General features: G+C 45.0%; 47 protein-coding genes and 1 pseudogene. 36 read left to right on the forward strand and 12 right to left on the reverse strand.

What is annotated here, in order from left to right; genetic code table 11:
• The 4 genes and pseudogenes from R7127_RS22055 to R7127_RS22070 form a co-directional block, all read left to right on the forward strand.
• Nucleotides 1-71, forward strand: a pseudogene (locus tag R7127_RS22055) (elongation factor Tu); the annotation flags it as partial.
• A 331-nt stretch (nucleotides 72-402) separates the two neighbouring features.
• Complete coding sequence (locus R7127_RS22060; protein WP_005381360.1) at nucleotides 403-591, forward strand: (2Fe-2S)-binding protein; 189 nt, start codon at nucleotides 403-405, stop codon at nucleotides 589-591.
• Nucleotides 592-684: 93 nt separating this feature from the next.
• The gene (gene bfr / locus R7127_RS22065; RefSeq protein WP_005381359.1) at nucleotides 685-1161 is read left to right on the forward strand and encodes a bacterioferritin; all 477 of its coding nucleotides are present in this window, start codon (nucleotides 685-687) and stop codon (nucleotides 1159-1161) included.
• Nucleotides 1162-1367: 206 nt separating this feature from the next.
• On the forward strand, nucleotides 1368-2645 hold the full coding sequence (locus R7127_RS22070; RefSeq protein ID WP_005381358.1) for a malic enzyme-like NAD(P)-binding protein: 1278 nt from the start codon (nucleotides 1368-1370) through the stop codon (nucleotides 2643-2645).
• 111 nt (nucleotides 2646-2756) lie between these two features.
• Here the strand turns inward: R7127_RS22070 and metJ are convergent, their stop codons facing one another.
• Nucleotides 2757-3077 (reverse strand): met regulon transcriptional regulator MetJ, encoded by a 321-nt coding sequence (gene metJ, locus R7127_RS22075; protein WP_005381353.1) that lies wholly within the window; start codon nucleotides 3075-3077, stop codon nucleotides 2757-2759.
• 225 nt (nucleotides 3078-3302) lie between these two features.
• Here metJ and R7127_RS22080 point away from each other — a divergent pair, with 225 nt between their 5' ends.
• The 3 genes from R7127_RS22080 (at nucleotide 3303) to metF (ending at nucleotide 8052) form a co-directional block, all read left to right on the forward strand.
• The gene (locus R7127_RS22080; protein WP_005382793.1) at nucleotides 3303-4463 is read left to right on the forward strand and encodes an O-succinylhomoserine (thiol)-lyase; all 1161 of its coding nucleotides are present in this window, start codon (nucleotides 3303-3305) and stop codon (nucleotides 4461-4463) included.
• Nucleotides 4464-4478: 15 nt separating this feature from the next.
• Complete coding sequence (locus tag R7127_RS22085; RefSeq protein WP_053304153.1) at nucleotides 4479-6887, forward strand: bifunctional aspartate kinase/homoserine dehydrogenase II; 2409 nt, start codon at nucleotides 4479-4481, stop codon at nucleotides 6885-6887.
• Nucleotides 6888-7149: 262 nt separating this feature from the next.
• The gene (gene metF, locus R7127_RS22090) at nucleotides 7150-8052 is read left to right on the forward strand and encodes a methylenetetrahydrofolate reductase (protein WP_005381345.1); all 903 of its coding nucleotides are present in this window, start codon (nucleotides 7150-7152) and stop codon (nucleotides 8050-8052) included.
• 70 nt (nucleotides 8053-8122) lie between these two features.
• On the opposite strand, the gene R7127_RS22095 is transcribed toward metF, so the two are convergent.
• From R7127_RS22095 to argE, 3 genes are all read right to left on the reverse strand, one after another.
• Entirely contained in the window at nucleotides 8123-8662 is a 540-nt protein-coding gene (locus tag R7127_RS22095) for a PadR family transcriptional regulator (protein WP_005382791.1), read from the reverse strand.
• 425 nt (nucleotides 8663-9087) lie between these two features.
• The gene (gene ppc, locus R7127_RS22100) at nucleotides 9088-11721 is read right to left on the reverse strand and encodes a phosphoenolpyruvate carboxylase (RefSeq protein ID WP_005381336.1); all 2634 of its coding nucleotides are present in this window, start codon (nucleotides 11719-11721) and stop codon (nucleotides 9088-9090) included.
• Between the two features lie 272 nt (nucleotides 11722-11993).
• Nucleotides 11994-13130, reverse strand: a complete 1137-nt coding sequence (gene argE, locus R7127_RS22105; RefSeq protein ID WP_005381335.1) for an acetylornithine deacetylase — start codon at nucleotides 13128-13130, stop codon at nucleotides 11994-11996.
• Between the two features lie 144 nt (nucleotides 13131-13274).
• On the opposite strand from argE, the gene argC reads away from it, so the two are divergent.
• The 4 genes from argC (at nucleotide 13275) to argH (ending at nucleotide 18508) form a co-directional block, all read left to right on the forward strand.
• Nucleotides 13275-14279 carry an N-acetyl-gamma-glutamyl-phosphate reductase gene (gene argC, locus R7127_RS22110; protein WP_213895670.1) on the forward strand — a complete coding sequence of 335 codons (1005 nt, stop codon included), beginning with the start codon at nucleotides 13275-13277 and terminating at the stop codon, nucleotides 14277-14279.
• Nucleotides 14280-14300: 21 nt separating this feature from the next.
• Nucleotides 14301-15092, forward strand: coding sequence for an acetylglutamate kinase (argB, locus tag R7127_RS22115; RefSeq protein WP_005381333.1), 792 nt, complete (start codon nucleotides 14301-14303; stop codon nucleotides 15090-15092).
• Between the two features lie 84 nt (nucleotides 15093-15176).
• On the forward strand, nucleotides 15177-16391 hold the full coding sequence (locus R7127_RS22120; RefSeq protein WP_017821738.1) for an argininosuccinate synthase: 1215 nt from the start codon (nucleotides 15177-15179) through the stop codon (nucleotides 16389-16391).
• 242 nt (nucleotides 16392-16633) lie between these two features.
• Nucleotides 16634-18508: an argininosuccinate lyase gene (gene argH / locus R7127_RS22125; RefSeq protein WP_053304155.1), complete on the forward strand. Its 1875-nt coding sequence runs from the start codon at nucleotides 16634-16636 to the stop codon at nucleotides 18506-18508.
• A 194-nt stretch (nucleotides 18509-18702) separates the two neighbouring features.
• Here argH and R7127_RS22130 read toward each other — a convergent pair whose 3' ends face one another.
• From R7127_RS22130 to R7127_RS22140, 3 genes are all read right to left on the reverse strand, one after another.
• The gene (locus R7127_RS22130) at nucleotides 18703-18984 is read right to left on the reverse strand and encodes a DUF3624 domain-containing protein (protein ID WP_025768083.1); all 282 of its coding nucleotides are present in this window, start codon (nucleotides 18982-18984) and stop codon (nucleotides 18703-18705) included.
• 373 nt (nucleotides 18985-19357) lie between these two features.
• Nucleotides 19358-20830, reverse strand: coding sequence for a dihydrolipoyl dehydrogenase (locus tag R7127_RS22135; protein WP_053304156.1), 1473 nt, complete (start codon nucleotides 20828-20830; stop codon nucleotides 19358-19360).
• A gap of 191 nt (nucleotides 20831-21021) precedes the next feature.
• Nucleotides 21022-21750 carry a redoxin family protein gene (locus R7127_RS22140; RefSeq protein WP_318142086.1) on the reverse strand — a complete coding sequence of 243 codons (729 nt, stop codon included), beginning with the start codon at nucleotides 21748-21750 and terminating at the stop codon, nucleotides 21022-21024.
• Between the two features lie 169 nt (nucleotides 21751-21919).
• Here R7127_RS22140 and oxyR point away from each other — a divergent pair, with 169 nt between their 5' ends.
• Complete coding sequence (gene oxyR, locus R7127_RS22145; protein WP_005381326.1) at nucleotides 21920-22831, forward strand: DNA-binding transcriptional regulator OxyR; 912 nt, start codon at nucleotides 21920-21922, stop codon at nucleotides 22829-22831.
• Nucleotides 22832-22884: 53 nt separating this feature from the next.
• On the opposite strand, the gene R7127_RS22150 is transcribed toward oxyR, so the two are convergent.
• The gene (locus tag R7127_RS22150) at nucleotides 22885-25446 is read right to left on the reverse strand and encodes a penicillin-binding protein 1A (RefSeq protein ID WP_033907303.1); all 2562 of its coding nucleotides are present in this window, start codon (nucleotides 25444-25446) and stop codon (nucleotides 22885-22887) included.
• A 144-nt stretch (nucleotides 25447-25590) separates the two neighbouring features.
• Here R7127_RS22150 and pilM point away from each other — a divergent pair, with 144 nt between their 5' ends.
• The 14 genes from pilM (at nucleotide 25591) to rplI (ending at nucleotide 36779) form a co-directional block, all read left to right on the forward strand.
• Nucleotides 25591-26607: a type IV pilus biogenesis protein PilM gene (gene pilM / locus R7127_RS22155; protein WP_033907304.1), complete on the forward strand. Its 1017-nt coding sequence runs from the start codon at nucleotides 25591-25593 to the stop codon at nucleotides 26605-26607.
• Nucleotides 26591-27166, forward strand: a complete 576-nt coding sequence (locus R7127_RS22160) for a PilN domain-containing protein (RefSeq protein ID WP_005381323.1) — start codon at nucleotides 26591-26593, stop codon at nucleotides 27164-27166. Before pilM ends, R7127_RS22160 begins: the two co-directional genes overlap by 17 nt.
• Entirely contained in the window at nucleotides 27159-27752 is a 594-nt protein-coding gene (locus R7127_RS22165; protein ID WP_033907305.1) for a type 4a pilus biogenesis protein PilO, read from the forward strand. The genes R7127_RS22160 and R7127_RS22165 overlap by 8 nt, the downstream gene beginning before the upstream one ends.
• The gene (locus R7127_RS22170) at nucleotides 27742-28257 is read left to right on the forward strand and encodes a pilus assembly protein PilP (protein WP_005382766.1); all 516 of its coding nucleotides are present in this window, start codon (nucleotides 27742-27744) and stop codon (nucleotides 28255-28257) included. The genes R7127_RS22165 and R7127_RS22170 overlap by 11 nt, the downstream gene beginning before the upstream one ends.
• Before the next feature lie 25 nt (nucleotides 28258-28282).
• Nucleotides 28283-30028 carry a type IV pilus secretin PilQ gene (locus R7127_RS22175; RefSeq protein ID WP_033907306.1) on the forward strand — a complete coding sequence of 582 codons (1746 nt, stop codon included), beginning with the start codon at nucleotides 28283-28285 and terminating at the stop codon, nucleotides 30026-30028.
• 187 nt (nucleotides 30029-30215) lie between these two features.
• Nucleotides 30216-30734 carry a shikimate kinase AroK gene (gene aroK, locus R7127_RS22180; protein ID WP_005381319.1) on the forward strand — a complete coding sequence of 173 codons (519 nt, stop codon included), beginning with the start codon at nucleotides 30216-30218 and terminating at the stop codon, nucleotides 30732-30734.
• A gap of 32 nt (nucleotides 30735-30766) precedes the next feature.
• Nucleotides 30767-31867 carry a 3-dehydroquinate synthase gene (aroB, locus tag R7127_RS22185; RefSeq protein ID WP_005381318.1) on the forward strand — a complete coding sequence of 367 codons (1101 nt, stop codon included), beginning with the start codon at nucleotides 30767-30769 and terminating at the stop codon, nucleotides 31865-31867.
• Between the two features lie 52 nt (nucleotides 31868-31919).
• On the forward strand, nucleotides 31920-33431 hold the full coding sequence (locus R7127_RS22190; protein ID WP_033907307.1) for an SPOR domain-containing protein: 1512 nt from the start codon (nucleotides 31920-31922) through the stop codon (nucleotides 33429-33431).
• A 69-nt stretch (nucleotides 33432-33500) separates the two neighbouring features.
• Entirely contained in the window at nucleotides 33501-34340 is an 840-nt protein-coding gene (locus R7127_RS22195) for a Dam family site-specific DNA-(adenine-N6)-methyltransferase (protein WP_005381301.1), read from the forward strand.
• A gap of 92 nt (nucleotides 34341-34432) precedes the next feature.
• Complete coding sequence (gene rpe / locus R7127_RS22200) at nucleotides 34433-35104, forward strand: ribulose-phosphate 3-epimerase (protein WP_005381300.1); 672 nt, start codon at nucleotides 34433-34435, stop codon at nucleotides 35102-35104.
• Between the two features lie 244 nt (nucleotides 35105-35348).
• Entirely contained in the window at nucleotides 35349-35738 is a 390-nt protein-coding gene (rpsF, locus tag R7127_RS22205; RefSeq protein WP_005381299.1) for a 30S ribosomal protein S6, read from the forward strand.
• An 8-nt stretch (nucleotides 35739-35746) separates the two neighbouring features.
• Entirely contained in the window at nucleotides 35747-36049 is a 303-nt protein-coding gene (gene priB, locus R7127_RS22210) for a primosomal replication protein N (protein WP_005381298.1), read from the forward strand.
• A gap of 16 nt (nucleotides 36050-36065) precedes the next feature.
• Nucleotides 36066-36293, forward strand: a complete 228-nt coding sequence (rpsR, locus tag R7127_RS22215) for a 30S ribosomal protein S18 (RefSeq protein ID WP_000090472.1) — start codon at nucleotides 36066-36068, stop codon at nucleotides 36291-36293.
• Nucleotides 36294-36326: 33 nt separating this feature from the next.
• On the forward strand, nucleotides 36327-36779 hold the full coding sequence (gene rplI / locus R7127_RS22220; protein ID WP_005382760.1) for a 50S ribosomal protein L9: 453 nt from the start codon (nucleotides 36327-36329) through the stop codon (nucleotides 36777-36779).
• Nucleotides 36780-36856: 77 nt separating this feature from the next.
• Here rplI and R7127_RS22225 read toward each other — a convergent pair whose 3' ends face one another.
• Nucleotides 36857-37621, reverse strand: coding sequence for a DUF481 domain-containing protein (locus R7127_RS22225; protein WP_005381276.1), 765 nt, complete (start codon nucleotides 37619-37621; stop codon nucleotides 36857-36859).
• Between the two features lie 221 nt (nucleotides 37622-37842).
• Here R7127_RS22225 and R7127_RS22230 point away from each other — a divergent pair, with 221 nt between their 5' ends.
• The gene (locus R7127_RS22230) at nucleotides 37843-39243 is read left to right on the forward strand and encodes a replicative DNA helicase (RefSeq protein ID WP_005382759.1); all 1401 of its coding nucleotides are present in this window, start codon (nucleotides 37843-37845) and stop codon (nucleotides 39241-39243) included.
• 13 nt (nucleotides 39244-39256) lie between these two features.
• Nucleotides 39257-40333: an alanine racemase gene (gene alr, locus R7127_RS22235; RefSeq protein ID WP_031777284.1), complete on the forward strand. Its 1077-nt coding sequence runs from the start codon at nucleotides 39257-39259 to the stop codon at nucleotides 40331-40333.
• A 38-nt stretch (nucleotides 40334-40371) separates the two neighbouring features.
• Here alr and R7127_RS22240 read toward each other — a convergent pair whose 3' ends face one another.
• Entirely contained in the window at nucleotides 40372-40791 is a 420-nt protein-coding gene (locus R7127_RS22240) for a secondary thiamine-phosphate synthase enzyme YjbQ (RefSeq protein WP_005381271.1), read from the reverse strand.
• Between the two features lie 305 nt (nucleotides 40792-41096).
• Here R7127_RS22240 and pgi point away from each other — a divergent pair, with 305 nt between their 5' ends.
• Nucleotides 41097-42749 (forward strand): glucose-6-phosphate isomerase, encoded by a 1653-nt coding sequence (gene pgi, locus R7127_RS22245; protein WP_005381270.1) that lies wholly within the window; start codon nucleotides 41097-41099, stop codon nucleotides 42747-42749.
• Between the two features lie 99 nt (nucleotides 42750-42848).
• Here the strand turns inward: pgi and R7127_RS22250 are convergent, their stop codons facing one another.
• Both R7127_RS22250 and zur read right to left on the reverse strand, forming a co-directional pair.
• Complete coding sequence (locus R7127_RS22250; protein WP_005381269.1) at nucleotides 42849-43310, reverse strand: chemotaxis protein CheX; 462 nt, start codon at nucleotides 43308-43310, stop codon at nucleotides 42849-42851.
• Nucleotides 43311-43319: 9 nt separating this feature from the next.
• Nucleotides 43320-43784: a zinc uptake transcriptional repressor Zur gene (zur, locus tag R7127_RS22255; protein WP_005381268.1), complete on the reverse strand. Its 465-nt coding sequence runs from the start codon at nucleotides 43782-43784 to the stop codon at nucleotides 43320-43322.
• Between the two features lie 321 nt (nucleotides 43785-44105).
• On the opposite strand from zur, the gene dusA reads away from it, so the two are divergent.
• From dusA to R7127_RS22290, 7 genes are all read left to right on the forward strand, one after another.
• Entirely contained in the window at nucleotides 44106-45086 is a 981-nt protein-coding gene (gene dusA, locus R7127_RS22260) for a tRNA dihydrouridine(20/20a) synthase DusA (protein ID WP_017821727.1), read from the forward strand.
• A 164-nt stretch (nucleotides 45087-45250) separates the two neighbouring features.
• Nucleotides 45251-45466: an envelope stress response protein PspG gene (pspG, locus tag R7127_RS22265; protein WP_005381266.1), complete on the forward strand. Its 216-nt coding sequence runs from the start codon at nucleotides 45251-45253 to the stop codon at nucleotides 45464-45466.
• Nucleotides 45467-45564: 98 nt separating this feature from the next.
• The gene (locus R7127_RS22270; RefSeq protein ID WP_005381265.1) at nucleotides 45565-46224 is read left to right on the forward strand and encodes a TIGR04219 family outer membrane beta-barrel protein; all 660 of its coding nucleotides are present in this window, start codon (nucleotides 45565-45567) and stop codon (nucleotides 46222-46224) included.
• A gap of 157 nt (nucleotides 46225-46381) precedes the next feature.
• Nucleotides 46382-46612 carry a hypothetical protein gene (locus R7127_RS22275; RefSeq protein WP_005381264.1) on the forward strand — a complete coding sequence of 77 codons (231 nt, stop codon included), beginning with the start codon at nucleotides 46382-46384 and terminating at the stop codon, nucleotides 46610-46612.
• A gap of 117 nt (nucleotides 46613-46729) precedes the next feature.
• Entirely contained in the window at nucleotides 46730-48601 is a 1872-nt protein-coding gene (locus tag R7127_RS22280; RefSeq protein ID WP_005381262.1) for an assimilatory sulfite reductase (NADPH) flavoprotein subunit, read from the forward strand.
• A complete protein-coding gene (gene cysI / locus R7127_RS22285; RefSeq protein WP_318142085.1) occupies nucleotides 48601-50337 on the forward strand; it encodes an assimilatory sulfite reductase (NADPH) hemoprotein subunit in 1737 nt (578 codons plus the stop codon). Before R7127_RS22280 ends, cysI begins: the two co-directional genes overlap by 1 nt.
• On the forward strand, nucleotides 50330-51109 hold the full coding sequence (locus tag R7127_RS22290; protein WP_005382748.1) for a phosphoadenylyl-sulfate reductase: 780 nt from the start codon (nucleotides 50330-50332) through the stop codon (nucleotides 51107-51109). The genes cysI and R7127_RS22290 overlap by 8 nt, the downstream gene beginning before the upstream one ends.
• The last annotated feature ends 590 nt before the right edge of the window (nucleotides 51110-51699 follow it).

The raw sequence follows: 51699 nt of genomic DNA on the forward strand, positions 1-51699 counted from the left end.
GTCTACGTTTCGCGATCCGTGAAGGTGGCCGTACAGTAGGTGCTGGTGTTGTTGCTAAGATCTTCGACTAATTCATAACGAATTAAACGAAATCTTGCACTGTTCTTCTTTTTGAAGAAAGCGCATCGAAAAGGGAAGCTTAGGCTTCCCTTTTTCATTTCTAGATTACATTTAGTTATAAGTGTTGAAATAAAAGACGTCACTTTTTCGATTTAAAAACAGAGTTTTACCGACTTTATTTCTTAACGCTTTTACTCACCCCTCTTAACCCTTTGATCTTTTCCTGCAGCGGTAAAATCGTTATAACCAAATATTCTGAGCGGACACCATAATGCGACTGGTAACAAGAACTATTCTTGTTTATATTGTTTGTCACAGATTAGTTTTATAGGTTTTTTGAGTATGTACGTTTGTCTTTGTCATGGTGTCTCCGACAAAAAAATCAGGAAGTTGGCGATAGATGAAGGCGTAACAGATATTAAAGGAATCAAAAAGTGCACGGCATTGGGCAGCCAATGTGGTAAGTGCATCAGACAGGCCAAGGAAATTTTAGCGGAAACTAGTTACACGGAATTTAAACAAGCCAGCTAATTGCTGTAAGTATGCAGTAATTATTTGCCTTACATTTTGACACCTTCTCATTTGCTTCTACATTTAAATGAAGCCAAAGAGGAGGGTTTTGTCATGAAAGGCGATCCAATCATCATTCAACATCTCAATAAAGTGCTCGGTAACGAGCTCGTCGCTATTAATCAGTATTTTCTTCATGCCCGAATGTATAAAGACTGGGGCTTAAAGCACCTAGCAGACAAGGAATATCACGAATCTATCGATGAGATGAAACATGCCGATCATCTAATTGAGCGTATTTTGTTCCTTGAAGGCTTACCGAACCTACAAGATTTAGGTAAGTTGATGATTGGTGAAGATACCAAGGAAATGCTCGAGTGTGACTTAAAGCTTGAAATGGCGGCTATTCCAGATTTAAAAGATGCGATTGCTTACGCTGAAGATATTCGAGATTATGTGTCTCGAGATTTATTCCAAGACATTCTTGAAGATGAAGAAGAACATGTTGATTGGCTAGAGACGCAACTTGGCTTGATTGAAATGTCTGGTATTGAGAATTATCTCCAAGCGCAATACGTGGACGAAGAGTAACGATACTATCTAAGTTTGCATACTCCAATAATAGTAATAAGAAAGAGCACCTGACTCGAAAATCGGGTGCTTAACCCCGTTATCTGGTCTAATCTCTTTTATTATCGGCTTTTTAAGGATATTGCTCGCAATCTTGCCTATGAAGTTTGATTTCTATCCGATAGAATTTATGCCCCCTTACCTAAAAATAAAAAAGAGAAACGTCCATGTCTGAAGACAACCACCAAGCAGCCACTCCAGAAGAAGAACATCGCCAAAAAGCATTGGATTACCATGCTTATCCAACTCCAGGAAAGATTGCTGTCGAACTGACAAAGCCTGCGGAAACGGCGGGTGATCTTGCCCTTGCATACAGCCCAGGAGTTGCAGAGCCAGTGCGTGAAATCGCACAAAACCCGGATAACGTGTACAAGTACACTGCAAAAGGGAACATGGTTGCTGTTATTTCTAACGGTACCGCTATTCTAGGTCTAGGTAACCTAGGTCCACTTGCATCTAAGCCAGTGATGGAAGGTAAAGCGTTACTGTTTAAGCGTTTTGCAGGTCTTGACTCTATTGATATTGAAGTTAAGCACCGCACGATCGATGAATTTGTTGATACTGTTGCGAGCATTGCAGACACTTTTGGCGGTATTAACCTTGAAGATATTAAAGCACCAGACTGTTTTGAGATTGAAAAGCGTCTGATTGAACGTTGTGATGTACCAGTATTCCACGATGATCAACATGGTACTGCTATTGTAACGGCAGCGGGTATGCTGAATGCAATCGAACTTCAAGGTAAGAAACTTGAAGATTCAACAATTGTTTGTCTTGGCGCTGGCGCTGCCGCTGTAGCGTGTATGGAGCTTCTGATCAAATGCGGCGCAATGCGCGAAAAAATCTACATGCTAGATCGCAAAGGTGTGATTCACACTCGTCGTGATGATCTTAATGAATATAAGCAGCTATTTGCGAACAATACAGATAAGCGCACACTAGAAGACGTGATTGAAGGTGCAGATCTGTTCCTAGGTGTATCTGGTCCAAACCTATTGCCAGCGGAAGCGTTGAAGTTGATGGCAGATAAGCCAATCGTATTCGCATGTTCTAACCCGGATCCTGAAATCAAGCCGGAACTTGCTCACGCAGTTCGTGATGACTTGATCATGGGCACTGGCCGTAGTGATTATCCTAACCAAGTTAACAACGTATTGTGTTTCCCATTCATTTTCCGCGGTGCTCTTGATGTGCGTGCAAGTGAAATCAATGATGAAATGAAACTTGCAGCCGTTGAGGCGATTCGTGAGCTAGCAAAAGAGCCTGTACCTGAAGCCGTATTGAAGGCTGCAGGTGTTGATAAGCTAGAGTTTGGTGCGGACTATATTATTCCAAAACCAATGGATTCACGTTTGCTACCACGTGTTGCAAAAGCGGTTGCTCAGGCGGCGGTTAATTCAGGTGTAGCTCGTATCGAGATGCCTGAAAACTACATGGCAGAGTAATATATCTTTCAGATGTGATACACAAAAATGGGACGCTATTGCGTCCCATTTTTATGTCATTCATTTGGCTCGAGGCAAGAGTTATTACCTGAAACCTCTTATCAGGCTTTTTTATTCTTCGTCGAATGACTCAAATTCGATGCCCATTTCCGTCATCAGCGCTTTTACTTCTGTTGGAATATCATCAGGACGGTCTTTACGAAGGTCTTCATCTGTCGGAAGTGGCTGACCTGTGTACGCGTGCAAAAATGCCTCGCATAGCAATTCGCTATTGGTTGCATGGCGTAAGTTATTGATCTGACGGCGAGTACGCTCATCAGTTAGCACCTTTAAAACTTTTAGCGGGATAGAGACGGTAATTTTTTTTACTTGTTCGCTTTTTTTGCCGTGCTCTGCATATGGGCTAATGTATTCGCCATTCCAGTCAGCCATTGCACACCTTCATTTATGTAATCGGTTAAAAATAATTTAGGTGCTGATTTTAGCTGCATTTACCGCCATAAGCAAAGACATATAGACGTCTAGAAGTGTTGACGTCTCATTTTTTGACGAGTAAAGTGAACATAACAGCAAAGGAAGCGTGTTGATCACTTTATGTTACACATTAGATATAGCGCATTCCTATTTAGAAGTCATTACCCGTGAAAGGATACACCCATGAGCACTCGCAAACCTGCGACCATTGCAGTACGCACTGGTATTGAATCAGACAGCCAATATCATGCTGTCGTTCCACCTATTTATCTTTCCACTAACTATGGTTTTCCTGCTTTTGGTGAAGTGCCCAAGTATGATTACACACGATCTGGTAATCCAAACCGCGGACTGTTGGAAAGTGCGCTATCTGAACTCGAGTCTGGAAAAGGAGCGGTTGTTACTAATTGCGGTACGTCGGCATTAAATTTATGGGTTTCCGCTTTTCTCGGCCCAGATGATCTCATTATTGCTCCTCACGATTGTTATGGTGGTACCTATCGTCTTTTTAATACCCGAGCTAACAAAGGCGATTTTAAGGTTCAGTTTGTCGATCAATCAGACGAACAGGCTTTAGATGCTGCATTGGCACAAAAACCAAAACTCATTTTGCTAGAAACTCCGTCAAACCCTCTGGTTCGCGTAGTGGATATTGCAGCTACTTGTGAAAAAGCGAAACAAATCGGCGCGTTAGTTGCGGTGGACAATACCTTTTTGACACCCGTGTACCAAAAACCTTTAGAGCTAGGTGCGGATTTTGTTATCCACTCCACAACAAAGTACATCAACGGTCATTCGGACGTAATTGGTGGAGTAATCATCACCAACACAGAAGCGCATGCAGAAGAGCTTGCATGGTGGGGTAATTGTATTGGTGCAACGGGCACACCTTTCGATAGTTACATGACACTGCGAGGTATTCGTACGCTTGCTGCTCGTATGAGAGTACATGAAGAGAGCTCACAGCAGGTACTGGCTTACCTACAGAAACAAGCGTTAGTTAAAACTATCTATCATCCAAGCCTGCCGGAACATCCAGGTCATGACATCGCTAAAAAGCAGCAAACGGGCTTTGGCTCTATGTTGAGTTTTGAGTTTGCTGGTTCGTTTGAACAGTTAAAGGTGTTTGTGAAAGAGCTCCAACTGTTTTCATTAGCAGAGTCATTAGGTGGTGTAGAAAGTTTGATTTGCCACCCAGCATCCATGACGCACCGTGCAATGGGTGAGGAGGCGCTGGCGGAGGCTGGGGTCTCTCATCAACTATTGCGTTTGTCTGTCGGTTTGGAAGATGCACAAGACCTCATCACAGATTTAGAACAAGCGTTCGCTAAAGCTACCCAGTAATAGGAGACGATAACAATGACTGTACAACGTCAGCTGCATAAGTTTGGTGGCAGTAGCTTAGCAAACCCAGAATGCTACTTACGCGTTGTGGGTATTCTCAAGGAGTATTCGACAGAAAATGATCTGGTGGTCGTCTCTGCTGCAGGAAAAACCACTAACCGCTTGATTGAGTTTTTGGAAGGGTTAAATAAAGATGGCCGAATTGCGCATGAAGCGCTTCAAAGCTTAAGACAGTTTCAAACTGAGCTAATAGAAAGCTTGTTGGAGAGTGAAGCAAAAGAAGAGCTGTTAGCTTTATTACATGATGAGTTCAGTACTCTCTCGGAGCTGACTGCACCACTCACTAATGCGCAAAAATCTGCGGTACTGGGACACGGAGAAGTATGGTCTGCTCGCCTATTGGCCGCGTTATTATCTCAACGTTCTATCCCTGCGGTTGCACAAGATGCACGAGCGTTTTTACGTGCAGAAGCGGGAACTCAACCAGAGGTTGATCGCGCTCGTTCATACCCTTTAATTAAAGAGATCCTCGCGCAGCATAACCATAAACGTGTGGTAATTACTGGATTTATGGCTCAGAACGAGGCAGGAGAAACCATTCTACTTGGTCGTAACGGCTCTGACTATTCTGCAACGGTCATAGGCGCGCTTGCTGAAGTCAGTACTGTCACGATTTGGAGTGATGTTGCTGGTGTCTATAGTGCCGATCCACGTTTGGTGTCTGACGCTTGTTTATTACCGTTACTTCGATTGGATGAAGCCAGTGAACTTGCTCGCTTAGCTGCCCCAGTGCTACACAGTCGTACGCTTCAGCCTGTGGCGCAAAGTACCATGGACCTTAATCTCAAGTGTAGCTATCTGCCAGAGTCGGGTTCTACTCGTATTGAGCGTGTATTGGCATCTGGTCGTGGCGCTAAAATTATTACTTCACTGGATGATGTTTTATTGGTGCAATTGTCTTTCATGCATGGGCACGACTTCGAAAAAACACAGAGTGATGTATTACAAGCGTTGCAGCGCGCGCAATTAGAGCCACTGGCATTTGAAGCTCAATCCGATCAGCACACGCTACGCTTGGCTTACACCGCAGAAATCGCCGGTGGTGCATTGAAACACTTGCAAGAGCTTGCGGTAGAGGCAGAAATTAAGCTAAAAGAAGGTTACTCGCTCTTAGCTGCGGTAGGTGCAGGCGTTACGAAAAACGCCAATCATTGCTTTGGCTTTTATCAGAAGCTAAAGCACTCTCCGGTAGAATTTATCTCTGAAACAGACTCAGGGCTGAGCCTAGTCGCTGTTTTGCGCCGTACTGATACCGAGACGTTGGTTCAAACGATTCATAGCCAGTTGTTCCAAGCGCAAAAACGCGTGGCAGTGGCTTTATGTGGCAAGGGTAATATTGGTTCTAGTTGGTTAAATTTATTTGCGACGCAAAAAAGTGAGCTCGAAAAACGTCATGGTATGAGCTTTGATCTTGTCGCGGTTGTGGATAGCCAAACCTATTGGTTCGATGAGCAAGGTATTGAGGCGGCGAGTGTTGCTGAACGATTTGATGATGAAAGCATAGCCAACAATGGGGATTGGCTGGCACGTTTGGGAGCGCTTAAAAGCTATGATGAAGCCGTCGTGCTTGATGTTACCGCGAGTAAAGAGTTAGCTCAGCGCTACGTAGAAATCGCACAGCAAGGCATTCATTTGATTTCCGCTAACAAAGTGGCCGGTTCCGCAGATAGTCAGTACTACCATCAGGTTCAAGATGCATTCGCTAAAATTGGTCGTCATTGGCTATACAACGCAACGGTTGGTGCTGGGTTACCGATAAACCATACCGTGCGAGATCTTCGTGAAAGTGGGGATGAAATCGTCGCTCTATCGGGTATTTTCTCGGGGACGCTATCATGGCTGTTCCAACAGTTTGATGGTTCTGTGCCATTTAATGATTTAGTCGATCTTGCTTGGCAGCAAGGTTTAACCGAACCTGATCCTCGTTCTGATTTAGATGGCTCCGATGTAATGCGCAAGTTAGTCATCTTGGCTCGAGAGTCGGGCCTAGATATAGAACCAGACAGCGTTAAAGTTGAGTCTTTGGTGCCAGAAGAATTAAGAGAACTGAGCTTAGATGATTTCTTCGATAATGGAGCGTTGTTGAGTGAAATACTTCAAGAGCGTCTGACAAAAGCACAGAGAAACGATCAAGTCCTTCGCTATGTGGCGCGTTTAGAAAAAAATGGTAAAGCAACGGTGGGAGTCGAAGCGTTATCTCGTGAGCACGCGCTCGCCAACTTATTGCCATGCGATAACATTTTTGCCATAGAGAGCAAGTGGTACAAAGATAACCCTCTGGTCATTCGAGGACCAGGCGCAGGCAGAGAAGTGACAGCCGGCGCTATTCAATCCGACCTCAACCGATTGGCTGGTTTATTTTAAAGTTGCGATTGACCTAAAAACCCTGGAATTAATCCAGGGTTTTTTATTCCCCTATCAGTGCCATACTGAAGTCATAACCCGTGCAAAATGGCGAGATGATGCTCAAGTAGAAACTTGAACTATCTTCATTATTAACTTGAGAAAAATTCATAATTACAAGGTTGACATTAAATCGTATTCAATACATTCTGTAGACATATAGACGTCTAAACGTCGATTTTAAGGATTTGTTTTCGTGGCGGAGTGCCGCAGGGAGAGTAAGATGGGATATACGCACGCAGGCCATATCGACGCCTTGAACCAGAATATTGCTGAGTTATCAGATAACATCAATGTATCGTTTGAGTTTTTTCCGCCAAGCAGCGCTAAGATGGAAGAAACACTTTGGAATTCAGTGCACCGTCTTAAAACGCTTCAACCTAAATTTGTTTCTGTGACTTACGGTGCGAACTCCGGCGAGCGTGACAGAACACACTCCATCATTAAAGAAATTAAAGCCACAACCGGATTGGTTGCCGCTCCCCATCTCACTTGTATTGATGCGACTCGTGAAGAGTTGATTAATATTGCCGATGATTATTGGAACAATGGTATTGAAAATATCGTCGCTCTGCGTGGTGATATTCCTCCAGGTGGCGGTGCGCCTGATATGTATGCCTCGGATTTGGTTGAGCTGCTGAAATCACGCCACGATTTCGATATCTCCGTTGCAGCATTCCCTGAGGTTCACCCTGAAGCTAAAAGCGCACAGTCTGACTTATTGAACCTAAAACGTAAGGTAGATGCAGGTGCAAACCGTGCTATTACTCAGTTCTTTTTTGACGTTGAGTCTTACCTGCGATTCCGTGACCGTTGTGTAGCGGCAGGAATTGACGTAGAAATTGTGCCAGGAATTTTGCCTGTATCGAACTTTAAGCAAGCGTCTCGCTTTGCGGCACAGAACAATGTGAAAGTACCAGGATGGATGAGCAAACAATTCGATGGCTTGGATGATGATCCGGTGACTCGCCAGCTTGTAGGAGCTAGCCAAGCTATTGATATGGTGCGTGTACTGAGTCGTGAAGGGGTTAAGGATTTTCACTTCTACACACTAAACCGTGCAGAGATGACTTACGCGTTATGCCATACGTTGGGTGTTCGTCCTCGCGCAGTAGTCGGTGCGTAAACCTAGTTTCAAAAAGATAAAAGGCTTGCCAAGTGGCAAGCCTTTTTCGTTTTATCAAAGCAAAAGGAGTTTAACCAATCACTTCAAGTTCAGTTAGAACTTCTTCTGCCCAAGTGATCCAAGTTTCACGTAACAGTAGGTTACGGCGAAGCGTTAGACGTTCTAGGCGAGCTTGTTTATCTAAAGTTGACGGCGTTGCGTAGTAAGCCGCTTCAATTTCTTTGTAGTGAGAAACCAGTTTGCGAGACTCTTCAACTAGCTCGGCGAGTTGGTCACGGAATGGAGCCGCTGGTTGAACGGCACATGCCATCAATTTCGCTGAAAACTCATCACGAACTGTTGGGTGTGCAGTTGGTTGATCAAACCACTCTCCTAAAGCGCTGCGACCAGCGTCTGTAATGGAGTAAACCTTGCGGTCTGGTTTGCCTTCTTGGGGTTCTAATACGCAAGTAACCAGTTCTTTCTCAGCCATTTTGTTGAGTTCACGGTACACCTGTTGGTGGCTTGCTTTCCAGAAGTAACCGATGCTAGCAGAGAATTCTTTAGTGATATCGTAACCGGTTGCGTCGCGAGTGCTAAGAACAGTTAAGATTACGTGTGGTAATGACATGTCTTCAATCCAAATGGTCAATAAACTTGTAAACAAGCTACTTATACTTTCAGCTGCGCTCTTACTGGCACTTGAGTTTTTTAATGTATAAGTAGCACCAACAATGTTGGTCCTGTCACCTTAAAGCCGTTTATCACCTAGAGAGATGGGGAGTCCCATCAAGGCTGGAGCAGGTATGATTGGATTTATGAGCTCTCAGCAGGCAAGTAGTATATAAATAATAAGCATGAAGTGGAATAGTAGGACAAAATTACCCTAAAAAACTAACATAATAATCAATAGTGTTAACTTGTGGTTTTTTATTCTTTTATTTTGGTATTTTTTGGGTCTATAGTGGTGTATTTAACTGCCTTTGTTTTGGTGCGATTATCCTGTGATAAAAAAAAGCTGAGCATTTGCCCAGCTTTTTATTAAAAATGAAACGATTAGCCTGTGTTGCGCATACCAGCAGCAATACCAGCAATCGTCACCATCAACGCTTCTTCCAAGTTTGCAGAAGCTTCTTCGGTTTGACGCGTGCGGTATAGTAGCTCTGCCTGTAGCATATTCAATGGCTCAACGTAGATATTGCGTAAGCGAATCGACTCGAGTCCCCAAGGGTCATGCTGCATCAAGTTTTCATTGTTCTCTACATTCAGTACCGCTTTGATGTCTTCTTGAAGCTGAGCACGAAGTTTTTCACCGAGTGGACGGAGCGACTCATCCACCAATCGCTCATCGTAGTAGCGAGAGATATCAATATTACACTTCGAGTACACCATCTCTAGCATGCCGAGACGAGTAGAGAAAAACGGCCATTCGCGGCACATCTCTTCGAGCAATGCTTGGTGGCCTTTATCGATCGAGTATTGAATCGCTTCACCTGCGCCTAGCCATGCAGGAAGTACCAAACGGTTTTGACTCCATGAGAAGATCCACGGGATTGCACGTAAGCTTTCTACTCCGCCCTTAGGGTTGCGTTTTGCAGGACGAGAACCAAGTGGCAACTTACCGAGTTCGAGTTCTGGTGTTGCTTGGCGGAAGTAAGGCACGAAATCTGGCTCGCCACGAACCACATTTCGGTAAGACTCACAGCTTACTTCTGATAGCACTTCCATCAAGTCGCGCCATTCTTGTTTTGGCTCCGGTGGCGGTAACAAGTTGGCTTCCAGAATCGCACTTGCGTATAGGTTAAAGCTGTTTACTGCGACATCTGGGAGACCCAGTTTAAAGCGGATCATCTCGCCTTGCTCTGTTACACGTAAACCGCCTTTCAAGCTTTTTGGTGGTTGCGACAAAAGCGCAGCATGCGCAGGTGCGCCACCGCGACCGACTGTGCCCCCACGACCATGGAATAGAGTTAGCTCAACGCCTTCTTCTTCAGCCACTTTAACTAACGATTCCATCGCATGATACTGAGCCCAACCTGCAGACATAACACCTGCATCTTTCGCTGAGTCAGAGTAACCAATCATGACCATCTGGTGGTTTTGGATAAAACCACGGTAAAGGTCAATCCCCATAAGCTGCTTGATGACCGATTCCGCGTTGTTCAAATCGTCTAGCGTTTCGAACAGAGGACACACATCCATGCGGTAAGGGCAACCAGCTTCTTGTAGCAGTAGATGAACGGCTAGTACGTCAGAGGCGGTACGTGCCATTGAAATAACGTAAGCGCCAAACGCTTCACGCGGTTGTGCTGCAACAATCTTGCAGGTATCCAAAACCTCTTTGACGGGTTCAGACGGTTCCCAATCACGAGGGAGAAGCGGACGTTTAGATGCCAGCTCGTTAGTTAGAAAAGCAATCTTATCTTGCTCACTCCATTGTTCGTAATCACCAATACCTAAGTAGCGAGTCAGTTCAGACAAGACGTCTGAGTGACGCGTGCTCTCCTGGCGGATATCAAGACGTACAAGATGGATACCAAATGCTTTTACGCGGCGTAGTGTATCCAGTAGTGAGCCGTTGGCTATTACACCCATGCCACATTCGTTTAGTGACTGGTAGCAGGCATACAACGGTTCCCAAAGTTGCTCGACTTTTTGCAGTGGTGCTTTAACGGCCAGTTTTTGACCGTGGATCTTAGCATCGAGAATATCTTTGGTTTCATTGAGCAGAGTGCGTAATTGCTTCAGGATCGCACGGTATGGTTCGTGCTGATCTTCGCCAGCAAGTTCACGGACTTGATCGTTTGAAACTGTCATAGACAGCTCGCTGATCAACTCGTTGATGTCATTGAGATAAAGATCGGCGGCTTTCCAACGAGACAATAGTAAGACTTCACGCGTAACGTTGTGAGTAACAAACGGGTTACCGTCACGGTCACCGCCCATCCAAGAGGAGAAGTGCACTGGGCGAGCATCAATGGGTAAACCTTCTCCAAGGTAAGATTTTAGACGGTCATTCATCTCACGTAGGAAGTCCGGTACTGCTTCCCATAGAGAGTTTTCAACGACCGCAAAGCCCCACTTTGCTTCATCCAACGGAGTAGGGCGTTGTTGTCGAATCACGTCTGAATGCCAGCCTTGGGCAATCAGTTGCTCTAGGCGGCGTTCGGTTTTTCTGCGCTCTTTAGAAGAAAGATCGCTTAGCTCCAACTTTGATAAGCACTCGTTTATCTTGACCAGTTTGTTGATCATCGTGCGGCGCGTAATTTCTGTTGGGTGAGCCGTCAATACCAATTCAATATTCAGATCACGAACCGCTTGGGCAGTGTCCAGTTTGCTCACATCGTTTTGTACCAGTTTAGAAAACAGCGAGTTAATCGCGTCTGGTTCGCAAATGTGCTCTTCACAATGGCGTGAAATCGTGTGGTATTGCTCAGCGATATTGGTGAGGTTTAGAAATTGGTTAAACGCGCGAGTAACGGGCGTTAGCTGCTCATCAGGTAGATGTTTGATTTCTTCGATCAAGCTGTCCCTGTCTGCTTGATTCCCTGCTTGAGCTGATTTGGATAATTTACGAATGGTTTCCACTTTCTCGAAGATTTCTTCGCCATGGGCATCGCGAATGGTGTTACCCAATAAGTGGCCTAACATGCGCACATTACTTTTGAGTGCGGCGTATTTCTCGTTCATTGTCGTCCTGCCTCGTAAAAAAACTACATCCATTGTCCTTGTTAAGACTCCAATCTAGCGAAAAGCACCAGTTATAGTCAAATAAAGCAGACTAAGTTTGCAATTATTCCGCTGTCTCCTGATTTAGAGCAAATTTACGGCAGCCATAGAGTAAGAAGTGAAAATTAATTACAAAATAACAAGTTAAATAAGTGTTAAGACTAGCGCTAAATTGTGAAGATAAAAAGATGCAGCTCAATCGAGCTGCACAGACTTTCGAGCTTAAACGCGTATTAACAGCAGTACTTGACCATCGCCTTTGAAAGCACATCAATTGTGGGGTCGATAAAGTCGAAGGATAGAAACTCATCCGGTTGATGGGCTTGGTCGATTGACCCAGGGCCGAGCACCAAGGTTGGACACAACTGCTGTAGAAATGGTGCCTCAGTACAGTAGTTCACGGTTTCTGAACTGGTTTGGCAGATCTCTTCAACACCACCGATAAATGGGTGGTCATGTTGGCATTCGTAACCCGGAATAGGCTCATGCAATGGAATAATCTCCAGTCTCCCAGGCCATTTCGCTTCGACTTCTTTTAATGCTCCGCGCAACATGTTCTCTAAACCATCAAGGCTAATGCCGGGAAGAGGACGCACGTCGTAATGCAGCTCACAGCAACCACAAATACGGTTAGCGCTGTCACCACCATGAATGTGTCCAAGATTTAGGGTTGGGCTTGGAATGGCAAAACCCGGATGGTGATATTCTTTAATCAATTTGTCACGCAGTTGCATCATGGCGAACATGACTTCATGCATGATCTCAATAGCGTTAACGCCAAGCGCTGGGTCCGATGAGTGACCGGACTTGCCTGTTACGCGAATGGCATTTGCCACATGCCCTTTATGACCTCGAATTGGTACAAGGCTGGTGGGTTCACCAATGATGCAGTAATCCGGCTTAAATGGGGCGTTTGCTGTGAAATGTCGCGCGCCCAACATGGTGGTCTCTTCGTCACAAGTGGCTAATACGTAGAGTGGTTTGCTCTGCTTGCTCCAATCGACTTTCTTCACTGCTTCATAAATAAAGGCGAAAAAGCCTTTCATGTCTGCTGTGCCTAAACCGTAGAAGCGGTTGTCTTTTTCCGTCAGTTTATGCGGATCGAAATTCCATCGCCCTTGATCGAATGGCACGGTATCACTATGGCCAGCAAGTAAAAGGCCACCTTCACCCTCACCCATACGTGCGATCATATTGTGCTTGCCTGGCTCGACTTCGATCACTTCAACGCTAAAACCCAGATCTTTAAACCAAGATGCGAGTTTTTCGATGACTTTTGCATTGCCCTGATCCCAGCTCGGATCCGTGGAGCTGATAGAAGAGGTGCTGATGAGTCCTTCATAGACCTCTAGAAAAGTTGGTAATTGCATGGATTCTTCAAATCTCCTGTTGACAGACAGACCACAAAAATGTAAAACACATATTAAATCATATTTAATGAATAAAAAATCAAAATAAAGCAAAAATTAAATATGAATAGTCATTTGAGCCTTTAAGTATATGGATGTCACACAATGCTAAAAACCACGATTATTGGAGCCAGCGGTTACACCGGCGCAGAGTTAGCGTTAATGGTTAATAAACACCCACAACTCACGCTATCAGGTTTATACGTTTCCGCCAACAGTGTTGATGCGGGAAAGAGCATCGCGCAGCTACACGGTAAGCTAGCGGGCATCATTGATATGCCAGTTTTACCACTAACGGATCCACTGCAAATCGCTCAAGAATCGGACGTGGTGTTTTTGGCAACGGCTCACGAAGTCAGCCATGATTTAGCCCCAACTTTCTTGGAGACAGGCTGTCAGGTATTCGATTTATCGGGTGCATTCCGTGTGAAAAGTGAAGGCTTTTACGACACTTTTTATGGCTTCGCACATCAACATAACAACTGGCTAGATAAAGCAGCATACGGCTTAGCAGAGTGGAACCAAGAGCAGATTAAAACTACTCCTTTGATTGCGGTGGCAGGTTGTTACCCAACCGCTTCACAGCTTGCAATCAAACCTTTATTAGAACATGCGTTGCTCGATACCAACCAATGGCCAGTGATCAACGCAACCAGTGGTGTATCAGGTGCAGGGCGTAAAGCCTCCATGGTTAACAGCTTCTGTGAAGTGAGCTTGCAACCTTATGGTGTATTTAACCATCGTCACCAGCCAGAGATTGCTCAGCACTTGGGTTGCGATGTGATTTTTACTCCGCACCTCGGCAACTTTAAACGCGGCATTCTTGTCACTATCACCATGAAGCTTGCGCAAGGTGTGACAGAAGCACAAGTGGCACAGGCGTTTGAACAAGCTTATCAAGGCAAGCCTGCGGTGCGTCTTAAAGGCGACGGTATTCCACGTATTCAGGATGTCGAAAATACCCCTTTCTGCGATATCGGCTGGAAGGTACAAGGCGAACACATCATTGTGATTTCAGCTATCGACAACCTACTTAAAGGTGCATCGAGTCAAGCGATGCAATGTCTCAATATTCATTACGGTTACCCAGAACTGACAGCGTTGCTGTAGTCGTTGAAAGAGGGAAATGCGATGACGCAAACCAATCAAGCTCCTTTAGTCATTAAGCTAGGTGGTGCAGCTCTATCATGCACTCAAACCTTAAGCCAACTGTTTGGTGCCATTGCGGCTTACCAAAAATCGGCACAGCGACAAATCGCCATCGTTCATGGCGGTGGCTACCTAGTTGATGAGTTGATGGCAAAGCTTCAGCTTGAAACCGTAAAGAAAAACGGTTTACGCGTAACGCCTTACGATCAAATTCCTGTGATTGCAGGCGCGCTTGCAGGCACTGCGAATAAGTTACTTCAAGGTCAAGCGATTGCGGACGGTCTTAACGCTGTGGGTCTTAGCCTTGCGGATGGTGGTTTGTGTCTTGTTGAAGAACTTGACCCAGAACTCGGCGCGGTAGGCAAAGCATCACCGGGTGACTCAGCACTATTACAAGCGGTGCTAAACACAGGTGCACTGCCGATCATCAGTTCAATTGGTTTAACCAAAGATGGCCAGATGATGAATGTGAATGCTGATCAAGCAGCAGTCGCGGTTGCGGGCGCATTAGATGCGGAGTTAGTCCTGTTATCAGACGTGAGTGGTGTATTAGATGGAAAAGGCCATTTGATCAAAACCCTGTCAGAGCAGCAAGCTAACTCGTTGATCGATGGACATGTGATCACCGATGGCATGATCGTCAAAGTTAAAGCCGCTTTGGAGGCCGCCAATGATCTTGGCCGTCCAATTGAAGTCGCGACCTGGCGTTACCCAGAAAAATTAGCACAGTTATTCGCTGGTGAAAGTATTGGTACTCAATTCTTGCCTCAATAAGCATCAGCAAAAGAATTCAATATTAGGAAGTCGTAGTTGGCACTGACCGCCGAGCGCAGCGCCAGTTAAGTTTGGAGAAAAAACATGAGCAAAGTGAACGTAAATAAAGTGGTAGTCGCATACTCAGGCGGTCTAGATACTTCAGTAATTATCCCGTGGCTAAAAGAGAACTACGACTGTGAAGTAGTGGCTTTCGTTGCCGATGTTGGTCAAGGTGCCGAAGAGCTAGAAGGCATTGAAGCGAAAGCAAAAGCCTCTGGTGCTTCTGAGTGCTACATCGCTGACTTGAAAGAAGAAATGGTCGCAGACTACATTTACCCAACGCTAAAAACCGGCGCGTACTACGAAGGTAAGTACCTGCTAGGTACATCAATGGCGCGTCCAATCATTGCCAAAGCGCAGGTTGAAGTGGCACGTAAAGTGGGCGCGGACGCTCTGTGTCATGGCTGTACAGGTAAAGGTAACGACCAAGTACGTTTTGAAGGCGCATTCGCAGCACTAGCACCGGACTTACAAGTGATTGCACCTTGGCGTGAGTGGGACCTAGTGAGCCGTGAAGAGTGTTTGGATTACCTAGCTGAGCGTAATATTCCTTGCTCTGCGTCTCTTACTAAGATCTATTCGCGTGATGCAAACGCATGGCACATTTCGACGGAAGGCGGCGTTTTAGAAGATACGTGGAACGCACCAAACGAAGACTGCTGGGTGTGGACTGTCGACCCAGAGCAAGCGCCAAATGAAGCGGAATACGTCACGCTGAAAGTAGAAAAAGGTGAAGTGGTCGAAGTTGATGGTGAAGCGATGACACCATACAACGCACTGGTTTACCTAAATGAGAAGGGCGCTAAGCACGGTGTTGGCCGTATCGATATCGTGGAAAACCGTCTTGTTGGAATGAAGTCTCGTGGTTGTTATGAAACACCGGGAGGCACCATCATGATGGAAGCGCTGCGTGCTGTAGAGCAGCTTGTGCTAGACAAATCATCATTCGAATTCCGTGAGGAGCTAGGTCTAAAAGCGTCTCACCTTGTATACGATGGCCGTTGGTTTACGCCACTATGTAAATCGATCCTTGCCGCTTCAGAAGAGCTAGCGCAAGACGTTAACGGTGAAGTGGTTGTTAAGCTCTACAAAGGTCAAGCGACAGTGACGCAAAAACGTTCTGACAACAGCTTGTATTCAGAAGAGTTCGCGACTTTTGGTGAAGATGAAGTTTACGACCAAAGCCATGCAGGTGGGTTCATCCGTCTTTACTCGCTATCAAGCCGTATTCGTGCATTGAACAGCCAGAAGAAATAATCCCTTAACATCCATCTTGGATTGAATAAAGACCCGCCATTTATAGGCGGGTCTTTTGGTTTCTAAAAGCGGGTATCTAAAGTTGTTTTGAATATATATGTAAAAATATTGAATTTATACTTTATTTTTTATCGAAATTGCCGTAACGTTGACCCATAAGAAAAAGTGAGCAAATGACCATCAAATTGGTTACTACTCATTCGAGAACGTTAGAGTAAGCAATAGTCATCAGGAGAGACGCAATGGCATTATGGGGCGGAAGATTTACCCAAGCGGCAGACACCAGATTTAAAGAGTTCAATGATTCGTTGCGTTTTGACTACCGATTGGCTGAGCAAGACATCGTAGGTTCAATCGCATGGTCTAAAGCTCTGCTTTCTGTTGATGTGCTATCGGCAGAAGAACAGAAAAAACTGGAACTTGCTTTAAATGAGCTGAAGTTAGAAGTGATGGAAGACCCTCACCAAATTCTTCGCTCTGATGCAGAAGATATCCACTCTTGGGTTGAACAGCAGCTAATCAGTAAAGTGGGAGATTTAGGTAAAAAACTCCACACTGGGCGTTCTCGGAATGACCAAGTCGCCACAGACTTGAAACTTTGGTGTCGTCAGCAAGGTCAGCAATTATTGATTGCTTTAGATCGCCTACAAGCACAAATGGTCCATGTTGCTAAACAGCACCAAGGCACCGTATTGCCAGGCTATACTCACCTTCAGCGTGCTCAACCTGTAACTTTTGCTCACTGGTGCTTGGCTTATGTTGAAATGTTCGAGCGTGACTACTCTCGTCTGAATGATGCCTTACAGCGTCTCGACACTTGTCCACTTGGCTCGGGTGCGTTAGCGGGAACGGCTTATCCGATTGATCGCGAACAATTAGCACATAATCTCGGTTTCCACCGTGCTACGCGTAATTCACTCGATTCGGTTTCAGATCGTGATCATGTGATGGAACTGATGTCGGTGGCGTCGATTTCTATGCTTCACCTTTCTCGTCTTGCAGAAGATATGATCTTCTACAATTCAGGCGAGTCAAACTTCATTGAGTTAGCGGATACGGTGACATCTGGTTCGTCATTAATGCCACAGAAGAAAAACCCAGATGCACTTGAGTTGATCCGTGGTAAGACAGGGCGTGTCTATGGCGCATTATCGAGCATGATGATGACAGTTAAAGCCTTGCCATTGGCGTACAACAAAGACATGCAGGAAGATAAAGAAGGGTTGTTTGACGCTTTAGATACATGGAACGACTGCATGGAAATGGCAGCTCTGTGTTTTGACGGTATTAAAGTGAATGGCGAGCGCACACTAGAAGCGGCGAAACAAGGTTACGCAAACTCGACGGAGTTAGCTGATTACCTAGTGGCGAAAGGCATCCCATTCCGTGAAGCTCACCACATCGTCGGTGTCGCGGTCGTTGGTGCTATTGCTAAAGGTTGTGCGCTAGAAGAGCTGTCTATCGAAGAGTTAAAAGCCTTCTCAGAAGTCATTGAAGCGGATGTGTATGACATTCTGACTATCGATTCGTGTTTGGAAAAGCGTTGTGCTTTGGGTGGTGTTTCGCCTCATCAGGTCGCTTACGCGGTAGAACAAGCGGATAAGCGCCTGAGCCAGCGTGACAGCTCGGCGGTGAAAGTGCGTCCTGCACGTTTGACGGACATTGAAACGTTGGAAGGTATGGTTGCTTACTGGGCGAACCTTGGTGAGAATCTTCCGCGCTCTCGTAATGAGCTCGTGAGAGATATTGGCTCTTTCGCGGTGGCTGAGCATCATGGTGAAGTGACGGGTTGTGCTTCTCTATATGTGTATGACTCAGGGTTGGCTGAAATACGCTCTCTTGGTATCGAAGCGGGCTGGCAAGGCCAAGGGCAGGGCAGTGCGATTGTGAACTATTTGGTTGAGAAAGCGCGCCAGATGGCGATCAAGAAAGTCTTTGTTCTAACGCGAACGCCTGAGTTCTTTATGAAGCAAAGCTTTTTACCGACATCGAAGTCATTACTGCCGGAGAAAGTTCTGAAAGATTGCGATCAGTGCCCACGTCAACATGCATGTGATGAGGTAGCGCTTGAGATCAATTTAATGGAGCAAGTGATCCAAAAAACGCATGTGGCATGAACTGAAGTTGTGGAGTGATTTTATTAGCATTCAATGACATAGTCATTTTCCTGTTTACTTACATCAGTATTCGCTAAAAAAATCGAAAAAATTTGGAACCTTTGAGAGGAAGCCCGGTCTATTAAAGTACCACTGCTTTTTCTTAGAAGAATCTAAGAGAGCCCCAGAACTGACATTGGTTTTGGGGCTTTTTTCTATCTGTCACTTTTCTCTTTTTTATTCGCCTTTTTTTGTCCCTTTCGACGTTGCCAAGGCAAGATGACAAAACGCATCCATAAGTGTAGAAACAACAAAACGTTGAAAGCGAAGCCGGCAAAGATCAAAGCGATCGACTCGATGCTTTGTGGATCATCTTTGAGCGTAAACCACCACACAATCCAACACAGTACAGAAAGTACCGTCAATTGATCCAAGCATCGTTGGCAACGTCCAAGTTTTTTCCAAAACCAATGTTCCTCGCAGCGGCGACAAGTCATAGTGTTTTCCAAACCATTAGTGTTGCTTCAGATTATATATCTAACTATATGGTGGAAAGTGTTTCTTGTACCGGACTTAGAGCGCCATGACACAACCAAAAATGGAAAGTTAGCTTTGTAAAAGCTTTGTGGCACGTAATTGATGTATGGTGCGCTGTCAGTCTTTAACAGGAAATATAATGATGTCGACAGAGTTGAAACTTGCGCTAAGTATCGCTGGTGGGTTCTTTATGATCGGTGTTGTCGCGATTTGTATGGTCAGTCGCTATGCAATGATGGCAGCGTAAGAGAGATTTCATTGCGCCGAAGTAGTAAAGCAAAGCCTCGTTGATGACGAGGCTTTGCTTTATATTTAGATAGAAGCCTGAAAGCGTTAGCAGCCTGGGCCGCAGTCAAGACAATGTTTCACCATTTCTGGCCCTAAGTGTAGTTTTGCATTCAAATCACGTAGAGCGGTGCGGACGCCTTCTTCAATCACTGGGTGATAGAAGGGCATATCTAACATCTCAGAAATCGTCATCCTATTTTGGTGCGCCCACGCTAAAAGGTGCGCAAGATGCTCTGCATTCGGGCCCATCATTTCTGCACCTAAAAAACGTCCAGTGCCTTGCTCTCCGTAGACATGCAGAATACCTTTATTACGAAGCATGACGCGCGAACGTCCTTGATTTTCAAACGAGACTTCACCGGTTGCGAAACATCCACATGTGCCTAGACGTGTTTCTAGTTGTTTATATGTTTCGCCAACCATAGCAATTTGAGGGTCGGAGAACACGGCTGAAATTGGTGAGCGACGCAGACCCGCACGAATATCTGGGAAACGGCCTGCGTTGTCTCCAGCAATACGGCCTTGGTCAGCGGCTTCGTGCAGCAGTGGAATTTGGTTACTTGCATCACCTGCGATGAAGATGCTCTCTACCGAAGTTTGCAATGTATAGTGATCCGCCGTTGGTACGCCACGTTCATCGAGAGCCACATTGGTGTTCTCGATCGCCAGCTTATCGACGTTTGGACGACGACCCGTTGCGGCCAATACGTAATCGACAACGAAAGTTTCTAATTCGCCATCATGGTTGATGAATTGGATTTCGACCTTGTCTTCGCCGTCATTGTCTGACGAAGCAATGCGTTTCATGCTTTCGACTTTTACATCTGCATCAAGGTAGAACTCTTCCTTAAAGGCTTTATCTGCATACGCCATCACCTCTGGGTCTGTCAGTGGGCCCACTTGTCCTCCAAGGCCAAAGAGCTTCACGTTCACTCCTAGGCGGTGTAAAGCCTGACCCAATTCAAGGCCGATGACTCCTGGGCCAAATACTGCCACGGACTCTGGTAAGTCATCCCAGTCAAATACATCATCGTTAATCACTAGGCGATCACCCAGTTCATTCCAAGCTGCCGGATATGCTGGACGAGATCCTGTCGCAATAACAATGCGCTGTGCGGTGACCTGAGTATGATCATCTATGATGAGAGTGTGGTCATCGGCAAACTTCGCGTAGCCCGATAGTTTGTCTTCAGCGGGAATATCATCGACACTTTCAAGCACAAAGCCAACAAAACGATCGCGTTCGCGCTTTACACGATCCATAACTTCTCGTCCGTTAATTCGTACTTCACCTTGCGGGTGTATCCCAAATCCAGGTGCTTTTTCGATTTGATGAACACTTTCTGCTGCCGCAATTAACAGCTTAGACGGCATGCATCCGACACGAGCACAGGTTGTTCCGTAGGGACCGCCCTCAATCATTACCACGCTGTTGGTATGAGCTTTTGCTGCTCGATAAGCACCAAGACCAGCCGTACCGCCACCAATAATCGCTACGTCGACATTAACTTGTTTCATCGTGAACTCTCGCTTTTGTTTTAAGCCAAGCTAGCTACATTGAGCTTGGAGAGTGAATTGGATAGTTGAATCTGGATAAGTAGTCACCTTATTGGCAGATGACTACTTATCTAGACTAGTAGAAGAAGTGGTTTAGGGTTGGCCTCCGAGCCAAAAGGCACCGGAGACCGAGGGTGTAGGCTATGGACAGCTTAGCCTAGATACGCTTCTAGCTCTTCGCTACCGCCTATATGCTTGCCACCGATAAAGACTTGTGGAACAGTCGTGCGACCAGATATAGCTCGTAGACTAACTGTTGTTGCGTCTTTACCCAGAATCACTTCTTCATATTGAAGACCGTGGTCAATCAGATTTTGTTTCGCTTTCATACAGAAAGGGCAGCCTGGTTTAGTGAACACCGTGATGGATTCTTGCGTTTTGTAGTCAGGCGCTATGTAGTTCAGCATCGTATCTGCGTCTGACACCTTGAATGGGTCGCCTGGTTCGTTTGGCTCAATGAACATTTTTTCCACTATGCCATCTTTTACTAGCATGCTGTAACGCCATGAACGTTTGCCAAAGCCGATGTCGTTTTTATCCACTAACATACCCATGCCATCGGTGAATTCACCATTACCATCCGGGATGAAGGTAATGTTTTCTGCTTCTTGGTCTTGTTTCCATGCATTCATCACGAACGTATCATTGACCGAGACACAAATAATCTCATCCACTCCGTGCTCTTTAAATACAGGGAACAATTCGTTGTAACGAGGTAGATGGCTTGATGAACATGTTGGAGTAAATGCACCCGGTAAGCTAAATACGATAACGGTCTTACCTTTAAATAGCTCATCGGTCGTTACATTCACCCAAGAGTCACCTTGACGAACTGGAAAAGTAACTTGAGGGACTTGTTGACCTTCTTTAGATACAAACATAATGATTTCCTTTAACTATTTTAAATTATGCGTATAGAGCTTAGCGTTTTTCGTCGCTCTGTTTCGTTTTGTTGAGCCCATTATTGTAAAAATCCTTTGATAGCTCTAATCGTTTGGTGTTATGGTTTTGATAGGTATTAGCTATTGTTAAAGAAGCGAAGCGTGAATTATGAATATTCGAGATTTTGAGTACTTAGTTGCACTTGCGGAACATAAGCACTTTCGCAAAGCGGCAGAGGCATGTTTTGTTAGCCAGCCAACATTGAGTGGGCAAATTCGTAAACTAGAGGATGAACTCGGGACCACGCTTTTAGAGCGAAGCAGCCGACGTGTTTTGTTTACCGATTCAGGGTTACAGCTGGTGGAGCAGGCTAAACGCATCTTAAGTGAAGTGAAAACCTTCAGAGATATGGCAAGCGGTCAAAGCGGAGCCATGACTGGACCGATGCATATTGGTTTCATCCCGACGGTTGGGCCTTATCTACTACCCAAAATTCTGCCGCAGATAAAAGAAGCATTTCCTGAGCTGGAGCTATTTCTTCACGAAGCTCAAACACATCAATTAGTGCGTCAATTGGAAGAAGGCAAACTAGATTGCTTAGTTTTAGCTTCGGTTGATGAAACTGCGCCATTTAAAGAGATCGAAGTGTATCAAGAGCCATTAAGTGTCGCAGTGCCATGTGACCATGAGTGGGCCTCTCTCGACCATGTTGATATGTTGGAGCTGAATGGTAAAACCGTTTTAGCGTTGGGAGACGGCCACTGTCTGCGAGATCAAGCGTTAGGTTTTTGTTTTGCCGCTGGTGCAAAAGACGATGAGCGTTTTAAAGCCACCAGCTTGGAGACGTTACGCAACATGGTTGCTGCCGGTGCGGGGATTACGTTATTGCCTCAGCTTTCTATCCCTAATGAGAAGCAAAAAGATGGCGTATGCTACGTACCAGCTGTTAACCCAACCCCCTCGCGTAATATCGTTCTCGTATACCGTCCGGGCTCACCATTACGAGCTAGGTTTGAAGCTTTAGCAGCGAAGATTAAAGAGGTTTTGGCTTCTTATCCATCATTGAATGCTGCAGCATAAAAAGCAGAAATAAAAAAGGGAGAGCTTGATGCTCTCCCTTGTGCTTTTGTTATTTAGAACAGTTCTTCTGCGCCAGAGCCTGAAGAATAAATACTATCTTCTAAACGGTCGCCAGCGTATTCGGTAGGCTCCGTGCCTTTTTCAAAGTATTCGAACATTGATGTGCTATCTACTTTGTGCGTTAGCATACCGCTGTTGCGATCAATACGAACTCGAATAATATCCTCTGGAATATTTTTACCTTGCTCCGGCGTCCCTTCTAGCGCAACACGCATGAAGTCAATCCAAGCAGGCTCTGCGGTTTTCGCACCCGACTCGGCACCAGAAATTTGGCCTTGCCCTAGGTTGCTGTTAACGGTGGTGCGGCCAAGTGCACGTGAGTGATCATCAAAGCCAACCCAAGCTATGGCAACGACACCAGGTCCATAGCCATTGTACCAAGCATCCTTGGAATCATTCGTTGTACCCGTTTTACCCCCGATATCACGACGACCAAGTTTTTGCGCGCGCCAGCCTGTACCATTCCAACCTGTGCCTTCACGCCAGTTACCGCCACCCCAAATGTTGCTGTACATCATCTCACGCATTAAGAATGCATTCTGTTCAGAGATAACTTGTGGTGCATATTGAGGTTCATCATTTTCAAGGGCATTGTCTGTTGCAAGGCCATCAATTGCGACGTCTTGTTCGCCAAATTCATCAGCGTAGCGATTTTCTGGCTGCTCGCTCATTTGCGGACAATCCTTATGACAAACACTCTTTGGATTGGCTTTAAACAGTACTTCACCGAATGCATCTTCCACGCGTTCTACATAGAATGGTTCAACGTAATAACCACCGTTCGCAAACACAGAGTAACCTTGTGCCACTTTCATTGGTGTTAAGCTGCCAGCTCCGAGTGCGATGGTCTCTGAACGCGGTACTTGGTTAATATCAAAACCGAAACGAGTAAGGTACTGACGTGTCTCCTCGAGGCCAACTTCACGGAGTGTACGCACTGCCATGACGTTTTTTGATTGAGCTAAGCCGAGGCGAAGACGCGTTGGGCCACCATAAGTTGGTGGTGAGTTTTTTGGTCGCCAAGCTGAACCAGAACCTGCATCCCACTTGTTAATTGGCGCATCGTTAATCAAAGTCGCTAGAGTCAGCCCTTTGTCAATTGCTGCCGAGTAGATGAAAGGCTTGATACTTGAACCAACCTGACGCACTGACATGGTTGCACGGTTAAACTTGCTGTGAACAAAGTTGAAACCACCAACCAGCGACAATATCGCGCCATTTTCTGGGTTCATCGCAACAAACGCGGTGTTTGCTGTCGGCACTTGGCTCAGTTTCCAGCTCAGTGTTGTGTTGTCATCTTCATCGGTTTCACTTACTTCGCGAACCCAAACTTGTTGACCTGTCGCTAGCACATCATGCGCTGACTTTGGTGTTGAGCCTTGGCGGTTATCAGTAATGTACTTACGCGCCCAGTGCATTCCAGTCCAAGGGATGGTTTGCTCTTCATGGTTCTTAACCCATACTTGTGCCGTCTTATCATCGACTTTCGTCACAACCGCAGGGTAAAGGTCACCATAAGTTGGCTGTTTCTTCAGGTGCTTTTCTATTTGCTCATTGTCCCAGGTCGCTTCCCCTTCTTTCCAAAGCACACTTTCTGCACCACGGTAGCCATGACGTTCATCGTATGACAAGAGGTTATTTACCGCAGACGTATTTGCAGCATCTTGCAGTTTAGAATCCACAGTCATGTAGATATTCAAGCCAGAGGTATAAGCTTCCTCTTCACCGTATTCTTTTACTGCCCATGCACGAGCCAACTCTGCTACGTAAGGTGCGGAAAGCTCAATCTCAGCGCTATGATAACGCGCCACAATAGGCTCATTGCGTGCTTCGTCATACTGCTCTTGTGTAATGTATTTCTCATCAAGCATTCGCATTAATACAACGTTACGGCGTTTTGTTGCGCGCTCAAGAGAGTAAATTGGGTTCATGGTTGATGGCGCTTTTGGCATACCAGCGAGTGTTGCAATCTCACTTAACGTCAATTCATCAAGGCTCTTGCCAAAATACACTTGAGCGGCAGCACCAAAGCCATATGAGCGGTAACCAAGGAAGATTTTATTGACATAAAGCTCCATGATTTCTTGCTTACTTAAAAGCTGCTCAATATGGATAGCAATAAAAATCTCTTTAATCTTACGCATGATCTTCTTCTCATTAGATAAGAAGAAGTTACGAGCTAGCTGTTGCGTAATCGTACTTGCACCCTGTTTAGCCGAGCCTGAAACCGCAACAACAACCGCTGCACGAGTGATGCCGATAGGGTCGATACCAGGATGCTCATAGAAACGACTATCTTCGGTTGCGATGAGCGCGTGAATTAAGTCTTGAGGAATTTCGTCATAAGTAACAGGAATACGACGCTTTTCACCGAACTGTGCGATCAGCTTCCCGTCTTGACTAAACACCTTCATAGGTGTTTGTAATTCAACGTCTTTTAGAGTTGCAACATCTGGCAATTCAGGCTTCACGTACTGATAGAAGCCAAATATTGTGGTGACTCCAAGAATTATGCAAATCAATGTTAAAAATAATAAACGCTTTATGAACTTCACCGGAGAATCCCTGATTGGTTGAGGCTGTGTAACGGCAAACCCTTGTACTCTTAGGTCAAAAATTTAGCACATAAGAGATATTAACTCTTATTTGGATGCTAATAACAACCTTTGCACGAAGAAATTTCGGAGCGAGAGTAAGAGATGGATAAGCTAATCGTTACCGGCATCGATATAGGCCATAACAGCCTCAAAGCCGTAGTACTTAAACCCACAGGCAACAATTACGCTCTGTTGGGTTACAAAGAAATATTACTAAAGGAAGGTATTGTCGCTGAAAATAACACCATAAATCATCAAGAAATTGTAAAGACCCTCAAGCAGATAAAAAAAGAACTGCCTTTTGGCGCTAAAAAAGTTGCGATTTCAGTTCCTGATAACTCGGTAATTAGCAAGAAACTGCAAATAGAACAAAATCTTGAAGAGAGTGAAGTTGAGTTTGCAGTGATACAAGCCTTTTCTCATCAATCGCCATTCCCTGTCGAAGAGCTGAGTTTAGACTTCGTTCGTCTTCTCGCGGAGGGCGGGCAGAGTGGCAGTGATAGCTATCAAGTGTTTGCGACAAGAAAAGATGTGGTAGAAGGCCGAGTCGATGCATTACAAAAGTCCGGACTAAAACCTGTTTTAGTGGACGTGCATTCGCAAAGCCTTGGTCATATCTGGAAGCTCACCGCCGATCGCTTTCCTGACAAAAACAAATACTGCTTACTCGATATTGGCACCTTATCGAGCTCCTTCACCATGTTTACCGAACAAGGTGAACTGTTTCACAAAGAGTTTGCTTACGGCACACGCGGAGCAAACAGCGCTTCTCCAGTCGATTTTCTGTCCGATGATGCTCAGGAGAAAACAGAGCTGTTTAACCGTCAAATCGTAGAGCGAGTAAAGCGCCAGATGCAGCTCTATACCTCAATCAATGGCTCACAAAACATCAAGGGTATCTGGTTATCAGGGGAAGGGGCCTCCACTCCCATGCTCGCAGAGGAGTTGTCTCAACAATTGTCGTTAGAGTGTGAATTGCTAAATCCGCTAGGGCTATTTGAGATGAAGGTGTCTAAGCGTAAGCGTCGCGCTGTGGATTGGCAGCATTTCTCAACAGCAGCCGGACTGGCCGTTCGTGGCATTCATTGGCTAGGAGGTGCCCGTGCTTTATCGCATTAATTTACTTCCTTGGCGAGAGAATCAAAGAGAAGAGCACCGACGTCGTTTCATCAGTTTGGTCGCATTAGGCATGTTGGTCGCTGTTGGCATCCAGTGGGGTATTGGAAAGTTTTTTGAGTACCAACAAGATCAACAACAGGAGCGGCTCGATTACCTCACTCACTACATTGCCGAACTCGACCAGCGTATTGAAGCAATGAAAATTGCAGAGCAAGAGCACAGCAAAATCCTCGAACGTCTAAAGGTCGTTGAAGGTTTACAAAACGGACGAAACAAAACGACCGAGTTCATGAACTTAATGCCTGCCGTTATCCCTGAAGGTGTATATGTCGACAAGATCAAAATGAATGATCTGGAAATTGAGATCTCTGGGATCTCAGATAGCACTCCAAAACTTGCCACGATGCTGGACAACATGGAGCGCTCGGCCAAGTTGAACGACGTAGAAATGCATTCCATCGTTCACGGCAAAGCCCGTTTTGGGAAAGAGTTTCAAACATTCAAAGTGTCTTTCATGTTCAAAGTAACGGAGAAGAAATTGGAGGCTCAACGTGGTTGATTGGCAGGATCTCGAAATAGATGAAATGGCCGAGTGGCCATTGTTGCCCCAGATTGTAGTAATCGCGCTTCTGATCATGGCGATTCAAGGCTTAGGTTATTGGTTTTACCTTAAACCGAAAGAAGAACAGTTGAATCACTTGATCCAGCAGGAGCAGACACTCAAGGTGGCATTGAAGATCAAAGCGAACAAAGTGGCAGCGTTGCCTCAGCTTCAATCTCAATTGGATGAACTTACCACTCGTTACGAGTTATTACTGCAACAACTGCCTGCGCAAAAAGAGCTGGCTACAATGCTCGCTTCAGTGAATGAGCTTGGCATCGACAATAAGCTGACTTTCACCCGAATCGACTGGGGCGAAAAACAATCAGAGCACTTCCTTTATCGTCTTCCTTTAAACATAGAGTTAACGGGCGACTTTCATGACATCGGCCATTTTTCTCAGGCGATAGCGACGCTACCTCGAATCATCACGTTTAAAGATGTGACTTGGCAACGTGTCAGCCAAGAGAGTGAAACCCTGCACTTTCGGGTGCGCGCTAACACCTATCAGTTTAAGCCGGAGGAGACGAAAAATGACAAGTAAGTCTTTGTTGCTGGTACTGATGGGTTCTCTATTGATGGGTTGCCAGGCGAATGATGAATCATTGACGGATTTTATTCGAGGAGTGGAAACACAGGCGCGTCGAGAGGTCGAGAAGCTTAAGCCCGCAGACAAATATGTTGCAGTCACGTACGCACCGGAAGTACAGCGTGCACCCTTTGAATTACCCAAAGAAGCCACTATCGCGACTCAGCCAGTTGCAAGAAAAGATTGTTGGCAACCGCCCTCAAGAAGGCGAACTGGTAAATTAGAAAAATTCCCATTAAGCCAATTACGTTTGAAAGGTGTCATGGGCATGGATAACACGGTTTCTGGCCTTGTTCAGGCTCCCAATGGCACCGTCTATAAAGTTAAGCCGGGTCAATACCTCGGACGCAATAATGGCAAAGTGACCCATGTCAGCCACTCCTACTTGTTGATTAATGAAACGTTGCCCGACGGCTTAGGATGTTGGCAAAAACGTAAAGTTAAGTTGGCTTTGAGATAGCCCCATTTATTTTTGATATTGAGTAATGAAAATGAGACAAGGATTAACACGTACACCAAGGATACTTACTGGGCTCTTCTCCTTATGGTTGTTTGTATTTTTAGCCCCTTTAGCGGCAGCTGAAGAAGTTTCGTCCAATGCCCTAAAAAGTATCGACTTTCGAACTAATAAAGATAAAGACGCCGTGATTGTCGTCGAATTGGCGTCACCGGCCGCGATTGTAGATATCAAGCGTGTACAGGAAGGGTTAAGTATCGATTTGCTTAACACTTCAGTAAAAGACGAGCAATTGTATCTCCTAGACGTGAAAGACTTTTCGACTGTGGTTGAGAGCGTAGAAGTGTTTCGCTATACCTCAACTACGCGCTTGGTTGCGCACATCAATGAAGAATACATGCATGATTACCGTTTAACGGGGCGTTTTTTGGAAATCAAAGTAGCGAAGATCAAACCCAATGAGAAAGCCCCAGATAAAAGCATTTTAGAAAGAGAAGGTAAGCTTATTTCGATTAACTTCCAAGATATTCCTGTGCGAAACGTCTTGCAGCTTATTGCTGATTACAACCAATTCAATTTGGTTGTCTCCGACTCTGTAGAAGGCAACCTCACGCTTCGTCTTGATGGTGTCCCTTGGCAGCAAGTGCTGGATATTATTTTGCAAGTTAAGGGGTTAGATAAGCGTGTTGATGGCAACGTGATTTTAGTTGCTCCGACTGATGAGTTGGACTTGCGTGAGAAGCAGCAGTTAGAAAAACAAAAATTGACGGAAGAAATGGGAGAGCTTTCATCTGAAATCATCAAAGTTAATTTTGCTAAAGCATCAGATATTGCGGAGATGATCAATGGAGAAGGAAATATCAGCATGCTGTCAGAGCGCGGCAGTATGACCATTGATGAGCGAACTAACTCGTTATTGATTAGAGAGTTACCTGAAAACATCGAGGTGATTCGAGAAATTATTGAGTCTTTGGATATTCCAGTTAAACAGGTTCAAATTGAGGCGCGTATTGTGACCATCAATGAAGGTAACATGGACGAGTTAGGGATTCGTTGGGGTTTTACATCTATTAATGGCAGTAATACAGTGGGCGGTTCTATTGAGAACAACCTCGCCACGATCGGTCTTTATAATGGAGAAGGGGGCGACGACGGTGGTGACGGTGATGGAGTGGGGATCGATGACTTCCTAAATGTAAACTTAGCTGCAACCAGCCCGAATGCGACCAGTCTTGCTTTCCAAGTTGCGAAGTTAGGATCAGACACACTACTTGATTTGGAACTTTCTGCGCTGCAACAAGAGTCTAAAGCTGAGATTATCTCGAGCCCACGTTTGATCACTACCAATAAGAAACCAGCCTATATCGAACAAGGTACAGAGATTCCTTACCTAGAGTCATCATCAAGTGGTGCAACGACGGTGACGTTCAAAAAGGCGGTATTAAGTTTGAAGGTGACCCCGCAAATCACACCGGATAACCGCTTAGTGTTGGATTTAAGTGTCACGCAAGATAGACCTGGACAAGTCGTGAAGACAGGCACTGGTGAAGCTGTTGCGATTGATACTCAACGTATCGGGACGCAAGTGTTAGTGAATAATGGTGAAACGGTCGTTCTTGGTGGTATTTTTCAGCACAGCATTACTAACTCGGTGGACAAAGTGCCTTTGTTGGGCGATCTGCCGCTATTAGGTGCGCTTTTTCGTCGAAGCTATGAAAATGTTGGCAAAAGTGAGCTGTTAATTTTCGTCACGCCTAAGGTGGTGATTCAGTAGTTCTGTCTCGGGAAAAACTGATTAAATCAAAAATAAAGTTGCAATAGTGGCACCATGCTTGGATAATTTCGGGTCTTATCACGAATTATCTGTGAGGAACTGGTGCCACAAGCCTTGTAGAACAGCAGTTTAGCTGTGTTTTCTTGTGGCGATCTTATTGAATCAATGTTGTAAATTACTGCTAAACATGGCTGAGAAACGTAATATTTTCCTTGTTGGCCCAATGGGCGCCGGCAAAAGTACAATTGGTAGACATCTAGCACAGCAACTGCATATGGAGTTTGTTGACTCCGATACAGTGATCGAAGAACGCACTGGTGCAGACATCTCTTGGGTTTTTGATGTAGAAGGTGAAGAAGGCTTCCGCAAGCGTGAAGAAGCGGTACTTGAAGACCTAACACAAGAGCAAGGCATCGTGCTTGCGACTGGCGGTGGCTCTGTTAAGAGCAAAGAAAACCGCAATCGTCTTTCGGCACGTGGTGTTGTTGTTTACTTAGAAACGACGATTGAAAAGCAACTTGCGCGTACAAACCGCGACAAGAAGCGTCCTTTACTTCAAACGGATAACCCTCGCGAAGTACTGGAGCAATTAGCTGAAGAACGTAATCCTTTATATGAAGAAGTAGCGGATTACACTGTTCGCACTGACGATCAAAGTGCAAAAGTGGTAGCCAACCAGATCGTAAAAATGCTAGAAGAGAGATAAGTCTTTATCTTTTTTTTAATTGGAGCAAACCGATGGAACGGATTACGGTCAACCTAGCTGAGCGTAGCTACCCAATCTCTATTGGCGCCGGGTTATTTGAGGACCCGGCGTACCTCTCTCAAGTTCTCTCAAACAAAAATGCAAAACAAAAAGTTGTTGTGATCAGTAATGTCACAGTGGCACCTTTGTATGCAGACAAAATTTTAAAGCAACTCGAGCAGCTCGGTTGTAGTGCATCCTTGTTAGAATTGCCTGACGGTGAACAGTACAAAAACTTGGATGTATTTAATCAAGTAATGAACTTCTTACTGGAAGGGAGTTATGCTCGTGATGTTGTGATCATCGCGTTAGGTGGTGGTGTTATTGGCGATCTTGTGGGTTTTGCGTCTGCCTGTTACCAGCGTGGGGTCGACTTTATTCAAATACCGACCACATTACTATCCCAAGTGGACTCTTCGGTTGGTGGAAAAACCGCGGTTAACCATCCGTTGGGTAAGAACATGATAGGCGCGTTTTACCAACCTAAAGCAGTGATCATTGATACCAACTGCCTGTCGACGTTGCCTGAACGTGAGTTCGCTGCGGGTATCGCCGAAGTCATTAAGTACGGCATTATTTACGATGCAGATTTTTTTGTATGGTTAGAAGACAATCTTGAGCGCTTGTATGCGTTGGATGAAGAAGCACTAACTTATGCGATCGCACGTTGCTGTGAAATAAAAGCGGAAGTGGTGGCTCAGGATGAGAAAGAGTCGGGCATCCGTGCTTTGCTTAACTTAGGTCACACCTTTGGTCATGCGATTGAAGCGGAACTTGGCTATGGCAATTGGCTGCATGGTGAAGCGGTATCTTCCGGCACTGTTATGGCGGCCAAAACGTCGCATCTACGCGGTCTGATCTCGGAAGAGCAATTTGAGCGTATTGTTGCGATTTTGCGTCGTGCAAAACTGCCTGTGCATACTCCAGACAGTATGAATTTCGATGACTTCATCAAGCACATGATGCGAGATAAGAAAGTCCTCTCTGGTCAATTACGATTGGTTTTGCCTACAGGCATTGGCACTGCCGAGGTAATTGCTGATACGACACAAGACGTACTCAAACAGGCAATAGACTTCGGTCGCGATATTTAACCTTGTAATGGCGCCTTTGGGCGTCATTCTTGTAGTGTATTAAGGTTATTAGATGAGTGTTGCTCACGTACTGGAATTAGATTCTCAAATCGAGTTGCTTGATAGATTAGGTCTACTGACTAACTTTGGTTCCAATCTAATTGCGATTAATGGTCATGATGGGTACGGGAAATCTTGGTTAGCGCAGCGATACCTTGAAGTGGGTGCCAGTAACAAGAATCAATGTTTGTTACTTTGTCATTCTAATCAAGACGATGTGCAGCATCGCGTCCTTATTTTGAGTCAACTGGTTTCAGACGCATTGTTTAATCAGCAAGAGCCTTTACTTGATAGCCTTGAAAGGCTTTTAGGTGATGAGGCGTGTGACATTGCAATTGTTGTAGATGATGCGCATTTATTGAGTGAGACACTTATCTCTGAGCTTTGGATGCTGGTCTTAGAGGCGCACCATAAGCCAAATTGGACCATCAATGTCTTACTGTTTACACAGTCTGGACGTTTAGACGGTTTGCTAGCACGTCTCAGTTATGGACAAGAGATAAAGCCTGTTGAGCTTGATATTGATATGTTGTCCGAAGTGGAAGCTCGTCGTTTCTTTGAGTCACTTGTTGCGCGCTACGTCGATGATGAGTCTGAGAAACGGGTTCGAGATGCATTTAAAAAAGTCGACCCAGTACCGGGTGACATCATGGCGTTAGGAGAGATGAAAGTGGAAAAAAGGATCATTATCCGCTCGATTGTCGGTTCACCCCTGAATATTGCGTTGGTGGTATTAGTCTTACTGTTGCTTGCTGCTGGTGGCTATTGGTGGATGCTTAGTCAACCAAGTCCTGATGATAAAGCGCAGCAAATTGCTGGCAGTTTAGAGCAAACGGCTATTCCAACTTTTGAAGAGTCAGGAGTCAGTGCAGCGCAGTCTTCACTGCAACCTGTAACCGATGGCTCTAGCAGTCTTGATAAGTCTGGTGCGGTTGATGATTCTGATTCATTACCGCCAGCTGTGACAGAAGAAGTAGCGAGCGTAGGCAGTGATGACAATCAACAAAGAGTGGTGATTGAGTCGAATGTGGTCGATGCATTGCTTGAAGGTAAAGCTGATTCAGCAGACACAAAAGCGATTGATGATGTCGTAGGTACTGAGAAGACAGAAACCGCCGATGAAACTAGCTCCCCTTTGATTAAAGTCGTAAAACCGAATCAAGATATGACGCAAGCACCTGCTCAGTCAGAAGAGGGTGAGGCAAACCAACCTGTTGTGAAGTTTTCATTTGCTCGTGAAGAACTAAAAGCGCTATCGCCAAGAGCTTATACTTTACAACTCGCAGCTATGACCTCAATGGAAGATGTACAATCCTTTCTCAATGAGCATCAACTGAATAATCAAGTGCGAATTTATCCTACCGTTCGTAATGACACCGAGTGGTATATCATCACATATCAAGATTATCCGACAATTCAAATGGCTCGTGATGCCGTCGCAAGCTTGCCAGATTCGGTTAAGTCGGTGAGTCCTTGGGCAAAATCACTCCGTCAGGTTCACCGTGAAATTGAACGAGTGAAATAAACCTGAGCTTCCCTGAAAAATATGTTACATTCCGCAGCCTTAATTTTTGGTCGATAGATAGAGCAGTAGATGAAAAAGCAACGAGCCTTTCTTAAATGGGCAGGAGGAAAATACGGACTGGTTGAAGACATCCAACGTCATTTGCCGCCGGCTCGAAAGCTAGTTGAACCTTTTGTTGGTGCGGGCTCAGTGTTCCTGAATACCGATTATGACCATTATCTACTTGCAGATATCAATCCAGATTTGATCAATCTGTACAACCTGCTGAAAGAACGCCCTGAAGAGTATATCTCTGAAGCGAAGCGTTGGTTTGTCGCTGAGAACAACCGCAAAGAAGCCTACCTACACATTCGCGCTGAATTTAATAAAACCGATGACGTGATGTACCGCTCTTTAGCGTTTTTGTACATGAACCGCTTTGGTTTTAATGGCCTATGCCGTTACAACAAAAAAGGTGGCTTCAATGTACCGTTTGGCTCTTACAAAAAACCGTATTTCCCTGAGGCGGAACTGGAGTTTTTTGCAGAAAAAGCCAAAAAAGCTACGTTCGTTTGTGAAGGTTATCCTGAAACATTTCGTCGTGCGCGCAAAGGGAGCGTCGTGTATTGCGATCCACCTTATGCGCCGCTTTCAAATACGGCAAATTTCACCTCATACGCAGGTAATGGTTTCACGTTGGACGACCAAGCTGCATTAGCCGACATTGCTGAAAGAACAGCGACTGAACGTGGCATTCCTGTGTTGATTTCTAACCACGACACTACCTTGACACGTCGGTTGTATCACGGTGCGGATCTTAATGTGGTAAAAGTAAAGCGTACCATTAGCCGTAATGGTAACGGTCGTAATAAAGTTGATGAGCTACTTGCGCTTTTTCATGCCCCAGACATGGATAAATCAAACTCTTAATTCTCACACTATTATATCTAAATAGTGGATCTCCCCACTGGCTTCGGTAGAATTGCGCGCAGATTGTTTGCTCATTACTACTGAGGTCAGGTATGAAAGATTTTCTTATTGCTCCATCCATTTTATCGGCAGATTTTGCTCGTCTCGGTGAAGATGTAGAAAAAGTACTCGCAGCGGGTGCGGATGTGGTGCATTTCGACGTTATGGATAACCACTATGTACCAAACCTGACTTTTGGTGCGCCTGTGTGTAAAGCACTACGCGATTATGGCATCACAGCGCCAATCGATGTTCACCTAATGGTGAAACCCGTTGACCGTATTATTCCTGATTTCGCAAAAGCGGGTGCGTCGATGATTACGTTCCATGTAGAAGCTTCTGATCATGTAGACCGTACACTGCAGTTAATTAAAGAGCACGGCTGTCAGGCTGGTGTGGTACTAAACCCAGCAACGCCACTTGCAAGTCTTGAATTTATTATGGATAAAGTCGACATGATTCTACTGATGTCGGTAAACCCTGGTTTTGGTGGTCAATCATTCATTCCTCATACACTAGATAAACTGCGTGCCGTTCGTAAGATGATTGACGAGTCTGGTCGTGATATCCGCTTAGAAATCGATGGCGGTGTGAAGGTTGACAACATTCGTGAAATTGCAGAAGCGGGCGCAGACATGTTTGTTGCAGGCTCGGCGATTTTCGGTGAGCCAGATTACAAACAAGTGATCGATCAAATGCGCGCTGAACTGGCTGAAGTTAAATAAGCACCGATAAGCCAGCGCAATAACACGCTGATTTTAAAGGCTGCCAGCTTGTTGGCAGCCTTTGTGTTTTCTAGTATTAGAAGAAATTAAATATCCACTGCGCTGAGCAAATAATCACTTGCCTATTTTACGCCCTTTCTGTACTATTCGTGCTCCTTAAACTCAGTCAATTATCTTTAGTTCCTTGCTTCCTCTGGACGACTGAGCCATTTGTGGAAGCTGAATAATCCGTAAGGAGCAACCAATGCGTCATTACGAAATCGTATTCATGGTGCACCCAGATCAAAGCGAGCAAGTTGCTGGCATGATCGAGCGTTACACTGGTTCAATCACTGAAGCTGGCGGTAAAATCCACCGTCTAGAAGACTGGGGCCGTCGTCAACTGGCTTACCCAATCAACAAGCTTCACAAAGCTCACTACGTTCTTATGAACGTTGAAGCTGACCAAGCTGTAATTGATGAGCTAGAAACTGCTTTCCGTTTCAACGATGCAGTTCTACGTAACATGATCATGCGTACTAAAGCAGCGATCACTGAGCAATCTATCATGCTTAAGCAAAAAGAAGAGCGTGCTCCACGTCGTGAAGAGCGTTCTGAAGCTAAGCCTGAAGCTAAGTCAGAAGCTGCTGAGTAAGTTTTCTTATGGCCAATCGAATGGAGCTGAGCGGCACCATTGCCAAACCGCCCATTCGTAGTAAAAGCCCTGGTGGCATTGAACACTGTCGGTTTTGGCTGGAGCATCGCTCTACTATTATCGAAGCTGACTTACCTCGACAAGTTTATTGTCGTATGCCGGTAGTCGTCAGCGGGCTTGGGTCACAAGCACTAACTCAGAATTTAGTTCAAGGCAGTAACATTAAGGTAAGTGGTTTTGTCACTTATCAAACCGGCCGAAATGGCGTGGGAAAATTAGTGTTACACGCCGACAACATTACTCAAATTTAAGATCAGGAGATAGCCCATGGCTCGTTTCTTCCGTCGTCGTAAATTCTGCCGTTTCACTGCAGAAGGCGTACAAGAGATTGATTACAAAGACGTAGCAACTCTTAAAAACTACATCACTGAAGCTGGTAAAATCGTACCTAGCCGTATCACTGGTACAAGCGCTAAGTACCAGCGTCAACTAGCACGTGCTATCAAGCGTTCACGCTACCTAGCTCTACTACCGTACACTGACAAGCATCAGTAATCGGTTCATTTTATTAAGAAAGAGGATTAAGCAATGCAAGTTATTCTACTTGATAAAATTGGTAACCTAGGTGGTCTTGGCGATACTGCAAACGTTAAATCTGGCTACGCTCGTAACTTCCTTATCCCACAAGGTAAAGCAGTTATGGCAACTAAAGCTAACGTTGAAATGTTTGAAGCTCGTCGTGCTGAACTAGAAGCTAAAGTTGCTGAGCAACTAGCTGCTGCAGAAGCTCGCGCAGAGAAAGTTAACGCTCTAGAAGCGGTAGTTATCGCTTCTAAAGCTGGTGACGAAGGCAAACTATTCGGTTCTATCGGTACTCGTGACATCGCTGACGCTATCACAGCTGCAGGCGTTGAAGTTGCTAAGAGCGAAGTTCGCCTTCCTGAAGGTGCTCTACGTAACACTGGTGAGTTCGAGATCAGCGTTCAACTTCACTCTGAAGTTTTCGCGACAGTTAACCTACAAGTTGTTGCTGCTGAGTAATTCAGTATCAAGACGAAATACTAAAAAGCACCTCCTCGGAGGTGCTTTTTTTATTTCTAAAACTGAGAGAAAAAGGGTTAAAAAGCGAAAAGTAAATTAACGGAAAATACGCTGTCCGCTTTGCTTAAGCCTTCAGGCACTTTATCGTGATACTGACGAGAGTGCGCCAGTTTCAGTGCGATATCTTCAGTAATATCATTGGTTACACTGAGTTCACTATCAGTACGTGTGTTACTTCTACCTGTTACCAACGTAATATCAGCTGCGAAACTTAAATTATCCAACGCATGCCAAGTTGTGTTGATATTTCCTCGAAAAATGCCTTCTCTAACGATATCGGGAAAGACAATATCGTCATCATCTATTTCGTCTAAGTTTGGCTCTTGATAGCGAAAACCAGGGCCTACTTCTACCTCTAAAATGAAGTTCTCAGTGTAGGAGAACTGGTAACCCAAACCACCTGACAACGTATAGTCTTTAAAATAAGCACTGTAGCGAGAATCCACCCCTTTAAAGCTGCCATACAAATATGTCTTAGGGCCTAACTTGTAGTCACTCTGTAGGGAGTAGGTGGATGAGCGTTTGTCTTCTTCACCGTCTTTGTACAAGTTGTAGTACTTCCATTCACCATTAGAACGGTGTCGACCTGACGTATATTCAGCACTCAAACGAGCATTCAGGGAACGAGAGTCCGTGTTACCTGTGTGAGCTTGATAGCCGAACTCCACCTCGGTTTTTAGTGGGTCGGGTACATCAATATTTTGCTCTGGCTGTACTGATTCGTCAGCATACGATGCACTAGCGCACAGTAGGCTAAAGCTAAGTAACCAGTATCGGGACACATCAACCTCGAACGTAATCAAAAAGGAGGGGCATGATACTGATACAGATATTTGGTTGGGTCAATGGTAGGTTAATTTTTATTAGAGCTAGGCGGAAGAACCAGGCTATTACCTGGGTGGTTCACATGATGATTTCTTAACAAGTAATTGTCGCTTCGGGGAAGCATCTCAGTTAGGTTAAGGTTATAATCGTGGGTCAATAGTAGTTATCGAGCAAAGTCATGGCGGAAAACAGAAATCGCAAACCTTCAGACAGTCAGGTCGACGCAATCAAAGTGCCACCTCACTCACTAGAAGCCGAGCAATCAGTAATTGGTGGTCTTTTACTGGATAATGAACGTTGGGACACCGTTGCCGAACGTGTTGTGAGCAGTGATTTCTATAGTCGTCCACACCGCCTGATTTTTGAAGGTGTAAAAACCATTCTTGAAGCGGGTAAACCTCTCGATCTTATTACTTTATCGGAATATCTAGAGCGTCACGAGTTGTTAGAAGATGTAGGCGGTTTTGCTTACCTCGCTGACTTGGCGAAGAATACGCCAAGTGCAGCTAACATCAATGCGTATGCTGATATTGTCGCTGAGCGTGCGATTGTTCGTGGCCTTATTGGTGTCGCGAATGAAATTGCGGACGCGGGCTATGACCCTCAAGGTCGCAGTTCTGAAGATTTAATAGACATGGCGGAGAGTAAAGTTTTTGCTATCGCCGAGTCTCGAACTAGTGAAAACGAAGGACCACAAAACGTCGACAACATCCTCGAAAAGACGTTAGAACGTATCGAGTTGTTGTATAAAACGCCACAAGATGGTGTTACGGGGGTCGATACCGGTTTCACCGATCTCAATAAGAAAACCGCAGGTTTGCAAGGCTCTGATTTGGTGATTGTCGCAGCGCGTCCATCGATGGGTAAAACGACCTTTGCGATGAACTTGTGTGAAAATGCGGCCATGCAACAAGAAAAGCCCGTACTTATTTTCTCGTTAGAGATGCCAGCTGAACAGTTGATGATGCGTATGTTGGCCTCTTTGTCTCGTGTTGACCAAACCAAGATCCGTACGGGTCAGCTAGATGACGAAGATTGGGCGCGTATTTCTTCTACTATGGGTATCCTGATGCAGAAGAAGAATATGTACATTGATGATAGCTCTGGTCTAACTCCGACCGAAGTGCGTTCGCGCGCTCGCCGTATCGCTCGTGAACATGGCGGTCTGTCGATGATCATGGTTGACTACCTTCAGTTGATGCGCGTGCCTTCGTTAACCGATAACCGTACTCTTGAGATTGCTGAGATCTCTCGCTCTCTTAAGGCGCTGGCAAAAGAGCTAAATGTGCCTGTTGTGGCACTGTCGCAGCTAAACCGTTCCCTAGAGCAACGTGCGGATAAACGACCAGTAAACTCGGACTTGCGTGAATCCGGTTCCATCGAGCAGGATGCCGACTTGATCATGTTCATCTACCGTGATGAGGTTTATCACCCAGATAGTCCGTACAAAGGTACGGCCGAAATCATTATTGGTAAACAGCGTAATGGTCCTATCGGCTCTGTTCGCCTCACTTTCCAAGGTCAACATTCGCGTTTCGACAACTACGCGGGTCCTGCATTCGATATTGATGATGAGTAATCCCATGAGCTATATGAAAGCGGCCAAGGCGTGCATTGATTTGTCTGCGTTGCAGCACAACTTACAGCGCGTAAAAGCTCAAGCGCCACAAAGTAAAGTGATGGCTGTCGTCAAGGCCAATGGTTATGGTCACGGATTACGTCATGTCGCAAAACATGCTAACCATGCGGATGCGTTTGGTGTGGCTCGTATTGAAGAAGCATTGCAACTGCGCGCTTGTGGAGTAGTAAAGCCGATTCTATTGCTAGAAGGTTTTTACTCTCCTGGTGACTTACCTGTTCTTGTGACGAACAACATCCAAACTGTGGTGCACTGTGAAGAGCAGCTTATCGCCTTGGAGCAAGCAGACCTTGAAACTCCGGTTGTCGTGTGGCTGAAGATTGACAGTGGCATGCACCGCCTTGGGGTTCGTCCTGAACAATATGACGAGTTTGTAACGCGGCTGAAGGAGTGTCCAAATGTAGCGAAACCGTTGCGTTACATGAGCCACTTTGGCTGTGCAGATGAGCTGGATAGCGATATTACCCCACAACAGATTGAGCTGTTTAAATCGTTGACTTCTGGTTGCCAAGGGGAACGTTCACTGGCGGCATCTGCGGGGTTATTGGCATGGCCTCAAAGCCATTTAGATTGGGTTCGTCCGGGTATTATCATGTATGGTGTGTCGCCATTCGATGACAAAACGGCGCAAGATCTTGGGTATCAGCCTGTCATGACACTTAAATCCCACCTTATTGCGGTACGTGAAGTGAAGAAGGGCGAAAGTGTTGGCTATGGTGGTATTTGGACCAGTGAGCGAGATACAAAAGTTGGGGTCATCGCTGTAGGGTATGGCGACGGTTACCCAAGAAGTGCTCCAAACGGTACGCCGGTGTGGGTTAATGGCCGTAAAGTACCTATTGCAGGTCGAGTTTCCATGGATATGCTGACGGTCGATTTGGGACCAGACGCAACGGATAAAGTCAGCGACGAAGCGATTCTTTGGGGGAAAGAGCTCCCAGTAGAAGAAGTGGCGGGTCACATTGGTACGATTGCGTATGAACTCGTGACTAAGCTAACGCCTCGCGTCGAGATGGAATACTCCAAATAAACAACGAAAGGCTAACCCAAGGTTAGCCTTTGTTTTATCTACTCACCGTTAATCGTAGCAATAACGCGGCGGCCGCCACCAAAGTCTCGATGCTCACCCAAGTAAATACCTTGCCATGTTCCTAAAGCTAATCGACCATTTTGGATTGGTACCGTCACACTACTGCCAAGCAGTGATGCTTTAATATGTGCCGGCATGTCGTCGTCACCTTCATAGGTGTGCTGATAATAAGGAGCACGCTCTGGCACAAACTTATTGAAGTGCGCTTCCATGTCCATACGCACGGTTGGATCAGCATTCTCATTTAAGGTCAAACTGGCGGAGGTGTGCTGAATAAATAAGTGTAATAAACCTACTGAAAGTTCGTTTATTTGTGGTAATTGTTGTTCAATTTCATCAGTTATCAGGTGAAAACCGCGGCTTCTCGCTTTTAATTGCAGTGTTTTTTGTGCCCACATACGTGTTCCTTTGGAAATTTATAAATTGGCGTCTATCCTATTCCAATTAGAGCCTGTCATTAGTAAATGATATGATTCTTGTCATCGTAAATGAATGTTCAATTTCAGGGCAGGGAACGTGACCTAACTCAATGTGAGTGTAAAAGCTCTCGGTCATAATTGGCGCCTGAAAAAAAATTACAAAGACTTGTTTTGTGGCAATTTGCCCAAACATCTAATTTATATTCTATTTGCTAAATCGGGGATTCCACAGTTTTCGCTAGACTGTAAGGAATGGAACCTACTGTAACATCGGGATAAAGACCATGTTGAAAAATATCAATCCAACGCAAACACAAGCTTGGAAAGCGCTAACGGCGCATTTCGAATCTGCACAAGATATGGATCTTAAAGAGCTGTTTGCTCAAGACGCAGCGCGTTTCGACAAATACTCTGCACGTTTCGGCTCAGACATCCTAGTCGATTACTCAAAGAACCTCATCAATGAGGAAACTCTGAAGCACCTGTTTGCTCTTGCGAAAGAGACCGAGCTGAAATCTGCAATTGAAGCGATGTTCAGTGGTGAAGCGATCAACCAAACAGAAGGTCGCGCTGTTCTTCACACTGCACTACGTAACCGCGCTAATACTCCAGTTATGGTAGATGGCGAAGACGTAATGCCAGCAGTGAACGCGGTTCTAGAAAAAATGAAATCATTCACTGAGCGCGTTATCGGCGGTGAATGGAAAGGTTACACAGGCAAAGCAATTACCGATATTGTGAACATCGGTATCGGCGGTTCTGACCTTGGCCCTTACATGGTGACGGAAGCTCTAGCGCCATACAAAAATCATCTAAACCTTCACTTCGTATCTAACGTTGATGGTACACACATCGTTGAAACGTTGAAGAAAGTTAACCCAGAAACGACGTTATTCTTGATCGCGTCTAAGACGTTTACAACACAAGAAACCATGACTAACGCGCACACTGCTCGTGATTGGTTCCTAGAATCGGCGGGTGATCAGGCTCATGTGGCTAAGCACTTTGCTGCGCTTTCAACAAACGCGACAGCCGTGTCTGAATTTGGTATCGATACAGCGAACATGTTTGAATTCTGGGACTGGGTTGGTGGCCGTTACTCACTATGGTCTGCGATCGGTCTATCAATTGCACTAGCAGTAGGTTTCGACAACTTCGTTGAGCTGCTTGATGGCGCTCACGAGATGGACAAGCACTTTGTATCAACAGATCTAGAAAGCAACATCCCTGTGATCCTTGCGCTTATCGGTATTTGGTACAACAACTTCCACGGTGCGGAATCAGAAGCTATTCTGCCTTACGATCAGTACATGCACCGTTTCGCGGCGTACTTCCAGCAAGGTAACATGGAATCAAACGGTAAATACGTTGACCGTGACGGCAATGCTGTAACTTACCAAACTGGCCCAATCATTTGGGGTGAACCAGGTACCAACGGTCAGCACGCGTTCTACCAGCTAATTCACCAAGGTACTAAGCTTATCCCATGTGACTTCATTGCACCTGCAATTAGCCACAACCCAGCTAGCGATCATCACCAAAAACTGATGTCTAACTTCTTCGCGCAAACTGAAGCTCTAGCGTTTGGTAAAAATGAAGAAACCGTGAAAGAAGAGTTGGTGAAAGTAGGTAAGAATGCTGAAGAAGTGGCAGCGATTGCGCCATTCAAAGTGTTTGAAGGTAACCGTCCAACAAACTCTATTCTAGTGAAGCAAATCACGCCTCGTACGCTAGGTAACTTGATCGCAATGTACGAACACAAAATTTTCGTACAAGGTGTTATCTGGAATATCTTCAGTTTTGACCAGTGGGGCGTGGAGCTAGGTAAACAACTGGCTAACCAAATCCTACCTGAGCTTGCAGACGAGTCTCAAATCAGCTCGCATGACAGCTCAACAAATGGTCTAATCAACGCATTTAAAGCGTTCAAAGCTTAATGTTTGAATAGATAAAGAAAAGGTCAGCAAATGCTGACCTTTTTATTGCCTGAGGCAAAAACAAAATAGGTTGGCCAGTGCCAACCTATTTTTTCTCTTTTATTCGAAGCAAATTTCGATAAAGGCATTTCCCCATTGGGAAGAGAAAGGCATGATAATAATTGAGCCTTCACACTTGTGGCGAATCGTATGACCTCGGCCCGAAACCACAACCGGTGTTGCCATATCAAAGTCAAAACCACTTTCCGCCAGAATGCGTTTCGCACCACCAGTAACCATGTTGGTGATCTCACCCACCATATCGGTCACTTCTTCATTGAGCCCATTTGGACGTTCACCAAGCATGTTCTGCATGATTTCTAGGGCGAGTGCTTCATCAAAGGTGATCGACATTGAACCACGAGTTTGTGGGCCTACCATACCAATCAGACCAGAAACGTCACCTCGTGCGATCTCATCTTTTTTGATTCGCGGTTTTTGTGGCTTCAGCTCAAGAGAAGCCATAGTTTTTAGCACGTTCATTAAAGAAGCTAAAAACGGGTTTACAAATTCAGCGCGCATAACGTTCTTCTATACTTTTTCTTTCGTCTCGGAGGAACAGGCCTGGCATTCACCATGAGTTTCAATAACTTGGTTGGTCAGTTTGAATCCATGCTTCTCGGCGTTTTCGGCTAACAAGGATATCAGCGTCTCATCTTCGAGTTCAACGACATCACCACATTTATCGCAAATTAGTAATTGGAAAAAGTGCTGCTGAGTATTGAAAGAACAACAAGTAATAAAGCTATTTGTCGATTCCACTCGGTGGATGAAGCCTTGCTCTAGGAGAAAATCTAATGCTCGATAAACAGTGGGCGGCTTAGCCTGAGGCTCACTCTCTTTTAGTTGCTCCAATAGCTCATACGCACTTGAGGCGCGGCGATTAGAACAAATGAGTTCAAATACGCGTCGGCGTTGCGGAGTCAGTCGTACTCCACGCTCTGCGCAGATACTTTCAATTTGTTCAATGATTGTTGGGTTCAAACCTTTCACCATAACTATCGGACGTGCTCTATGATAAATCATTTCTATACGAAGTTCGTTTAGAAATGCTTCATTTTACCCACTATCAAAACGAAAATCATGAATTAAAGCAAGTCGGTGGTGGTGTGAAGGCGGAATAATCATCACAGAATGAATCAACGAATGACAGATTCGTATTACTTCTGCGTATTCCTAAGCACTTGGCTAGTCAGCCAACCAAATCATTCTCGCTGAAACTAGCACCCAGAGGTGCTTGGGTATACAATACCCGACTTATTTTTTGAGCGTACTGCTGCGCTCGACCTTGGCAACATAAAAACGGGTGTTTATATCATGACTCATTCTTGCAGGCTCTCCGTAGCACCAATGTTAGATTGGACTGATCGTCATTGTCGCTACTTCCATCGCTTAATGACCAAAGAAACCCTGTTGTACACTGAAATGGTGACGACAGGTGCGATCATTCATGGAAAAGGAGATTTCCTGGCTTATAACGAAGAAGAGCATCCGTTAGCCCTTCAACTTGGTGGTTCAAACCCAGCAGATTTGGCTACGTGTGCCAAGCTAGCGCAAGAGCGTGGCTACGATGAGATTAACCTAAATGTGGGGTGTCCATCTGACCGCGTACAAAACGGTCGATTTGGTGCTTGCCTAATGGCTGAACCGCAGTTAGTTGCGGATTGTGTCGCAGCAATGAAAGACGTGGTCGATATCCCTGTAACAGTCAAGACTCGCATTGGTATTGATGATCAAGACTCTTACGAATTCCTAACGGATTTCGTTTCTATTGTTTCAGAAAAGGGTGGCTGTGAGCAGTTCACTATCCACGCACGTAAAGCATGGTTAAGTGGTCTAAGCCCAAAAGAAAACCGTGAGATCCCACCATTGGATTACCCACGCGCTTACCAATTGAAGCAAGACTTCTCACACCTAACGATTGCGATTAACGGTGGCGTGAAATCATTAGAAGAAGCAAAAGCACATCTTCAGCATCTTGACGGTGTGATGATTGGTCGTGAAGCATACCAAAGCCCATATTTACTGGCATCGGTAGATCAAGAGTTGTTTGGCTCTAATGCTCCAGTGAAGAAACGCAGCGAAATTGTTGAAGAGATGTATCCATACATTGAAGCGCAATTAGCGAAAGGTGCGTACCTTGGTCATATTACCCGCCACATGTTAGGTTTGTTCCAAAGCATGCCCGGTGCTCGTCAATGGCGTCGTCATATCAGTGAAAATGCGCACAAACCAGGTTCTGGTCTAGAAGTATTGCAAGACGCGCTAGCTAAGATTCCAAAAGAATTGAATGTGTAAAATTCGCCAGTGAATGGCTAAAATTACCAACTAAAGAATGATAAAGCCAGAGTGCAGAAATGCCTCTGGCTTTGTTTTTTTATTAAAAATCATAATCTTAACTTCGTTTCTGTAAGTTGGTATGGAAACTGCTCTGTTTATTGAAAACAAATGGAGAAGTGATTATGTTGGAGCTAATCTTTATTTTAGTCTTTGCGGCGACCTTGTTGGTTACGGGTATCACAATGATGACCGTATTCGCAGCAACTGGTATTGCGTTAGTTGTGATGTTTTTACTGGGAATGGTTGGAGCGGTACTTAAACTATTACCATGGTTAATCGTGATTGCATTGGGTATTTGGTTCTTCAAGAATTACGTCGCTCAGCCCCGCTATAAATAATGAGTAACATCATTTAGTTGATGGAGAGGCGTGAGAATATGGTATATTTCCTCTCACGTCCTCTACGTGAATATCAGCTATCTCGGAGTAAATACTACATGACAAATAAAGCGAACATCGCTTTAACGGCATTATCGTTGGCAGTATCTTTTCCTGTTTTTGCAGAGTACTCTGTATCGACAAAAGTCGGCGCAGAGGTATGGGCTGCCGACACTAAAGTTAATGAAGTGAGACGAGATAGCAGTACCGCAGGCACTTTTTACGCGGCGATTGAACATGATGTTAAATACGTCCCTAATGCGCGCCTTCGTTACTCAAGTGTTGATGCGGATTACATGGGGTTCGATAAGCTCGATTTAACCTTGTATTACCACGTTCTAGAGCATGATTTATTGCACTTTGATGCGGGTCTCACGTTTAGTAATTTAAGTGACACTAAATACATTGATGCTGGCTCAAGCAGGCGTGTAGAAGAATTTGATGAGCTGATTTGGGCTTGGTATGGTTACGCAGAAATTCAAGTTCCGGATACAAACTTTGATGTGATTGGTGAGATAAACTTTGGTGACAACAAAGGTATCAAAAGCACCGATTTCATGGCAGGTGTTCAATACAATGTACCGCTCGAAAAAGCTCGACTGGCTTTTCGTGGAGGTTACCGTGTGATTGATTTAGAGTCCGATAAATTCATGTCGGATCTAGGGAAAGAGTTTATTTTTGCTAACGGCTTCTTTGTGAGTGCGGAATACGCGTTCTAAACTCAGCCATGTTAGATATTCGATTTACTTAAAACGTCGCTTTATAAGCGGCGTTTTTTTATATCACTTCATTATATCTAATCGAAATTTCTCCCTATTTGGCTGATTTAGACCATGCTTACCTAGGAGCAATGTGAAAGTTAAAACAGGGATAGCGATGACAATAAATGAACTAAGACATCTATTCCGTGAAAATCAGCTTATCGAAGCGATTATTGAGCCTGCAATCCAAGAGGGTGGTTGGGTTGTAGAGTTCAGACATGCGCGCGGTGGTTTTGTTTTTCTAACGGACAGTCACGGCGAAGAATGTCTTTATGAAGATTTGGATACTGCGTCAAAATCGGCAATGGCAGTAGGCTTTCAACAAGTCCGCATTGAAGATCGATGAGCAAAAAGTAAGCCGTTCTTACTTCCAAAAAGTTATAAAACATTCACTTCTATTCTTTCTTGTTATTAAGGAGAGTGGGTACTCTATCGTCACGCAATGAATAGGGATGTCGTGATAATGTCTTTTCAAAAGAATGAGTATTCTCACAAGAATGTGTCTGAAGATAATAATGGGCAAGGAGGAAATCCTCCAATCGCAAGCCCTCTGAATGACCAACAAATTAGCTCACTCCAACAAACTGTCTCTGAGTTGTCTTCACAGCAACTTGCTTGGGTCAGTGGGTATTTTTGGGGATTAGCTCAAAATCAACCAAACACAGCGGTAACGCCAATTGCACAAGCAACGGCAGCCGTATCAGCGAAGCCAGCAGGTAAGTTGAGTATTATTTTTGCTTCCCAAACGGGCAATGCTAAAGGTGTTGCTGAAGCTCTGGAACAGGAAGCAAAAGCAGAAGGAATTGCAGTCGAACTTTTTGATGCAAGCGATTACAAAGGTAAAAACTTAGCCAAAGAAACGCATGTCATTATTGTGGCATCGACTAACGGCGAAGGCGAAGCGCCAGACAATGCCATTGAGCTACATGAGTTTTTGCAATCGAAGAAGGCTCCTAAGCTGCCAAACCTGCAATATGGTGTTATTGCATTGGGAGATTCTAGCTACGAGTTCTTCTGTCAGACCGGTAAAGACTTCGACACTTACCTATCAAAGCTAGGCGCGACTCCATTTATCGAGCGTCTTGATTGCGATGTGGATTATGAAGCCCCCGCAACTGAATGGCGTAAGAATGCGTTAGACAAGGTAAAAGATACACTTTCTTCTGGCTCTGAAGCGGATGTGGTTCAACTTCCTGTGGGTCAAGCTGCGACTGCGCACTCTCCTTACAATAAACAAAATCCGTACACTGCGACGTTACTGACCAGTCAAAAAATCACGGGCCGTGACTCTGGAAAAGACGTTCGTCATATAGAAATCGACTTAGAAGGCTCGGGCTTAACGTATCAGCCAGGTGATGCACTAGGTGTGTGGTTTGAAAATAGCTCGGAACTTGCAAATGCCATTCTTGGTAAGGTCGGTTTGTCTGGGGTTGAGACTGTTGACGTTGATGGTGAAAGCTTGTCAATCCACAGTGCTCTCGTGAGTAAATATGAAATCACAACATCTAACCCGCAGCTCATCACAAAGTTTGCCGAGTTATCCGGTAGCAAGAAGCTACAAAAGTTAGTTGAAGATAAAGATAAGCTTCGCGAGTACTCTGCAAATACTCAAATCGTTGATGTACTGGCAGAAAAGAAAACCAAGTTAACCGCAGATGAGTTGATTGGTTTGCTTCGTCGTCTTACTCCACGCCTTTACTCTATTGCATCAAGCCAAGAAGAGGTCGATGAAGAAGTACACCTAACGGTTGCTTTGGTTGAGTACGAACAAAACGACGAAAAACGATATGGTGGTGCGTCTAGTTTCTTAGCTCAGCGTCTCGAAGAGGGAGATGAAGTTAAAGTATTTGTTGAGCATAACAACAACTTTAAACTGCCGGAAGATGATAGTACTCCAATTATCATGGTTGGTCCTGGCACAGGGATCGCACCATTCCGTAGCTTTATTCAGGAACGTGAAAACCGCGATGCTGAAGGCAAAAACTGGTTGTTCTTTGGTGATCGCACGTTCACTCAAGACTTCTTGTACCAAGTGGAATGGCAAAAGTATCTCAAGTCAGGAGTACTAAGCCGATTGGATGTTGCCTTTAGTCGTGACCAAGTAGAAAAGGTTTACGTACAACATCGCATCTTAGAAAACGCAGCTCAAGTGTGGCAGTGGATCCAAGAAGGCGCTTATATCTATGTCTGCGGTGATGCAACGCGTATGGCAAAAGATGTGCACGACGCATTGGTTATCGTTGCTGAACAAGAAGGCAAGATGCCGCGTGACGATGCAGAACAATTTATTAATGACCTACGTAAAGCGAAACGTTATCAGAGGGATGTTTACTAATGACTTTTTCTACGGACAATAATAAGCAGGTTGTATTAGGTGAAGAGTTAGGGCCGCTATCTGATAACGAGCGCCTGAAGCGAGAAAGCAACTTATTACGTGGCACTATTGAGCAAGATTTACAGGACCCTATTACAGGTGGCTTTACTGCCGACAACTTCCAGTTAATTCGTTTCCACGGTATGTATCAACAAGACGATCGTGATATCCGTAATGAACGCACAAAGCAAAAACTGGAACCATTACATAATGTGATGCTTCGTGCTCGTATGCCTGGAGGCATCATCACGCCAACGCAATGGTTAGCGATCGACAAGTTCGCAACGGAGCACTCTTTATATGGAAGTATTCGTCTGACGACTCGCCAAACGTTCCAGTTTCATGGGGTATTAAAACCGAATATTAAGTTGATGCATCAAACGCTCAACAGTATTGGCATTGATTCGATTGCAACCGCGGGTGATGTAAACCGTAACGTGTTGTGTACCACTAACCCAGTGGAGTCAGAGTTACACCAAGAAGCTTACGAATGGGCGAAGAAGATCAGTGAGCATCTATTACCAAAGACGCGCGCTTATGCAGAGATTTGGCTAGACGGTGAAAAAGTAGAAAGCACGGAAGAAGACGAACCGATTCTAGGCAAGAACTACTTACCACGTAAGTTTAAAACTACAGTGGTTATCCCACCGCAAAATGACGTAGATGTACACGCTAACGATCTCAACTTCGTAGCGATTGCAGATAACGGTAAGCTGGTAGGCTTTAACGTCCTGGTCGGCGGCGGCTTAGCGATGACGCATGGCGATACATCAACTTATCCGCGCCGCGCTGACGACTTTGGCTTTATTCCGCTGGACAAGACACTTGATGTTGCCGCAGCTGTAGTAACAACTCAGCGCGACTGGGGTAACCGTTCAAACCGTAAGAACGCAAAAACCAAATACACATTGGATCGTGTAGGTAGCGATGTCTTTAAAGCGGAAGTCGAGAAACGTGCTGGTGTTAAGTTTGAGCAAAGCCGTCCATATGAATTCACAGAACGTGGTGACCGTATTGGCTGGGTAGAAGGAATTGATGGTAAATATCATTTAGCGCTTTTCATCGAAAATGGTCGCTTATTAGACTTTCCAGGTAAACCACTTAAGACGGGTGTTGCTGAAATTGCCAAAATCCACAAAGGCGATTTCCGCATGACAGCAAACCAAAACCTAATTGTTGCGGGTGTACCTAAAAACGAAAAAGCGAAGATTGAAAAGATCGCTCGTGAACATGGCTTAATGGACGACGGCGTAAGTGAACAGCGTAAGAACTCAATGGCTTGTGTTGCTTTTCCAACTTGTCCGCTAGCGATGGCAGAAGCTGAACGTTTCCTTCCTCAGTTTGTTACTGCTGTTGAGGGGATTCTGGATAAGCACAACCTACCAGAAAATGACAACATCATTTTGCGTGTAACTGGGTGTCCAAATGGTTGTGGTCGCGCAATGTTGGCTGAAATTGGTCTAGTTGGCAAAGCGCCGGGTCGTTACAACTTGCACCTAGGTGGTAACCGTGCCGGTACTCGAGTACCAAAAATGTATAAAGAGAACATCACGGATAAGCAAATCTTAGAAGAGATTGATCTGCTGGTGGCTCGATGGTCGAAAGAGCGTGAAGAAGGCGAAGCCTTTGGCGATTTCACTATTCGTGCTGGCATTATCCAAGAAGTGCTCGTATCAAAGAGGGACTTTCATGCTTGATTCTGTAGCATCCAAGCTGGAGCTCACAGAGTTACTGACATTAACAAAGACGGAGCAAATCCTCCGTCTTGCTCAAATTAATGTCGAGCTCGAAAAGCTTTCAGCACAAGAGAGAGTAGCGTGGGCTTTAGATAATCTAGAAGGCGAGTTCGCGGTTTCTTCTAGTTTTGGTATTCAAGCCGCGGTTATGCTTCATTTAGTTACTCGCGCCAAAGCGGACATCCCCGTCATTCTAACCGATACTGGTTACCTGTTTGCTGAGACGTACCGATTTATCGATGAGCTGACAGATGCTCTCAACCTAAATTTAAAAGTTTATCGAGCCAAGGAAAGTGCGAATTGGCAAGAAGCTCGATATGGAAAATTATGGGAGCAAGGCGTAGAGGGAATTGAAAAATACAACAAGCTCAATAAAGTTGAGCCGATGCGTCGAGCGTTAAAAGAGCTTAATGTTGGAACGTGGTTCTCTGGACTGCGTCGAGAGCAAAGTAAATCTCGTGCAGGTTTACCGATTCTATCAATTCAGAACGGTGTGTTTAAATTTCTACCAGTAATTGATTGGACTAATAAAGACGTTCATTACTACTTAGAACAACACGGCCTTAAATACCACCCATTGTGGGATGAAGGTTACCTTTCAGTTGGTGATACACATACTACTCGTAAATGGGAGCCGGGAATGTCAGAGGAAGAAACTCGATTCTTTGGCTTAAAGCGAGAATGTGGCCTACACGAAGATGATGGCTCTGAACAAGATGGGTCTGGCATATAGCCATAATGCTCTTTAAATAGAGTTTAGGTTAAGTTTAATAAAGATAGCTGCAATAAAGCAGCTTTCTTTATTTATGGTACTTGAAAAACACGTCTCAAAGAACAATTCTGTGGATAAGTTGTGTGAGAGTTTGGGGTAAAGTTGAATAAATAAAGGTTTGATCGAAAACTCATCGTTTAACCATTGTTTTTGCAATTTTTGAAAAATAACACTTGCCAATGTGAGCGCGATCTCTATAATGCCTCCTCGTCGACAGGGCAAGGCCTCACAAGGGGTTAAGCGAAGTTGATAAGGCTGAAAAGAAAAACGAAATAATTTGAAGAAAGTGTTTGACACAATAAATTATCTCGCTAGAATGGCCGCCTCTTCCCAAGTGATGTCAATCACAAAGAAGAGTTGCTCTTTAACAATATAGACCTATCAATCTGTGTGGGCACTCGTTGATGATAATCCAATTAGATACCTCGGTATCAAATTAGGTTTCAATGAAACGAAGTGACCATTGAATCGAAAGATTCAGCACAGTCAATTCAAACATTACTTATGTAATGTTCAGTATTCATTGAGCCGAACAAAATCTTAAATTGAAG

Source organism: Vibrio sp. 1159 (assembly GCF_033340395.1).
Lineage (GTDB): Bacteria > Pseudomonadota > Gammaproteobacteria > Enterobacterales > Vibrionaceae > Vibrio > Vibrio alginolyticus.

Coding starts and splice junctions, on each gene's coding strand:
- R7127_RS22060 (WP_005381360.1), top strand. CDS start 403: ATGTACGTTTGTCTTTGTCATGGTGTCTCCGACAAAAAAATCAGGAAG.
- bfr (WP_005381359.1), top strand. CDS start 685: ATGAAAGGCGATCCAATCATCATTCAACATCTCAATAAAGTGCTCGGT.
- R7127_RS22070 (WP_005381358.1), top strand. CDS start 1,368: ATGTCTGAAGACAACCACCAAGCAGCCACTCCAGAAGAAGAACATCGC.
- metJ (WP_005381353.1), bottom strand. CDS start 3,077: ATGGCTGACTGGAATGGCGAATACATTAGCCCATATGCAGAGCACGGC.
- R7127_RS22080 (WP_005382793.1), top strand. CDS start 3,303: ATGAGCACTCGCAAACCTGCGACCATTGCAGTACGCACTGGTATTGAA.
- R7127_RS22085 (WP_053304153.1), top strand. CDS start 4,479: ATGACTGTACAACGTCAGCTGCATAAGTTTGGTGGCAGTAGCTTAGCA.
- metF (WP_005381345.1), top strand. CDS start 7,150: ATGGGATATACGCACGCAGGCCATATCGACGCCTTGAACCAGAATATT.
- R7127_RS22095 (WP_005382791.1), bottom strand. CDS start 8,662: ATGTCATTACCACACGTAATCTTAACTGTTCTTAGCACTCGCGACGCA.
- ppc (WP_005381336.1), bottom strand. CDS start 11,721: ATGAACGAGAAATACGCCGCACTCAAAAGTAATGTGCGCATGTTAGGC.
- argE (WP_005381335.1), bottom strand. CDS start 13,130: ATGCAATTACCAACTTTTCTAGAGGTCTATGAAGGACTCATCAGCACC.
- argC (WP_213895670.1), top strand. CDS start 13,275: ATGCTAAAAACCACGATTATTGGAGCCAGCGGTTACACCGGCGCAGAG.
- argB (WP_005381333.1), top strand. CDS start 14,301: ATGACGCAAACCAATCAAGCTCCTTTAGTCATTAAGCTAGGTGGTGCA.
- R7127_RS22120 (WP_017821738.1), top strand. CDS start 15,177: ATGAGCAAAGTGAACGTAAATAAAGTGGTAGTCGCATACTCAGGCGGT.
- argH (WP_053304155.1), top strand. CDS start 16,634: ATGGCATTATGGGGCGGAAGATTTACCCAAGCGGCAGACACCAGATTT.
- R7127_RS22130 (WP_025768083.1), bottom strand. CDS start 18,984: ATGACTTGTCGCCGCTGCGAGGAACATTGGTTTTGGAAAAAACTTGGA.
- R7127_RS22135 (WP_053304156.1), bottom strand. CDS start 20,830: ATGAAACAAGTTAATGTCGACGTAGCGATTATTGGTGGCGGTACGGCT.
- R7127_RS22140 (WP_318142086.1), bottom strand. CDS start 21,750: ATGTTTGTATCTAAAGAAGGTCAACAAGTCCCTCAAGTTACTTTTCCA.
- oxyR (WP_005381326.1), top strand. CDS start 21,920: ATGAATATTCGAGATTTTGAGTACTTAGTTGCACTTGCGGAACATAAG.
- pilM (WP_033907304.1), top strand. CDS start 25,591: ATGGATAAGCTAATCGTTACCGGCATCGATATAGGCCATAACAGCCTC.
- R7127_RS22170 (WP_005382766.1), top strand. CDS start 27,742: ATGACAAGTAAGTCTTTGTTGCTGGTACTGATGGGTTCTCTATTGATG.
- R7127_RS22175 (WP_033907306.1), top strand. CDS start 28,283: ATGAAAATGAGACAAGGATTAACACGTACACCAAGGATACTTACTGGG.
- aroK (WP_005381319.1), top strand. CDS start 30,216: ATGGCTGAGAAACGTAATATTTTCCTTGTTGGCCCAATGGGCGCCGGC.
- aroB (WP_005381318.1), top strand. CDS start 30,767: ATGGAACGGATTACGGTCAACCTAGCTGAGCGTAGCTACCCAATCTCT.
- R7127_RS22190 (WP_033907307.1), top strand. CDS start 31,920: ATGAGTGTTGCTCACGTACTGGAATTAGATTCTCAAATCGAGTTGCTT.
- R7127_RS22195 (WP_005381301.1), top strand. CDS start 33,501: ATGAAAAAGCAACGAGCCTTTCTTAAATGGGCAGGAGGAAAATACGGA.
- rpe (WP_005381300.1), top strand. CDS start 34,433: ATGAAAGATTTTCTTATTGCTCCATCCATTTTATCGGCAGATTTTGCT.
- rpsF (WP_005381299.1), top strand. CDS start 35,349: ATGCGTCATTACGAAATCGTATTCATGGTGCACCCAGATCAAAGCGAG.
- priB (WP_005381298.1), top strand. CDS start 35,747: ATGGCCAATCGAATGGAGCTGAGCGGCACCATTGCCAAACCGCCCATT.
- rpsR (WP_000090472.1), top strand. CDS start 36,066: ATGGCTCGTTTCTTCCGTCGTCGTAAATTCTGCCGTTTCACTGCAGAA.
- rplI (WP_005382760.1), top strand. CDS start 36,327: ATGCAAGTTATTCTACTTGATAAAATTGGTAACCTAGGTGGTCTTGGC.
- R7127_RS22230 (WP_005382759.1), top strand. CDS start 37,843: ATGGCGGAAAACAGAAATCGCAAACCTTCAGACAGTCAGGTCGACGCA.
- alr (WP_031777284.1), top strand. CDS start 39,257: ATGAAAGCGGCCAAGGCGTGCATTGATTTGTCTGCGTTGCAGCACAAC.
- R7127_RS22240 (WP_005381271.1), bottom strand. CDS start 40,791: ATGTGGGCACAAAAAACACTGCAATTAAAAGCGAGAAGCCGCGGTTTT.
- pgi (WP_005381270.1), top strand. CDS start 41,097: ATGTTGAAAAATATCAATCCAACGCAAACACAAGCTTGGAAAGCGCTA.
- R7127_RS22250 (WP_005381269.1), bottom strand. CDS start 43,310: ATGCGCGCTGAATTTGTAAACCCGTTTTTAGCTTCTTTAATGAACGTG.
- zur (WP_005381268.1), bottom strand. CDS start 43,784: ATGGTGAAAGGTTTGAACCCAACAATCATTGAACAAATTGAAAGTATC.
- dusA (WP_017821727.1), top strand. CDS start 44,106: ATGACTCATTCTTGCAGGCTCTCCGTAGCACCAATGTTAGATTGGACT.
- pspG (WP_005381266.1), top strand. CDS start 45,251: ATGTTGGAGCTAATCTTTATTTTAGTCTTTGCGGCGACCTTGTTGGTT.
- R7127_RS22270 (WP_005381265.1), top strand. CDS start 45,565: ATGACAAATAAAGCGAACATCGCTTTAACGGCATTATCGTTGGCAGTA.
- R7127_RS22275 (WP_005381264.1), top strand. CDS start 46,382: ATGACAATAAATGAACTAAGACATCTATTCCGTGAAAATCAGCTTATC.
- R7127_RS22280 (WP_005381262.1), top strand. CDS start 46,730: ATGTCTTTTCAAAAGAATGAGTATTCTCACAAGAATGTGTCTGAAGAT.
- cysI (WP_318142085.1), top strand. CDS start 48,601: ATGACTTTTTCTACGGACAATAATAAGCAGGTTGTATTAGGTGAAGAG.
- R7127_RS22290 (WP_005382748.1), top strand. CDS start 50,330: ATGCTTGATTCTGTAGCATCCAAGCTGGAGCTCACAGAGTTACTGACA.